Source organism: Rhodospira trueperi, assembly GCF_900101965.1.
Classification (GTDB): domain Bacteria; phylum Pseudomonadota; class Alphaproteobacteria; order Rhodospirillales; family Rhodospirillaceae; genus Rhodospira; species Rhodospira trueperi.
The window spans coordinates 1-57,671 of sequence record NZ_FNAP01000011.1; the positions used below are offsets into that span (position 1 = coordinate 1).

General features: G+C 66.2%; 44 protein-coding genes, 1 tRNA gene and 2 pseudogenes (1 of these 47 running past the window's edge). 25 read left to right on the forward strand and 22 right to left on the reverse strand.

Features of this window, described 5'->3' with window-relative positions:
- Nucleotides 1-149: 149 nt before the first annotated feature.
- The gene (locus BLS85_RS18780; protein WP_143027196.1) at nt 150-1,166 is read left to right on the forward strand and encodes a hypothetical protein; all 1,017 of its coding nucleotides are present in this window, start codon (nt 150-152) and stop codon (nt 1,164-1,166) included.
- 385 nt (nt 1,167-1,551) lie between these two features.
- Here the strand turns inward: BLS85_RS18780 and BLS85_RS19810 are convergent, their stop codons facing one another.
- Nucleotides 1,552-1,818, reverse strand: a complete 267-nt coding sequence (locus BLS85_RS19810; RefSeq protein WP_092787269.1) for a hypothetical protein — start codon at nt 1,816-1,818, stop codon at nt 1,552-1,554.
- Between the two features lie 422 nt (nt 1,819-2,240).
- Here BLS85_RS19810 and BLS85_RS13710 point away from each other — a divergent pair, with 422 nt between their 5' ends.
- Entirely contained in the window at nt 2,241-3,512 is a 1,272-nt protein-coding gene (locus tag BLS85_RS13710; protein ID WP_092787271.1) for a site-specific integrase, read from the forward strand.
- Nucleotides 3,513-4,486: 974 nt separating this feature from the next.
- Nucleotides 4,487-8,569, forward strand: a pseudogene (locus BLS85_RS13715) (ATP-binding cassette domain-containing protein); the annotation flags it as partial.
- 126 nt (nt 8,570-8,695) lie between these two features.
- Here BLS85_RS13715 and BLS85_RS13720 read toward each other — a convergent pair.
- Nucleotides 8,696-12,478 carry an SIR2 family protein gene (locus BLS85_RS13720; RefSeq protein ID WP_092787274.1) on the reverse strand — a complete coding sequence of 1,261 codons (3,783 nt, stop codon included), beginning with the start codon at nt 12,476-12,478 and terminating at the stop codon, nt 8,696-8,698.
- A gap of 496 nt (nt 12,479-12,974) precedes the next feature.
- Nucleotides 12,975-13,049, reverse strand: a tRNA-Gly gene (locus BLS85_RS13725).
- A gap of 413 nt (nt 13,050-13,462) precedes the next feature.
- Between BLS85_RS13725 and BLS85_RS13730 the strand changes: the two genes are divergently transcribed.
- The gene (locus BLS85_RS13730; RefSeq protein WP_092787276.1) at nt 13,463-13,714 is read left to right on the forward strand and encodes a hypothetical protein; all 252 of its coding nucleotides are present in this window, start codon (nt 13,463-13,465) and stop codon (nt 13,712-13,714) included.
- Here the strand turns inward: BLS85_RS13730 and BLS85_RS13735 are convergent.
- The 5 genes from BLS85_RS13735 to BLS85_RS13755 form a co-directional block, all read right to left on the reverse strand.
- Nucleotides 13,687-14,832, reverse strand: coding sequence for a carboxylate-amine ligase (locus BLS85_RS13735; RefSeq protein ID WP_092787278.1), 1,146 nt, complete (start codon nt 14,830-14,832; stop codon nt 13,687-13,689). The genes BLS85_RS13730 and BLS85_RS13735 overlap by 28 nt on opposite strands.
- A 42-nt stretch (nt 14,833-14,874) precedes the next feature.
- Nucleotides 14,875-15,753: an N-formylglutamate amidohydrolase gene (locus tag BLS85_RS13740; protein WP_245699238.1), complete on the reverse strand. Its 879-nt coding sequence runs from the start codon at nt 15,751-15,753 to the stop codon at nt 14,875-14,877.
- Nucleotides 15,754-15,900: 147 nt separating this feature from the next.
- Entirely contained in the window at nt 15,901-16,296 is a 396-nt protein-coding gene (locus tag BLS85_RS13745) for a hypothetical protein (RefSeq protein ID WP_092787282.1), read from the reverse strand.
- 142 nt (nt 16,297-16,438) lie between these two features.
- Nucleotides 16,439-16,660 (reverse strand): DUF1127 domain-containing protein, encoded by a 222-nt coding sequence (locus BLS85_RS13750; protein ID WP_092787284.1) that lies wholly within the window; start codon nt 16,658-16,660, stop codon nt 16,439-16,441.
- Nucleotides 16,661-16,813: 153 nt separating this feature from the next.
- Nucleotides 16,814-17,473 carry an NUDIX domain-containing protein gene (locus tag BLS85_RS13755; RefSeq protein WP_092787286.1) on the reverse strand — a complete coding sequence of 220 codons (660 nt, stop codon included), beginning with the start codon at nt 17,471-17,473 and terminating at the stop codon, nt 16,814-16,816.
- Between the two features lie 340 nt (nt 17,474-17,813).
- Here BLS85_RS13755 and BLS85_RS13760 point away from each other — a divergent pair, with 340 nt between their 5' ends.
- A complete protein-coding gene (locus BLS85_RS13760) occupies nt 17,814-18,566 on the forward strand; it encodes an SDR family NAD(P)-dependent oxidoreductase (protein ID WP_092787288.1) in 753 nt (250 codons plus the stop codon).
- 50 nt (nt 18,567-18,616) lie between these two features.
- Here the strand turns inward: BLS85_RS13760 and BLS85_RS13765 are convergent, their stop codons facing one another.
- Entirely contained in the window at nt 18,617-18,829 is a 213-nt protein-coding gene (locus BLS85_RS13765; protein ID WP_092787290.1) for a hypothetical protein, read from the reverse strand.
- A gap of 458 nt (nt 18,830-19,287) precedes the next feature.
- Here BLS85_RS13765 and ccmA point away from each other — a divergent pair, with 458 nt between their 5' ends.
- The 4 genes from ccmA (at nt 19,288) to modA (ending at nt 22,467) form a co-directional block, all read left to right on the forward strand.
- A complete protein-coding gene (gene ccmA / locus BLS85_RS13770; RefSeq protein WP_245699239.1) occupies nt 19,288-20,034 on the forward strand; it encodes a heme ABC exporter ATP-binding protein CcmA in 747 nt (248 codons plus the stop codon).
- Nucleotides 20,034-20,699, forward strand: a complete 666-nt coding sequence (ccmB, locus tag BLS85_RS13775; protein ID WP_176793755.1) for a heme exporter protein CcmB — start codon at nt 20,034-20,036, stop codon at nt 20,697-20,699. The genes ccmA and ccmB overlap by 1 nt, the downstream gene beginning before the upstream one ends.
- Before the next feature lie 173 nt (nt 20,700-20,872).
- A complete protein-coding gene (locus tag BLS85_RS13780; protein WP_092787296.1) occupies nt 20,873-21,676 on the forward strand; it encodes a TOBE domain-containing protein in 804 nt (267 codons plus the stop codon).
- A gap of 35 nt (nt 21,677-21,711) precedes the next feature.
- Nucleotides 21,712-22,467 (forward strand): molybdate ABC transporter substrate-binding protein, encoded by a 756-nt coding sequence (gene modA / locus BLS85_RS13785; protein WP_092787298.1) that lies wholly within the window; start codon nt 21,712-21,714, stop codon nt 22,465-22,467.
- Between the two features lie 16 nt (nt 22,468-22,483).
- On the opposite strand, the gene BLS85_RS13790 is transcribed toward modA, so the two are convergent.
- The gene (locus tag BLS85_RS13790; protein ID WP_092787299.1) at nt 22,484-22,918 is read right to left on the reverse strand and encodes a hypothetical protein; all 435 of its coding nucleotides are present in this window, start codon (nt 22,916-22,918) and stop codon (nt 22,484-22,486) included.
- Nucleotides 22,919-23,026: 108 nt separating this feature from the next.
- Complete coding sequence (locus tag BLS85_RS13795; RefSeq protein ID WP_092787301.1) at nt 23,027-24,172, reverse strand: nucleotidyl cyclase domain-containing protein; 1,146 nt, start codon at nt 24,170-24,172, stop codon at nt 23,027-23,029.
- Between the two features lie 251 nt (nt 24,173-24,423).
- Between BLS85_RS13795 and BLS85_RS13800 the strand changes: the two genes are divergently transcribed.
- Nucleotides 24,424-24,894 carry a hypothetical protein gene (locus tag BLS85_RS13800; RefSeq protein ID WP_092787303.1) on the forward strand — a complete coding sequence of 157 codons (471 nt, stop codon included), beginning with the start codon at nt 24,424-24,426 and terminating at the stop codon, nt 24,892-24,894.
- Nucleotides 24,895-24,933: 39 nt separating this feature from the next.
- Here the strand turns inward: BLS85_RS13800 and BLS85_RS13805 are convergent, their stop codons facing one another.
- Entirely contained in the window at nt 24,934-25,722 is a 789-nt protein-coding gene (locus BLS85_RS13805; RefSeq protein WP_092787305.1) for an MBL fold metallo-hydrolase, read from the reverse strand.
- Between the two features lie 176 nt (nt 25,723-25,898).
- Between BLS85_RS13805 and BLS85_RS13810 the strand changes: the two genes are divergently transcribed.
- Nucleotides 25,899-27,095 carry a cache domain-containing protein gene (locus BLS85_RS13810; protein ID WP_092787307.1) on the forward strand — a complete coding sequence of 399 codons (1,197 nt, stop codon included), beginning with the start codon at nt 25,899-25,901 and terminating at the stop codon, nt 27,093-27,095.
- 103 nt (nt 27,096-27,198) lie between these two features.
- Nucleotides 27,199-27,852, forward strand: a complete 654-nt coding sequence (parA, locus tag BLS85_RS13815; RefSeq protein WP_092787309.1) for a ParA family partition ATPase — start codon at nt 27,199-27,201, stop codon at nt 27,850-27,852.
- A 28-nt stretch (nt 27,853-27,880) separates the two neighbouring features.
- On the opposite strand, the gene BLS85_RS13820 is transcribed toward parA, so the two are convergent.
- Entirely contained in the window at nt 27,881-28,603 is a 723-nt protein-coding gene (locus BLS85_RS13820; RefSeq protein ID WP_092787311.1) for a Crp/Fnr family transcriptional regulator, read from the reverse strand.
- Nucleotides 28,604-28,881: 278 nt separating this feature from the next.
- On the opposite strand from BLS85_RS13820, the gene BLS85_RS13825 reads away from it, so the two are divergent.
- Together BLS85_RS13825 and fba are read left to right on the forward strand one after the other, a co-directional pair.
- Nucleotides 28,882-31,395, forward strand: coding sequence for a sensor domain-containing protein (locus BLS85_RS13825; protein WP_092787313.1), 2,514 nt, complete (start codon nt 28,882-28,884; stop codon nt 31,393-31,395).
- 231 nt (nt 31,396-31,626) lie between these two features.
- On the forward strand, nt 31,627-32,694 hold the full coding sequence (gene fba, locus BLS85_RS13830; protein WP_092787315.1) for a class II fructose-bisphosphate aldolase: 1,068 nt from the start codon (nt 31,627-31,629) through the stop codon (nt 32,692-32,694).
- Between the two features lie 343 nt (nt 32,695-33,037).
- On the opposite strand, the pseudogene BLS85_RS13840 reads toward fba, so the two are convergent.
- The 7 genes and pseudogenes from BLS85_RS13840 to BLS85_RS13870 all read right to left on the reverse strand — a co-directional run.
- Nucleotides 33,038-33,337 (reverse strand): annotated as a pseudogene (locus BLS85_RS13840) (transposase); the annotation flags it as partial.
- 149 nt (nt 33,338-33,486) lie between these two features.
- A complete protein-coding gene (locus BLS85_RS13845; RefSeq protein ID WP_092787317.1) occupies nt 33,487-33,963 on the reverse strand; it encodes a diheme cytochrome c in 477 nt (158 codons plus the stop codon).
- A 2-nt stretch (nt 33,964-33,965) separates the two neighbouring features.
- Nucleotides 33,966-34,415, reverse strand: a complete 450-nt coding sequence (locus BLS85_RS13850) for a DUF1924 domain-containing protein (RefSeq protein ID WP_245699240.1) — start codon at nt 34,413-34,415, stop codon at nt 33,966-33,968.
- 56 nt (nt 34,416-34,471) lie between these two features.
- On the reverse strand, nt 34,472-35,005 hold the full coding sequence (locus tag BLS85_RS13855; protein ID WP_092787319.1) for a hypothetical protein: 534 nt from the start codon (nt 35,003-35,005) through the stop codon (nt 34,472-34,474).
- Nucleotides 34,998-35,363 (reverse strand): hypothetical protein, encoded by a 366-nt coding sequence (locus BLS85_RS13860; protein ID WP_092787321.1) that lies wholly within the window; start codon nt 35,361-35,363, stop codon nt 34,998-35,000. The genes BLS85_RS13855 and BLS85_RS13860 overlap by 8 nt, the downstream gene beginning before the upstream one ends.
- 55 nt (nt 35,364-35,418) lie before the next feature.
- On the reverse strand, nt 35,419-36,102 hold the full coding sequence (locus BLS85_RS13865) for a cytochrome b/b6 domain-containing protein (protein ID WP_092787323.1): 684 nt from the start codon (nt 36,100-36,102) through the stop codon (nt 35,419-35,421).
- A gap of 109 nt (nt 36,103-36,211) precedes the next feature.
- On the reverse strand, nt 36,212-36,496 hold the full coding sequence (locus BLS85_RS13870) for a PepSY domain-containing protein (RefSeq protein ID WP_092787325.1): 285 nt from the start codon (nt 36,494-36,496) through the stop codon (nt 36,212-36,214).
- A 132-nt stretch (nt 36,497-36,628) separates the two neighbouring features.
- Here BLS85_RS13870 and BLS85_RS13875 point away from each other — a divergent pair, with 132 nt between their 5' ends.
- On the forward strand, nt 36,629-37,054 hold the full coding sequence (locus BLS85_RS13875; RefSeq protein WP_092787327.1) for a PepSY domain-containing protein: 426 nt from the start codon (nt 36,629-36,631) through the stop codon (nt 37,052-37,054).
- Nucleotides 37,054-37,719: a response regulator transcription factor gene (locus BLS85_RS13880; RefSeq protein ID WP_092787329.1), complete on the forward strand. Its 666-nt coding sequence runs from the start codon at nt 37,054-37,056 to the stop codon at nt 37,717-37,719. Before BLS85_RS13875 ends, BLS85_RS13880 begins: the two co-directional genes overlap by 1 nt.
- A 55-nt stretch (nt 37,720-37,774) precedes the next feature.
- On the opposite strand, the gene BLS85_RS13885 is transcribed toward BLS85_RS13880, so the two are convergent.
- The gene (locus tag BLS85_RS13885; RefSeq protein WP_092787331.1) at nt 37,775-39,523 is read right to left on the reverse strand and encodes a diguanylate cyclase; all 1,749 of its coding nucleotides are present in this window, start codon (nt 39,521-39,523) and stop codon (nt 37,775-37,777) included.
- A gap of 723 nt (nt 39,524-40,246) precedes the next feature.
- Between BLS85_RS13885 and BLS85_RS13890 the strand changes: the two genes are divergently transcribed.
- The 7 genes from BLS85_RS13890 to BLS85_RS13920 all read left to right on the forward strand — a co-directional run bounded on the left by BLS85_RS13890 (nt 40,247) and on the right by BLS85_RS13920 (nt 53,768).
- Complete coding sequence (locus BLS85_RS13890) at nt 40,247-40,975, forward strand: phage tail protein (protein WP_092787333.1); 729 nt, start codon at nt 40,247-40,249, stop codon at nt 40,973-40,975.
- A gap of 147 nt (nt 40,976-41,122) precedes the next feature.
- Complete coding sequence (locus BLS85_RS13895) at nt 41,123-41,998, forward strand: sulfotransferase family protein (protein WP_092787335.1); 876 nt, start codon at nt 41,123-41,125, stop codon at nt 41,996-41,998.
- A gap of 23 nt (nt 41,999-42,021) precedes the next feature.
- Entirely contained in the window at nt 42,022-47,835 is a 5,814-nt protein-coding gene (locus tag BLS85_RS13900; RefSeq protein WP_092787337.1) for a DUF4347 domain-containing protein, read from the forward strand.
- Nucleotides 47,836-47,906: 71 nt separating this feature from the next.
- Nucleotides 47,907-49,541, forward strand: a complete 1,635-nt coding sequence (locus BLS85_RS13905) for a TolC family protein (RefSeq protein ID WP_092787339.1) — start codon at nt 47,907-47,909, stop codon at nt 49,539-49,541.
- Nucleotides 49,519-50,292, forward strand: coding sequence for an efflux RND transporter periplasmic adaptor subunit (locus BLS85_RS13910; RefSeq protein WP_143027197.1), 774 nt, complete (start codon nt 49,519-49,521; stop codon nt 50,290-50,292). The genes BLS85_RS13905 and BLS85_RS13910 overlap by 23 nt, the downstream gene beginning before the upstream one ends.
- Nucleotides 50,289-51,641: an efflux RND transporter periplasmic adaptor subunit gene (locus BLS85_RS19635; RefSeq protein ID WP_092787342.1), complete on the forward strand. Its 1,353-nt coding sequence runs from the start codon at nt 50,289-50,291 to the stop codon at nt 51,639-51,641. Before BLS85_RS13910 ends, BLS85_RS19635 begins: the two co-directional genes overlap by 4 nt.
- A 6-nt stretch (nt 51,642-51,647) precedes the next feature.
- On the forward strand, nt 51,648-53,768 hold the full coding sequence (locus BLS85_RS13920) for a site-2 protease family protein (protein ID WP_092787343.1): 2,121 nt from the start codon (nt 51,648-51,650) through the stop codon (nt 53,766-53,768).
- Nucleotides 53,769-54,515: 747 nt separating this feature from the next.
- Here the strand turns inward: BLS85_RS13920 and BLS85_RS13925 are convergent.
- A complete protein-coding gene (locus tag BLS85_RS13925; RefSeq protein ID WP_176793746.1) occupies nt 54,516-55,418 on the reverse strand; it encodes an MlaA family lipoprotein in 903 nt (300 codons plus the stop codon).
- A 554-nt stretch (nt 55,419-55,972) separates the two neighbouring features.
- On the opposite strand from BLS85_RS13925, the gene BLS85_RS13930 reads away from it, so the two are divergent.
- Together BLS85_RS13930 and BLS85_RS13935 are read left to right on the forward strand one after the other, a co-directional pair.
- Nucleotides 55,973-57,247, forward strand: coding sequence for an OmpP1/FadL family transporter (locus BLS85_RS13930; protein ID WP_092787345.1), 1,275 nt, complete (start codon nt 55,973-55,975; stop codon nt 57,245-57,247).
- Between the two features lie 103 nt (nt 57,248-57,350).
- Nucleotides 57,351-57,671, forward strand: partial view of a DMT family transporter gene (locus BLS85_RS13935; RefSeq protein ID WP_218128433.1) — the 5' portion only. The gene runs 3 nt beyond the window's last position; the window shows 321 of its 324 coding nt (coding positions 1-321); it begins with the start codon at nt 57,351-57,353; its stop codon lies off the right edge, out of view.

The window sequence follows — 57,671 nt, forward strand, 5'->3', positions numbered from 1 at the left end:
ACCTCGCCGACACCCTTGCCGCTTTCGTCAGCATCGCTTCCATCCAACTCGCGCTGCGACGCCTCGCCCGCCAGTAGGCTTTTGAGTCAGGCTCTAACAGGCGGCGGCATTATGCGTGGATGTGGCGGTGCTCCAACGACAAAATTCGATTGCTGGACATCAACGATGCCATCACGGCCGTTTCAATCGAGGACGAGGATGAATGGGCAGCGGCCTTCAACCAGCTGAAACATGAACTTTTTGGTTGGGGACAGCCTCTCGATGGAGTTGTTAAGTCGAGTAATGTACCGCAAAAAACAACCGCAGGCGCCTCTCTTTCTCGTGAAGAAAGATTTGAAAGAATAAAAGGCAAAATTAATGCAATTAATCATAATAAACCTGAAATCAGAAATAGTTTTATTAAGTTTTATAAAATAAACGTAAATGAATACTCGACAGAATCGAGATATAATCAAGATATTATAGACAAAATTTTGAAATTAGATATATACCATTGCCTCTCTATACTTACAAATGCTATAGATAGTTTTGAGGGGCTTTCAAAAAAAGAGGAAGTACGTGCCGTAAAGAGGATCGCGAGCTATCTTATACCTTTTGTTTGCGTTCAATCTTTTAACGTTATGAAAGTAAAAGATGCTGACCACGCTGCGATGGCCTGGGAGACGCTCGATGGCCGGAGCGACGTTATATTGCTCAGGGTTGGGATTGGCACCTTTGCCGAGATCATCGTGGCCGGGCTAAACCGCTCATACGCGGAGTTCGCGTCAGGGCTTGATGACCCTACCGAATTCCCGGCAGGCAAGTACGCCCTATGCGCGCAGAGCCCCGAAGACGGATTTGAATCAACGGGCGATTTGTTGCGCGAATGCCTTTGGAACAAATTCGTCTCGACGCGACCACCTAATACTTTAAGTAACGCAGAAAAGGACAGTGTCATCAATGGAAGACTCAATTATCTTTTAAGAGAAAGGGGCGTTCGCTATTACATATTTTTGGAAGAACTAAGCGACAAATGTTCGACGCAAGCGGAAATTCTAAATGAAATGCGTTATTATCACGAAATTTATCCAGCCATTGTTTATGTGGAGATCGACCCTGACCTCTACTATTTCCACCTCGAGATGCTTGAAAGAATGTGGATGTTTTTTGCCACGGATGATGCATGACCACCCTGATTCCCATCCCATGTGGCGGCGAGCGCAGGGTCCTTACCTCATCGAAGATCTCATGGTGGACGACGTTGCCTCGGACCGCTTGTCACCTCCTGGCCGTCCCGGAGATCGGTGTCGCCAACGCGGCCTTCGCGGCAGGCACCTGCAGCTAAGACCGGAATGAGAGTGACCTTGCCCCGACAAAACGGACACCGGATTATGCAGCGCGAAGCTCGGCTCGCTCTGGAGTGACGTACCCGAGCGTCAAGTGAAGGCGCCGGCGATTGTAGTAATCTTTGACTTATAAGTGCAGGTTGCGCCTAGCCTCCTCGTGGATTGCGTATCGGCGTCCGTGGACCAGTTTAGCTTTGACCCTGCTCCAAAACGATGGTCGCCTCCATTAAGCTCCCTTGGGAGCGGAGAGGTTTACAATGACGAACAAGACGTAACGATTTTTCGCGGACGCGTTCAAGCAAGAATCGGCGGCGCGACTGGAGAGCGGCGGCCGGCCGCCCTTGGCGCCGTCGGACCGTTTGAGCGCCTTCACCAGCCGGTAGCGGAATGGCTCGAAATCCACCACCGAAGACAGCTTTTCAAGCGGATCACGCGCCTTGCTCATCGGCGCGTACCGGTCCTCAAGATCAAAGAAACCAAGCTGACCCGCCATGCCGCACCGCCCCGCACGTTCCCATCAGGGAATCACGTCAGGCGCCAGTCCAACAGCGGTTTTTCGAGGTGTCCATCTGCTTACACAACGCTTACACAGCCCGTCTCGCCGGCTTATGTAAGCAAAAACGGCCCTTTTGGGCCGTTCGTAAGTAGCTGGAATATGTTCGAAAAACTGGAGCGGGCGATGAGATTCGAACTCACGACCCCAACCTTGGCAAGGTTGTGATCGGCTCTACGCCCGAGTTTTATTCAATTCTCTCTCGCACCTTATAATTTGACATTGAAGGATTTTCGGCGCACCGTGTTTGCGACCATCTCATCCCGAGCACCCTCGAGTTACCCCTCTTCTGCTTCCCCCATGCTTCCCCGAAGAAAAGGATGGGGTCGGGGAAGCAGAACGGATGTCACAGGGAGGCGGGCATGCCCAGACTCACCAAGCGTCTTGTCGATGCCCTGGAGCCGGATCCCGACCGCGACCGCTTCGTCTGGGATTCCGACGTCCGGGGATTCGGCATCCGCGTCAAACCGTCCGGGGTGGCAAGCTACCTCGTACAGTACCGAACCGGCGCGGGCGCCACGCGGCGTATGGTGGTCGGCAAGGTCGGCACGCTGACCCCGGACGAGGCCCGCAAGCTGGCGCGCGCGAAACTGGCGGAGGTCTCGAAGGGGCAGGACCCTTCCGCCAACCGCCATGCCGACCGCTCCGCCATGACCGTGGCCGAGTTATGCGACGCCTATCTGGCCGAGGCGGAGGCCGGCAAGATCCTCGGGCGCACCGGCAGGAAGATCAAGCCGAACACTCTGGCGTTGGACCGGGGCCGGATCGAGTGCCATGTGAAGCCGCTGCTGGGCCGGCGCCAGGTCCGAAACCTCACCCTGGCTGACCTTGAGGGCATGCAGGCCGACATTGCCGCCGGACGCACGGCAACCGCGAAACGGACCGGACGGGGTGCGTCGGCGGCGGGCGGCCCCGGCACGGCTGCCCGCACGCTGGGCATGGTCAAGACCATTCTCCAGTATGCCGTGCGCCGCCGGATCATCGAGGCGAACCCCGCCGACGGTGCCCGGAAACTCGCGGACCGGCCGCGCAAGCGATTCCTGTCGGTCGAGGACATCGGCACCCTTGGAACCGCGCTCCATGACGCCGAGACTCAGGAGGAGAACCCCGTCGGACTGGCCGCGATCCGGTTCATCCTCATGACGGGTCTTCGCCGCATGGAAGCGCTCTCCCTGCGCCAGGACGACGTGGATCACCGGGCAGGGTGTGTGCATCTGCGGGACAGCAAGTCCGGCGAGCAGGTGCGCCCCGTCGGCCGCGCCGCCTTGGCCGTGCTGGACACAGTCCCTCGCAGGGAGGACTCGCCCTGGGTCTTCCCGGGAAGCGGTGATGGCCATTTCATCGGCCTGCCCAAGGTGTTGGATCGGGTGGCCACGCGCGCAGGGTTGACCGACGTGTCCGCCCATGTCCTGCGACACTCCTTTGCCTCCGTGGCCGAGGAGGTCGGCATGTCCCAGATGACCATCGCCGGCCTGCTGGGGCATAGCGTGCCGGGCGTGACGGCACGGTACACCCATCTCCCGGATTCCGCGTTGGTGGCCGCCGCGAATACCGTGGCGGCCCGCATTGCTGGGCTGCTGGATCCGACGCCCGAAGGCGACGTCGTGCCGCTGCTGCCGCAGGCCACCGGGTGATTTCGCCCCGCCTTGGCCAACGCTGGTTGGCCGCTTCCCGACCCCGCCAAGCATGCCAGCGTGCTCGGCGCCGTCAAGGACAAGGCCCGCGCTGACGCGTGGGCTGGCCTGCGGCCATCCTTGACCGCCCCTGCGCGCGCCGGCTTTTTGGACAACAGGTCGGGACGAAGGGATGGTCCCGTGCGGTCGAACAGAGGGATGAACAAAGATGGGATCATGGGGCATGTGGGTCCGATGTCGGCCGGCGCTTGGTCGCTGGCAACCCCGTTCATCATCGCAGATTTAACAGTTCGAACTGGATTACTGGTTTGAATTCAGAGATATCCTATTGCAGGAAAGCGTAAATGAGCGTAACGGGAAATAGGGTTCGGACGAAGGCAAGATAAAAGAGGGCCTCCTAATGTCGTCTACTCCATTGTCTTCACATCCTTTTTTGTGGAGGTTGATTGCGAACGACGGAAGCTTTCTGGCGTATAGCGTTGAATCAGCTACACTTTCCTTGAGGCCCGCGAAGGCGCTCTCCCCGCCCCCTTTGTCCTGGCATCTTCTGTCAGCCTATAACCCCCGCCTGGCAGGCTTCCATGGTGATTGGCGTCAGAACCGGACCTGGACCGGCAGGATTTTTTTTTTGAACGGGTACGCGACGGCCGGCAGGCCCTGCCGCCTTCGTGTTGGCGGCCACGGTGCAACACGCTATCCTCGATCCGCCGCCATCCCTAGCCAACTCCCAGGGTGCCACCATGGAGAAACTCGGGCAAAGAGCCGGTTACATATTCGCAACCCTGGGCGGTGCCATCGCGCTTATCAAGACCGCTACGGCCGATCTGACTGAGTTAGCCACACAGATGCAATCGTGGGAAACCCAGGTCTGGGTAGCGGTCCTGGCCGTGCTGATCATCGGCGGAATCGCCCTGATCCTGGTGTCGCGCCGCCACTCGATTCTGCGCCAACCTGAGGCCCTGCGGCTAAATCGGACCAACCGCGCGCATCTGGCTGGACGCGAGGACGACATTGGACGCTTGATCCCGCTCTGTCGGGCCCATCCCCTTGTGTTCCTAGTGGGCACTTCCGGCGCCGGCAAGTCGGCGCTTCTGCAAGCCGGCTTAGCGCAAGACCTCAAGGCCGACTCAGGGCTGCTGCCGATCTATGTGGAAACGCTGGATGGCCCCGATTGGGAGGGGGCACCCCAGCGGGCGGTGGCCGTGGCGGTGCAGGCTGCGCCGGCCTTGAGCGCCGCAGAGCGCGAAAGGATAGGGTGGGACGGCCCACTCGATCCTGCCAACTGTCCCGCCGCGCTGGCAGAAATCCGGTCCGCGCTGGGACGAACCCCACTGCTGATCCTGGACCAGTTCGACGACTATCAGAACGTCAATCGCCAGCAGTTTCTCCCAGACGGGTCTTGGCTGCAAACAGATGAACTCTGCGGTCAGAACACATTCTGGCGCGTGGTGCGGGATCAGTTGCAGGCCAATCCTCCATCGATGCACGTCCTGATCGTAACCCGCAAGGACGCCGCCGATGGCCTGGGCTGCGCGCATTTCATCCAACCCAAGACCTACTCGCTGGATCGGCTCTCTGCCCACGAAATTGGTCCCCTGTTGGCTCGTCTGACCGAAACGAACGACGGTAAACCTGTGATCGAGAATCCGGAGAGTGGGTGGACGGACCTGTGCCACCGCCTGGAGGCGGATTTGACTCAGGAGGGCAGGGTGTTGCCCCAGCAGCTCAAGATCGTGCTGGCTGCCCTGGCGACGCTGCCGAACCGGCGGCTGTCTCTGAGAACCTATGACCGAGCCGAAGGGGCCCGGGGTCTGGAGGCCCAGTTCATCGAGACCGCCGTGCGCGATACTGCCGACTTGTTCGACCAGTCACGGGCCGGAGTGCGCGAGGCGCTGGTCAAACTTGTGGACCGTGCCGGGTATGAGCCCAAGACCGTTGCCGAGAGCGAGGGCACGCTGTTGGAGATCATCAACCCATCCAACCCGAAGGCCGCCCGGGGAGTGTTGGAGTCTCTGGAACAGCGGGAGGTGTTGCGGCAACGCGCCAAAGACGGCCCGCACTGCACCCAGTGGCAGTTGGACCACGATTACCTGGCCTGCGCGGTGCTGGAGGCCGATCGCCGTGCCAACCGCTGGACCCACCGCCTGGAGGCGGGCGCCCGTGCCCTGGCGGCCGCGAAAGGCCCGATGTCAATGACCTGGCGGGCGCGGTGGAAGGCGCTGCTGCCCGTGGGCACGCAAATCGCGTTCCTCATGGACCGGCTGCTGAACCGCTTCCGCTATGGCGAATTCCGGGGCTACGCGCGGCTCAGCACACTCCGGGTCGCGCCCTATGTGCTGACGCTGGCGGTCATGGGGACCATCGGCGCCCTGCAATGGCGGCAACTGGAACACGACCGCATCGAGACAGCTTTCCAGGCGAGTATCAAGGCATTCACTTTCGACAACGACCTCACCGACCTGGAATTCCAGGCCCTGCGCGCCATCGCCGCCGAGGACCTGGGGTTCCACAAGCACTTCGCGATGCAGATCCTGACGGACCGTGACCACGCGCGCGCGTTCGTTACAGCGCCGGAGCAGTTCGCGCGGGCGCTGCTGGGCACCTCGCCCATCATGCACACCTGGACCCGCGACACCATCCGCGATCTGGCACAAGACGCGGGCGACGACTGGGACGCGCTGCTCCCGACCGCCTTCCTGATGGCGTACTACGCTGGCGCACCTGAAATATTACCGGTGGAGGCTTGGGTCCAAATCATCGACACGATCAAATCCAACGGCTTTTTCAAACCACATTTAAGTGTTAGTCGTTTTTTAAACGGTGATAAATACGTCCCACTCGAACCTTACGAAGCTCTACTAGACGGCTTTCATATCTGTCTGACGCGGCAAGCTCCAGAGATGCGGGGCACTATTGTCCACAACGCCGTTTCCCGTCTGTTGACGTTAACACAAGAACTTCCGCCGTCTAATAACGGTCCAAATACTAGTGATCCAAACCTATTGGTTCTCAGTCAAACCCTGACTCATGATACGGCTGGACGCGAAGCGCCGCGTCTTCTTGCGGCTCTTAGACAAACCAGTCAGTTGGAAAAATGGAAAGTCCTAGCAGCCGCTTTCAAAATTGTTGCAAAATACTTGGATGACCAATTCCTGGCGGAAGAGACCGGAAAAGTGATGGTCACCTTAGAGGAAGAAAACAACGATTATGATCAAAAAGCTCTATACCGACTTTTGGCTGTTATTTCAGAAGACCTTGGGTCTGACGCTGTAAAAAAATTATGCCCTCACATTCTTCAGCTTATGTCCCAGGTTACAGATGCCGATAACATGAAGGAGTTATGCACGGCTTTGAAGAACATGATTTCCCACTTAGAAGAAGGAACATTTTTCGAAATCGTAGGAATTTCAGGTGTTGAATTTATAGAATATGTTATAGATTTATGCAAGAAATTTAAGCGGCATCCCGACGTATTTGAATCTCTATTTTCAATAGCCGCCGGGATCAACGCTTCTCTTTCACTGAGTGAGGCTGAGGCTGAGCGGGTTCTTAAAAAATATACTGAGTTGCTTCTATTCGACAACGTGATATCAAACTCTACTATCTCCGAGGAAATTGTTTATTTGTCATTTAGGTCCCCAGCAAATTCTAGCAGCTCTACGGTACTCGCCGGTGAGGTTCGTCGGGTCTTGAACGCGATTCCTGTCATCACAGATGCCAGCGCTTTGCGAAACGCTCCCAATGTTATCAAAGCCCTTGCAGAAAGCTTGCCTGCAGCAACCAAATCGGATCTTGCAGAGCATGGCTTTGCGGTCATGGACACAATTGAATCAGCGGATGCCTTGACCGCCCTAGCCGCATCGATACGTGGACTGGTAAATATTAGCCTGTGGACACAAACTGAAGGTGCGGTTGAAGCGGTTCGCGCGACCTTGGAGCAGGGTTACCTATGCGAGAGTCGTGCCCCATACAATGCCAAAACCGATTGCGAGGTTAGTACCACTTGGACAAAGCGCTTGGCGACCGAGCTAATATTTGCCAGTCTCACCGGTAGCAGAGACACATTGGACGACCTGTTCAAAGAGGTTGCCACAAACATGAGCCGGATCGGTAGCGGTGCCACTGCACTCTTAGCCTACCAGATCATTGACCAAGGAATAGATGACTACCGGGATCACTCACAGTACCCCATTCTTTTTGGCCGCTTTGATCGCGCGGTACTCGGGGCGGAGCATCGTCAAGCGCTCAAGATGTTGCTTCCGTACCTCAACACTGAAAACTTGAAGACTCTTTTGGAAACGATAGAAAGAGCTTTTCTCAACACTGACCATGATCATGAGCGACAGGTCCTAGCCGACGCTCTGCTCGTCTTGCGAGATCGTGTCTCGCCAACTTTCGCAGGGGATTTTGCCAAGGCAATTCTCGCGGTGGCTGTACAGCCCGCAGGTCAAGAGTCGAAATCCAGCTTGTACGAAGGCATTGCCGTCCTGGCGCCAGTTTTGCCAAGCGAAGGAGCGCTGTTTCTTGCAAAAGATATCGTCGCCCAGTTAATCGATAGGGAAAAGGTCGATGAACTGGATACTTTGGGTCGAATACTTGAGGTTCTCGCCGATCACCTGCCGCCGGTAGCCCGGCATGAGGCAATTCTATTTCTACTTGACCAATTGCGAACGTCATCGGACCCTGATATTGTGGCCGCCAAGGCGCGGGGATTGGCTGCATTGACCCAATATCCGCCCCGCCCGGAGTACCAAGACCGCCTGAACGCGATGGCTTTCGCCGCTTTGCGCAATCCCTTGATCACTGGTGCACCCGTTGCCGTGGTGGTCTCTGTGCTTGAGGGATCCCCGCCTCAAAACGTGCGCAAGTCCGACATAGTTCAGTCCGCCGGCCCCCAATCACGGGCCGATCTTATGTCGTTTCTCCAACCGGAATCGCTATTTTCGCGGGTTATAAGCGACGGTCTTAGCCCATTGATCGTCTGGGCCGAGGTCCAGCAGGCGGCCGGACGTCTGAATGGCATTGATCTGGACGCGCCGCTGTCGTTGGAGCCCTGAGGCTGGACAGTGCTGCGGGCGCGCACCCGAACCAGCGACGGAACGCCAACCCCATAACCTCACGCCTCGGCGCCAACCACGGCATTGCAACCTGCTGAGTTCACTCGACGCTATTCCGATCAGGCTTTAGGCGCCTCCCGCACGTTCTTTCAGTCGAACGAAGACGGGGGAGTTGGCGAGATCCGGTTGGGCCTTTTTGATCTGACGGAGGAGTGTCGAGATTCGGCCGGTATGCCAACTTGCGATACCGCCTTCGGTTGCCGCGTCAAGTAGGCGCAGCATGTGTTCCGGATAAAGCACTGCATTGTCTTTGTGGCGGATCTCTTCGTCCTCTTCTCCTTTCAAAGGTAATAATAGAAGGAAGTGATCAAGGAATTCGTTCCTCTGGCCGGGTTTGGACGTGATCAGGTTCTTGCCCAGGAGGAAATCGACGGCCTCTGGAAAGGCATTCCTCGCATTGAGGAGGACATCGGCAAACCCGGTGGACACCTGAATATTGTTTTTGTGGTGATCGGCCGGCCAGTGATCCCGGATCAGTGGGCCAACCGATGTGCTCCACAATATGGGAGCCTGGTCGCCCGCGTCCTTCATGCGCGCACCCAATGCCCGCGCCATAGCAGCCCGTTCGCTGGGTCCGGCGTGGGAGAAGAATGCCGTCAGGAGGGACGGTTTATGCCGGGTGGACGCCAGGACCGTATTAGGTTTCGTCAAATAGACATCCCCCAAAAATCGCCCAAGGGCATCGCCCACCGTCTCTTCCCGCTCGCGCATGTGTGGAAGTATGGCGAAAAGCGCGTCGGCCAGATCGGACAAGAGATGCTCGTTCCAGTATGGCTGCCAGAGATATCCTTCCCAAAGACTGAGCCGCTCTTCCGGAGACGCAGTTTCCATTGGACGGATAAGGCTCTCCTTGGTCCAGGCCCTGTCCAGGCGGTGCAGCCATACTAGGTGCGATGCATACATGATTCGAGCGAAACGGTGGCTGTGCGTCTCGCCATGCGCGGACCGGTCGAAAAAGGGCTTGAGGAGTGGCGGGAGGCCGCCATCCGCCGTCACCGGTTCCAACAGCAGACGTTTCAACAATGCCCCGGCGAGGCGGCCGCCCGGCGCATTGATTGCCGTATCAACCCCGTCCGGCCGTTCCAGGAGGTCGGATTTACCATTCTGCGTTGACGCCGCCCAGGCTAGGTCCCAAAGGGGCAGGAAAGCATGGAGCTCCGTTTCGGTGGAGACCTGCTTCCCCCAAGAATCCAGGCAATCCGCTACAGCCGCGACCGCTTCATCGGCCAGCCAGCGCGGGTGTTGTTCGGCAAGCTCCCTATAAACGACGATGATGCGCGAAATCGTTTGATCGTCCTTTAGTTCCCGAGGGGCCGCCAGTCCGATTCCCCAGAGACTACCGCTCGCCCCCCGTTCAATCAGCAGCGGCAGGACATCGAACCAAAGACCTTCGTTCTTGGCGAACAGGTCGCTTAGTGCGTGACCCTGATCCCAATCGTCTTGATAGGCGAGGAGTCGTTCGGCTGCTTCAGTCGGCGGAAGATGGGCAATGTCTTCGGCGGTCGCGGGCACGACCCAGCCTGTTTCAACCTTGCCGACCAGCACGTCCGGTTGGGTTTCGAATTCCCGAGCTAGGGCCACAAGGGGTGCTGGCAACTCAGCGCCCCCCTGTTTCAGTTTGCCTAACCGCTCCCCACGAAGGCGCCGAACAAGATCGTGACCGGGCTGGGTGCTGAACAGGCCCTCCGGTGGACCTCCCTCGATACTACGTACCAGAGCGTTCAGGTCATCGGAACCGAAGGAGGCAGCACGCGCCCGCAGAAACCGCGCCAGTTCTGGCCAAGTCTGAAAATGCCAGAATGCAGTGCCATCGCCCCCCAAGACAAACTGGACGGCATCCGTCATCGGAACCGCATCCGTCTCGGTCAGGGCATGCAGCGCCAATCGCTGGAACAGGGCATGCCCTTGCCGTCCCAGCACCATCCAACGTCGGACGAGCACGAGACCAGCTTCCATATCACTCCGCACAATGGCGGGTAGCGCCACGACAAGAAGCCTGAGCAGAAGCAAGGGACCATGCCATCGCCGGATCACCTCGTCGTCATCGCTCGCAAGGCACGGCACCCAAACCACACTGTGTTCGGTCAGACCAAAAACCTCCGCTTCTTCCGCCAAACGGCATACGTCGAACAGGCTGGATGTCAGCGGGTCGGCAAGCCGAACAACGGCTTCGGTCACGTGGTCTTCTGTACGGTGATCGTAAACATCGCGGACAAGGTCTTCGTCGGTCAGCACCACGTCGAAATCCGCTAAGTCTGAGACGCGTCCGGGTGGTTCCTTGGAGCCACCAAGTCGGAATGGCTTCCGCACCGTCAGGTAGGGTTGTGCCGCCCGAAGAAGAAAAGTACCGCCATCCGGCGGCCAATATCTTGTGAGCCGTGGCGGAAATAGACGTCCGGGGAAACATGGCCGTAACAACGCACCGGAGATCACAATCCGCCAGAAAGCTTGATAGGGTTGCGCGAGCGTTTCGAGTTCAAAGTTGAGCCGCTGAGCCAAAAAGGGGTGCAACTGCCCACCACGGGAAATCACCCAGTCCGAGACATTTCTGCTCGCCCGATGCTGCGCCAACCATCGCCCCAACTCAAACGTGATCGGGCTCAGCGGAAGACTGGTTAGGCATGCGGCCCCTTCTCCGGCCAATGGCGCCAAATGGGGCTTCTCAATGCCATCGGCCCCCAACGTGGGTGAGGGCCAATCGAAAAGGCGGGCTGGAGCTTGCCCTTCACGCAACGGGATCTCGACCTCCGACAGCGGCGCCAGCCAAGTCGGGTCCGGGGAGGGATTGCCATCGGCGAAATGCTTCGCAACGGAGCCATCCGGCTTTGATAGTGCCCAGGCAATATTGTTTAGGATGCTTTTCACCTCCACGTCGGGAAGTGGTGGGGGAAAAGGTCTTCTGGTCGGCTCAAGTGCGACAGATATCCTTGAATTCAGTCCCTGCCTATATTCTTTTGCCCAGGCGGTCAGAACCCGTGTCTGCCGCCCGTATTTTTGTCCACGATTGAACGGAAGCGGCACAATTCCTTTGGCGTCCCAGCTCTTGACAACTTTTTCCCGTTCACCTGCTGCGTTCCCATAAGGCGCAAGAACGAATGCCCGCCGGAACTGTCCGCCCGCGTGCATATCTGCCGCGAGAGCATCAACGAGGTAGCTGACGATCGGATCGTTGAGGCTGTAGCCGACGAAAAGAACCGTGAACTCCCGGAACAACTCAACGACGAACCGCGCCGCCCATCCATCCCGCAGATAAGCAGCACCGAAGTCGGCAGATGTCAGGATCAGGCCCTCACCGTTCGGATCTTCGTCTTTCTGGACTTTCCCGTGAAGGTAGGTCACGTGCCTCCAATACGGAGGTCGGGCTGGCCCCAGTGCCGGGGCGACCTGAACCGGTGTTGGAATGCGCCCAGTCAGGTCGAATCGGTCATCGAAATTCGTTGTGACCAACCGATACCCAGATCCATCCCGCAACGCGGCAAGGGTAAGAAGAGCGTTGTGGAGCTCAAGCGCAGAACTTCCCGGTCCGGGCGGCTGGGAAAGAATCTCGATCACCCTATGTCGCACCACATCTCGACTACACTCGCGTTCAAGTAAGTGAAGCGATTGATCGTACCGCCCTCCGTGGAAAGCCGTGTTGTGTGGTGTTCTCTCTTTGTCAGATTTTCTTCTCGCTCGCGGGTCAAGCGAGGGGCTCAAAGACGCATACGTCTCTTCGACGAGTTTTTTGTATCCTGGCAGGCCTGTATAAAAGGAAATTCCTGCGCCACAAAAAAATACAAGCCTGCCCTCTTCATGGGCTTGGTTCACTTCATTCGGAATCTCAGGTTCATCACCGATGAATGTACGCATCTTGCGTCCAGATTTTTTTCATCGTTCCCAAACACCATTGCCACAAAATGACCTTCGACGCCTGCGATTGTGGCGGATTATCGCAGCTAGAGCGGACGCCGTGGTGATCTCGGCCGCGTCACTCTAGAAGCAGAGCTGCCAGAGCACCTTGAACACAACAAGGTGGAAGCCAGGGTCGCACCCTGCTGGCCGCACGGTTACGAACGAGACGCGAGGCCGTGGCACCCAGCCGGTCGCCAGGGACAGCCGCCGGTACCTGAGGAAACGTGGTGTGGCACGCGAATGGTATTGCCGGCATCATACCTCACGCAGAGCGTGATGCCAGGATCGCTCTGCCAGGACGGGGTCTGAAATTCAGGCATCCGACGGCACGGATCGGCTCAGAGGTACGCCAAAACATCCCCCCACATGCTTCCCCCATGCTTCCCCGGGTTTCGCGCACGAAAAAGGGCGCCTCGTGGGCGCCCTTCAAAGCTTTGATTTCGCTTTAGAAAACTGGAGCGGGCGATGAGATTCGAACTCACGACCCCAACCTTGGCAAGGTTGTGCTCTACCCCTGAGCTACGCCCGCATCCTTGGTCGAACCGCCCCCCTTTTCCGCTGCGGCGGCAGGGGGCGTCCCCGTTGAGGTGCGCGACTATACTCGGCTGGCCGCCCATTGCAACAGGGAATTTTGGGGGTGTCCGTAGCAGATGATATGTCCCGTCTTTGTCGCACACGATCGATCCGGTTTTTGGAAGGGTTTTTGGAAAGGGTCCAGGGCGGTGGGATCGGATGGTACCAGAGGCCAGGGTGGCGCGGGGTGTGGAGGCGCTGGAGCGCCGTCTATGAGGGCGGTTGAGTTGCCTTGAGGCGGCGGACTGGCTTGGGATGTCGGCGCGGCACTTTCGGCGGCTTCGGGACAAGCACGAAGCGGACGGTGCGGAAGGTCTGATTGATCGGCGCCGAGCTCGCCGGTCTGGTCGGGCGGTCCCTGTGGATCGGATGAAGTGGAGGTTTGCGCAATTCGGCGCTCGGGATTTCGATTTCAACGCCAAGCACTGCCACGAGCGGCTCAAGGCGGATCACGGCTGGACCTACAGCTACACGTTCACGAAAGGACAGGTGCAGAAGCCGGGCCGTTTGAAAGCGGGCCGACGGCGCGCGCCGCGCGCGCCGTTCATGGCGCCGTCATCGCGGGTGGCGGTCCGGTTCGGTCCGGATCCGCCCTATACCCCGGCCACGCTCTCGACCTGAAGCATGGCCACCACCTCGCGCAGGGCCTCGCGCTCGTCGGCTCCCGCGTCGAGGGCATCGCGGTAGGCCTTGAGTTGCGCGTGCGCGCTCGTGCCGCGCGCGATGATGCGGCGCAGGTGCTCCACCTCGTCGCGACAGCCGAGCACCTTCTGGTCCTCGCGCGTCAATTCGATCAGTTCCTCGACCAGGTCGCTCATCGGCACCACGCGGCCGATGCCGAAGTCCACCAGGCCCTCGTCCAGGCCGTAGCGCTGGGCGCGCCAGCGGTTCTCTTCGACCAGCATGCGGGCATAGATGCGCCAGCGCTGATTGGACCGCCGCAGCCGCCACAGCATGCGCAGCACGCACACATACACCGCGGCCAGACTGATGGTGTCCTCGACCCGGGTACAGATGTCGGTGATGCGCATCTCCAGCGTCGGGAACGTGGCCGACGGACGCAGGTCCCACCAGATCTTGCTGGCGTCCTCGATCAGGCCGGCCTGGATCACGGTATCGATGTGGCGTTTGTAGTCGGCGTAAGAGTCGAACCGCCCGGGCAGCCCGGTGCGGGGCAGTTCGTTGAACACGCTGATGCGGTAGCTTTTCAGGCCGGTGTCGAGTCCGCGCCAGAACGGCGACGAGGTGGACAGCGCCAGCAGGTGCGGCAGGAAATAGGCGCACTGGCTCATCAGGTCGATGCGCAGGTCCGGGTCTTCGATGCCGACGTGGACGTGCATGCCGCCGATCAGCAGGCGCCGGGCGACCGCCTGATAGTCCTTGGCCAGCGCCGTGTAACGATCCTTGAGGGTGTGCTTCTGCTCGCTCCACTGCGCGAACGGGTGGGTGGAGGCGGCAATGGGGACCATGCCGTACTCGCCCACCACGTCGGTCACGCGGCGGCGCAGCGCGCGCAGGCACTGGCCGACCTCGGCCACCGTCTCGCACTTGCGGGTGCCGACCTCGATCTGGCTGCGCAGGAACTCGGGGCTGGCCGCGCCCTCCGGCATCTCCCCGAAGCGCGCCATCAACGGATCCGGCACGTCGGTGACAAGGTCGCCGGTCTCGGGGTCAACCAGCAGGTATTCTTCCTCGACCCCGATGGTGAAGGCCGGCTCGGTATTGTTGACGCTGGGCATGGCGGTCCCCTTCCCCGCGTTGCGCGCGTCTCCGCGCCACGGTTATTCCTGGCCGTCCGTGGGGCCGTTCGGTTGCACCACGTACAGTGCCGGGTCGGAGAGGAGGCCGTCCAGTATTTCCGCGAGTCGGTCGGCCCACTCCGCGGCCCCGGCCTCGGTGGCGATCAGGTCCTGGCGGATCTCGACCGCCGCGCGGGCCAGCCCGGCGCTGCCGGCGTGGGCGGCCACGGAGTAGCCCACCACCCAGCCGGAATAGGGCTCGTTGTCGCCGACGCACAAGTCCGGATCGCCCGCCAGCCCGCGCATCAGGGGCACGGCGACGCGGCCGTCGCTGTCCCACAGCACGCCGATGTGCCACGGGCGCGGCTGGCTGCCCTCGCGCATGGTCGGCGTGAAGGAGTGGACGGAGAACAGCACCGGGGGCCGGCCGGCGGTGCGCCACAGGTGGTGCAGCCGGTGCGTGACCTCGGCGTGATAGGGCGTGAACAGGGCGTCGATGCGCGCGGCCTCGTCGACCTCGTCCAGGTCTTGGTTTCCGGGAACCGGCGTCTCGTCGCTGACCGGCGGAATCGAGTCCGGCGCGCCGGGGGAACGGTTCAGGTCGATCACCAGCCGGGAATAGGTGCCCAAGACGGCGCAGGCCCCCAGGTGTTCGGCCACACGGCGGGTGACCGCGCCGGCACCGATGTCCCAGGCGATGTGCCGGTGCAGGTCGGCGTTGTCCAGACCAAGCGTGCCCAGGGACTCCGGAATGCGCCGGCCGGCGTGATCGCAGATCAACAGAACGGGCCGCGTGGACTCGGGGTTGAGGACCTCGAACGGTGGCGGCTCGCCGGGCACCAACAGGCGCGCGCGCGCGGGATCGTTGGCGGGGGCCGTGGCCGACGGAGGTGCGGAGAACGCCGAGGCGGGGTGTGTCACGGAATGCGTCATGGGGGGATTATAACGCGGCGCGCGCGCGGGGACAGCAGCAGTTCTTACGATGTGCTCATCAAGCGGCCTGCGGTCTTGGATCGGCCGCCGGAACAGGCCCCTCTCTCGCCGGCCGGCCGGCCCGGACGCGCGGCATCAGGGTCCCCACAGGCCCTCCATGAACAGAAACGCCAGAACCGAAACGGCGTAGACCGCCGCCACGAACCACGCCAGAAACAACACGTTCCCCAGGGTCAACAGCGGATGGCGCTGGCGGTCCCGTTCCCGTCGATCAGGGTTCCGCAGGTCGGTGCCGCCCATGATGACCAAGTAATAGTGACGCCCGAACAGCGGAATGGAAAACCGGACGTCGATGGTGTGCTGGCGCACTTCGTCCGGCACGAGATCCGCTTCGTCCTCGAACTCCGCAGACGGATCGGGCGGCAAAACCGGATCGGGTGACGCGGCGGTGTCGGGCGTGGTGTCGGCAGCGGTATCGGGAGTCGTGTCGGGCGCGCGGTCAGGCGTGGGAGGCTCCTGCGGCGTGGTCATGGCGGACGGCGCTCCTGAAAGACCGAAGGACGGAATCCGGAGCCAGTCTAAACCGTGCCGAAACGCTCTGTCATGCCTTTCGCGGCAAGGGGTTGGCCACCGATCCGGCGACCGGCGGCCAAGCAGCCTTGAGGATTGGCGATCATGCCATCCAGAACGGTTTCCGGGCCTCGTCCCAAGCGGTCACGCGGTCGAGGCCGATGTCGTGCAGCATGCGGTCGTCCATGGCCAGCAACTGCCGGCGGGAGACGGCGCGGCGGCGCCAGACGGTCAGCAGGTCGACGACACCACCCAAGCGGGATTCAAGGCTGATCGGGCACGACGGCGCGCCGATGGTGGACGGGGACAGGACGGTGTGGGTCATCGCGCGATCTCCTTGCGGCCGGCCGGCGGGCGCGGGAGGCGCCGGCCCATGACACCAAGGTGGATCGAACCCGTCGCGGGCACAAACGAGATATTCTTGGCCCGTCCATGAGCGGAATTGTCGTGTACACGCCCCAATTTCGGGACGGCGGCGTCAGCCCGCGGGCCCGTCAAGCCAGCGGGCGCGCAACGCCTCGCGGTTGAGCGCGAGCCACTGCGCGGCAATCAGGATGGTCGCATTATCCAGCCGCCCCGCCCGCATCAGATGAAAAAGCTCGGTTACGGGCAGGACCGTCGGGCGGATGTCCTCGCCCTCGTGGGCCAGACCGTGTAGGCCGGCCACGGCGCCCGCGTCCACGCGGGCAACGAACAACGCCACCGTCTCCGACGTGCACCCGGGAGACGACAGCCACGTCTGCACGGGCTCCAGGGCGGTCACCCGGCAGCCGCTTTCCTCCAGGGTCTCGCGCTCGGCGACGGCGGCCGCCTCCTCGCCGTCGTCGATGATGCCGGCGACGATCTCCAGCAGCCACGGCCCCATGCCCGCGCCCAGGGCGCCGACGCGGAACTGTTCGATCAGCACCACGGCATCGTGGACGGGATCATAGGGCAGCACGGCGACCGCGTGACCGCGTTCCAGAAGCTCGCGCGTGATGGGCGCGCCCTGACCACCGGCGAACAGGGCGTGGCGCAGCCGGTAGCGGTCGATGTGGAAGTAGCCCCGGAACGCCGCCTCGCGCTGTTCGACGGTCACGGCGTCGGGCCGGGCGTTCAGAGTGTCGCGGTCGTGCAGGGGCGGGCTCTCGGTGCTCATCGAACGGGTGCTCCCTTGGCTGGGACGGGTCGTCTGGTATAGGACCGGACTTGGCGGTCGGGCCAGAGGTGATCGTCGGACAGCCAGGGCAATCGGGTGAAAGGGTGTGTGGTCGCAAAGACGTGGCAATGAAGATGTGGGGATCGTGTGCCTTGTGGCGGAGCGCCCGACCGCTTTTTTTTGGGTAAGGCGGATTCGCCCCGCGCAGCGGGGCAATCCGCCGTGTGGCGGTGATGCGGCGGGGTGCGCCTGCGGCGCGAACCCGCCCTACGACGTTTCGCATTCCGTCAACAGAGCATTCACCCGATTGCCCTGATCGGACAGCGGGAAAGGAGGCAACATGACCGACCTCGACGGACTGCGGGTGCTGGTCACCGGCGGTGCCACCGGTATCGGCGGCGGTATTTCGCGCGCGCTGGCGGCCGGCGGCGGACGGGTGGCGGCACAGTATCACGCCGGAGACGGGGCGGCGGCGGCGCTGGAGCGGGAGGCCGGGGGCGCGATCATCACCCGCGCGGCCGATCTGCTGTCCCCGGCCGGACCGGCGGACGTCGTGGCGTGGGCGGCCGACGCCCTGGGTGGTCTGGACGCCGTGGTCAACAATACCGGGGGCATGGTGGACCGGGTGCCGTTCGCGGCCCTGGACGATGCCTTCATCGACCGGGTGTTCGACCTGAACGTGCGTCAGGCGGTAAAGGTCTCCCAGGCCGCCCTGCCCCACCTGGAGGCCAGCGACCGCGCCTCGATCCTGTTTGTCTCATCGATCAGCGCGCGCACCGGCGGCAGCCCCGGATCGTCCATGTACAGCGCGGCCAAGGCGTTCCTGTCCACCCTGACGCGCTCGTTGGCCAAGGAACTCGGCCCCAGCGGCATTCGGGTCAACGCGATCTCGCCGGGCACCATCGACACGGCGTTCCATCAGCGTCATTCCACGCCGGAGAAGCTGGAGACCGCGCGGGGCGGCATTCCGCTGGCGCGTCTGGGCACGCCGGAGGATTGCGCCGGCCCGGCGCTGGCCCTTCTGTCGCCGACGCTGGGGGGATACGTGACGGGACAGGGGCTGGAGATCAACGGCGGTCAGTTGCTGGCCTGACGGGAGGCGCGGACCGACGTCACCGACGTCACCGGTTGGGTTGGTGGGAGCTACTCGTTGACCACCCGCAGGGTGCGGCGTTCGTCCTCGTTCAGGACCAGGACGTCGAGCATGCGGTGATAGTCTTCCCAGGTGTCGCAGAACTCTCCGACCGCCTGGACCAGACATTCCTCCGGCGTCCGACCGGTACGCGCGGCCAGGGCCTCAAGCCGGGACAGCAAGCCGGCCGGAAGGAACTCCGAGAGCGTCTTGGAATGGGTCACGGCGCCATCTCTCCTCTTGGCTAGGGGCCTTCCGAACCCTCGCGGTCCCCTCACCGGCCGGATTCAACGAACGGAAGACATCACTCCCCTGAGGGACGCGACCGTCCGCGCATACGGCGCGACGGCCTGTCCCCGGTGAACCGCCCCCAAGCGGTCCTATGTTTGGCCGCTCCCTTCCTAAGACTCGCGTATGACTCGCTTTCGCGCCGAACGCAACGGCGGAAAAGCCGGTGTTTTCAATAGGGTTTGTCGCGTCCCGGATTTGGAGGGGGGGCTGTGGATAAATGCGCAAGATATTGAACTTGATCCGCCTCCGGTCCAGGTTCGCCCGGTTGGCGGCTGACGCCATCGCGGTGGCCGGGGACATAAAGGAAGCGCCGAGTCGTGCCGAGTCGTGACCAATTGGTGTGCGCGGCGACACCTTCCCATCCGGCGCCCGCTGACGTATGGTCCGCCGCATGATACCCGCCGCCGTTTCCGATCCGCCGCCGTCCGCCGCCGCCTCCGCCCGCCGGTTTTCCGGCCATGGGCTGGTGTGTATTCGCGGCGAGCGCATCGTCTTCGCCAACCTGAACCTGACCCTGGCACCGGGCGAGGCGCTGCTCCTGCTGGGGCCGAACGGCTCCGGCAAGTCTTCGCTGCTGCGCCTGATGGCCGGTCTGTTGCGGCCGGCCGCCGGGTCGCTGGCCTGGGACGACGGGCCGGTGCGCGAGGACCCGGAACGCCACCACGCCCGCACCCGCTACGTCGGTCACACCGACACCATCAAGCCGGTTCTGACCGCGCGCGAGAATCTGGCCTTCTGGGCCAAGGTGTGCGCCAACGAGGACGACACCCGCGCCACCCTGCAGGCGCGCACCGACGCCGCGCTTGATCGGCTGGCGTTGGCGCGACTGGCCGACGTGCCCGGGCGCATGCTGTCGGCGGGACAGAAGCGGCGGCTCAATCTGGCGCGGTTGCTGGCGGCACCGGCGCCGCTGTGGCTGATGGACGAGCCGACGACGGCGCTGGACAAGGGCTCCGTCGCCACGCTGGAGGCCATCATGGCCGAGCACCGCGCGACCGGCGGCATGATCGCCCTGTCCACGCACCTGGATGTCAATTTGCCGGGGGCACGGGTGCTAAACCTCGACGATTTCGCCGTCGATGCGGCCACCGCCTACGGCCTGCATGAGGACCGTCACCCGGAGGACCTTCGCGCATGATGGGGGCCGTGCTCGCCGTGTTGCGCCGCGACCTGCGGCTGGCCCTGCGTCAGGGGGCGGACAGCCTGATGGTGGTGGCGTTCTTCGTCATCACCGTGTCGCTGTTTCCGTTCGGCGTCGGCCCGGAAATGGCGGTGCTGGAGCGCATCAGCGCCGGTGTCGTCTGGGTCACCGCGCTGCTGGCGTCCATGCTGTCGCTGGACCGGCTGTTCCAGACCGATTACGAGGACGGCAGCCTCGACCTGCTGACCCTGACGCCGACGCCGACCATAGCCATCGTGCTGGGCAAGGTGGCGGCGCACTGGCTGACCACCGGCTTGCCGTTGATCGTGGCCTCCCCGCTGCTGGCGGTGCTGCTGGCCATGCGGCCGGAAGGCTATGGCGTGCTGGTGGCCGCCATGGCGCTGGGCACGCCGACCCTGAGTTTGGTCGGCAGCGTCGGCGCCGCCCTGGTGCTGGGGGCGCGGCGCGGCGGCGTTCTGCTGTCACTGCTGGTGCTGCCGCTGTATATCCCGGTGCTGGTGTTCGGGGTCTCGGCCGTGGACGCCGCCGTCATGGGCCTGGACTTCGGGCCGCAACTGATGATCATGGGCGCCTTGCTGTTGGCGACGCTGGTGCTGTGCCCCTGGGCCGCTAGCGCGGCGCTGAAGCAGGCCGTGGAGTAGCGCGGCCTGCTTACGAATCCGTAACCCCATTCATGATGCATGAATCTGGCGCCTTGGCGAAAAAGCGCTTGCGCAGGCCGCGTCGTATAGTTTAGCGACATGACGAGCGTTATATAGCCTACCTACAAGACGCAACGTCCCACTCGGCCCGACTCAAGCCACCGGACACCATCATGCCCGATGCCGCCTTGCATGCCCTTCTGTCCCTGCAAAAGGGGTCCGCCGGCCAGATCGGGGCCGCGCGCATCCGCCTGCTGGAGGCGGTTCGCGATCACGGCTCCATATCCGCCGCCGCGCGGGCGGTGGGGCTCAGCTACAAGGCGGCGTGGGACGGGATCGCCGCGTTGAACAACCTGTTCGAAAAACCGGTGGTGGAGGCCCAAAGCGGCGGGCGCCACGGAGGGCAGGCACGGTTGACCGCGACCGGGGCGGCCATCATCGGCGCCTTCCAGCGCATCCAGGGGGAACTGGATCGCGTGGCGGCGCGCCTCGACCAGGAACTGGGAGGCGACCAACAACCGCCCCTCGCCGATATTCTGAAAGGACTCACCATGCGGACCAGTGCCCGCAATGCTCTCACCGGGGTTGTTGAAACCATCCACGCCGGCGCGGTGAACGACGAGGTCGTTCTCCGCCTGGGGGAAGGCCAGACCCTGACCGCCGTCATCACCCGCCACAGCGTCGAGGATTTGGGGCTCGTTCCGGGCATGCCGGTGACGGCCCTGATCAAGTCGACGTTCGTCATCCTGACGCCCGAAGGCGAGCCGACCCGCACATCGGCCCGCAACCGTCTGTGCGGCACCGTCATCCGCCACGAGGACGGCCCGGTCAGCAGCGAAGTCGTGCTGGACATCGGGGGCGGCAAAACCTTGACGGCCGTGGTCACCCGCGACAGCGCCGATGACCTTGGGCTGGCTGAGGGCGCGCGCGTCTGCGCCCTGATCAAGGCCTCGCACATCATCCTCGCCGTGACCTGAGGCCCGTTTCAACACCCCGCCGGAGATCCGACCCCATGACCCGCTCTCTGTCCGTCCTCACCGCCGCTCTCGCGGCCTCGCTCGCCCTGACCGCCGCCCCCGCGCGCGCCGACGAAACCCTGGTCGCCGTGGCCGCCAACTTCACCGCCGCCGCCAAGGAGATCGGCGCCGCCTTCACCGAGGCCACGGGCCACACGGCGACGTTCAGCTTCGGATCGACCGGCAAGCTGTATGCCCAGATCGCCCACGGCGCTCCGTTCGAGGCCTTTCTGGCCGCCGACACCGCACGACCGGAAAAGGCAGAGGCCGAGGGGTTGGGGGTGCCCGGTTCCCGCTTCACCTATGCGGTGGGCCGGCTGGTCCTGTACAGCACCGACCCGGCGCTGGTGGACGACGCGGGGGCGGTTCTGGAACGCGACGCCTTCGACCATCTGGCCATCGCCAACCCGGTGACGGCGCCCTATGGGGCCGCCGCCGTGGAGGTCCTGGAGGCCCTTGGTCTGCAAGAGAGTCTCAAGGACCGCCTGGTGCAGGGCGATACCATCGCCCAGGCCCACCAGTTCGTCATCACCGGCAACGCCGAGATCGGCTTCGTGGCGCTGTCGCAGGTGGTGGACGACGACTCCGGGTCGCAATGGATGGTGCCCCAGGACCTGTACACCCCGATCCGGCAGGACGCCATTCTTCTGAAGACCGGCGCCGACAACCCGGTCGCGGCGGCGTTCCTGGCGTTCCTGAAGGGTCCTGAGGCGACGGCCATCACGGCGCGGTACGGATACGGCACGGAGTGATTTCGCAAGGCACGCCCTATTCAGCGGCCGGATCCTCGACGGGATCGGGCGCCGCGTAGACCTTGCAGTTGGAATAGCCGTCGTTGAAGAAGTGGTACGTCATGTCGGGCTCGGCCTGTCCGGTCGGGTCGATCAGGTTGTATCCGCGTTTGGCGACGCCGGTGTACCCGCGCCCGGGATTGGCCTTGCCCAGATAGCCGATATAGAGCGCGTTGTTGGCGCGCTGGTTGAACCGGCCGCGCCGACAGAGGCGGGAGAGGTCGGCGTCGGGCTCGCCCACCTGCCAGAATGGGGCGATGCTGATCCCGTATTGCCGGGTTGATCTGACATCCCGCGCCGAGACCGGATCGGCCACGACCATCCCGGCGAAAACGAGAAGACAGGTTGCCGCGATGGTCGCGCCAAGGCGGCGCCGGGCCATGGGCCAGAATGGGGGGCGGGTGTTGGCCATCAACGGGATCCGGCTTGGGGATGGGAACGAAACAGCCCCGCCACACTAGCCCGCCGGTTCCCACGATTCGGTTAATGCCCGCCCGATGGGAGGGGTGACACCGGTGTGTCAGCCGGGCCGCAGCCATGCGGTGACGCTGGTCAGGGTCTCCTCGTCCAGGGCGACGGCGTCGGCGTGGATGGCGTCCTCCATCGAGATCGGGCGTCCGTCCACCATCAGAACCTCGGCGAACGGCGCCGCCAGCCGGACCCCGGGATCCGCCAGATCCTCCGCGCGGGACGCCGGCAGCAGGGCGACGAAGGTCTCGTCACCGAACCAGGACAGACTGGCGTCGTCGGGCAAGGCGGCGGCCAGACGTTCCGTCGCCACGGCGAACAGGCGCTCGCCGCCTTCCGCGCCCAGGTGCTCGGCGATGCCGGCCAGTCCGTCCATGCGCACCACGGCCAGCACGGCGGGGCGGCCGTCCGCCAGCATGGACCGGGCCGACTGCAGCAGCCTTTCGGCGGGACACAGATGAACCAGGGCCGCGACGGGATCGGCGCCGAAGGGGCTCGCCCCAGTGTCAACATCAGTGTCAGCCTCCGCGGGCGTATCGGCGGGCGCCCCCCGGCCTTCCAGCCGTGTCGGCGCCACCGCTGGAGTGGGATCCAGCGCCTGCGGGAGCGGTTGCGGTTCCCGTGCCGGTTCGGGATCCGGATCGGCGGCCCGCGCCCGCGCTGGGGCGCGCGGCCTGCTCAGGGCGACCAGCGCGGACGGCGCCAGCCCGACCGCCAGCAGCGTCACCGCGAGCGCGGGCGGGCTTGTCGCGGTCATCAGCGTGGCCGCCGCCAACCCCAGGATACGGGCGGCCTGGGCCAGGGCCGCCGCCCGCTCCGGCGCGCGATCCAGGGCCAGCACCAGGGCCTGGGCGCCGACGATCACCAAAGCGAGCGGCGCCCAGACGGTCAGCGCGCCCATGAGCCCAAGCAGGGCGCCCAGGCCGCCCGCCCGTTCCATCCCAAGGCGGGCGGCGCCATAAACCGACAGGGCGGCGATCCCCGTCAGGACCGCCAGCGTACCCAGCCCGGAGACCGACCACGAGAACGCCGAGGGCGTGAGACCCCAGCCGTCCAGAAGGCCCCCGCCGGGGAACACACCGGCGTGGAACGTCACCGCCAATCCCAGAAGATCGAGCAGCCCCAGAAGGGAGAGCGCGGACGCCACCAGGATCACGCCTTGCGCGACCACCTGGAGCACGGCGGACTGCTTCGTCATGACTGCCTCTTCAACCTCCGCTTTCCGGGCCTCCAGTCGTCGGGCGCCATCCCTAACGCATTTGCTCGCGCGAGGGGAGCCCGAAGGACCGCGCCGGCCGCGCCGCCGTCTTGACTTCGCACTGCCAAAACCGTACTCCGCTTTCCGGTATCAATGCACGGCCGTTCGTCGCGCCGCCCGCCACCGGATCCGAGACCATGGCTGGGCGCGCATCCACACGACACGATGATCGCCACTGAAGGGGTCGCGCCATGGGGACCGAGCTTGCCTCGTTCAGCGTTTTTGAGGGCCTGAACTGGTTTATTACACAGGCCTTTTTCGGGCTCCTGCCATGGCCGAACAGCTTTGCCATCGTGTTTCCGATCATCCTGTTCCTGATGCCGCTGTTCCCGCACTATCTCCTCTTCAACGTCGTCAAGATCCCGGCGTGGCGCAATCGCATCCGTCTGGCCATGCTGCCCCTGATCGGAACCCTGATGGCGCTGTACGGGTTCCTGTTCCGCGACAAGGGGCCGGACCACCAGTCGCCCGCGATCCTGACCGACCTGCAAATCCTGCCGTTTATTCTCTTTGGCATTATCAGTATTTATCAGATCGTTCACAATGAAAAGTCCCGCGTATTCGCGGTGACATTTGTGATCGTCAATGTATATTATCTTCTGATCATGAACAATCTGGCGTTTATGACGATCACCGGGCGTTGGACGTTCGAGGACGTTTAGCGTCGGCGGCCAACGAGGTCCGTCCGCGTTTGCCGCGCGTTACCCGTCGGTATCCAAGGGCCGTCCCAGGTCGAAGGTCTGTCGAGGCCGCACGAACCCCGCAAATCCGTCGTCCGACGCATCGGGGCGCGGACCGTCCGCATAATGGTACAGCCACATGCGCGCCTTCACCGCCGCCGGCAGTGTCCGCAGTTGGCTGTAATGGGCGTGGGCGCCGCCGGCCTTCGGTTCGGTATCGCAGTCGTGGAAGATCAGGCGTGCCTTGTCGTACCAGGGCATCAGCCCATCCGGCTGATGCAGGCAGTCCGAGGTGAACAGAACCGGGCCGTCCGGCGCGTCGATCATCAGGCCATGGGAATACAGCACGGTGTCCGCCGACCGGATGTGAACCAGGGGCACCGGGGTCAGCGTGGCCCCGCCGAAGACGAACGAACCGTCGGGGGGGACCGGGCGCACATCGAAAAAGTCGCTCAGGTGGCCCCGGCCGAAGTCCAGAACCTCCATGCCGGCCTTGAGGCTGTTCTCCCAAAGGGGTGTAACAAGGCTCTCCGGAAGGAACAGCCGGGAACGGCCGGACGCGCGGCGGCTGAAGTACGAGGTGAACCCGAACCACTCAAGGCCCCCGATATGGTCGCCGTGCAGGTGGCTGATGTACACGGCCGTGATCGCATCGTGGCCGAGACCGGCGGCCCTCAGCGCGCGCCGGGCGTCGGAGCCGCAGTCGATCAACAGGCGCGCGCCGTCATCCGCCTCCAGGATCAGATTGCTTTGGAAGTTGTCCGGATCGGTGGTGAAGGCGGACCCGGTACCGAGAAACTGAAGCCGCATGAATGAAAACGCTCCCGCGAGTGCGATACCGCGAACAATAGGGCGCCGTCGCGGGCATGAACATGATGATTGACACGCCGTCCCGATGGACCCTTGAACCGGAAAGCGGATGACAGCGCGGCGGCGGATCGCGGTATGATCCCTGCGCGTTGTCGTTTCGCTCCGGAAGTCATCCCATGCGCCGTCGGTTCGGACTGTCCCTCTTTTCCCTCCTGCTGCTGGTCCTGGTCGGGCTGGCGCTGATCTCCACCGCCAGTCTGGTGGCCGTCAACGGGGGCAGCGGCGCGACCGCCGAACGCGCGCGGACGCTGGACCGAGCGGCGGTCGCGACGCACGCCCTGGACAACTGGCTGCGTCATCAGCTTCAGGCCATGGCCTATGTCACCGATGGGGTCCGGACCCTGGTCGATGTCGGCGTTCTCGATCCCACGGACACGGAGGCGCTCGACGCCCACGCCCGAAGCCTGCTGGCGAGCACCCCGCGTCTGGAGGGACTCGCCCTGGTGACGCCGGATCACCGGGCGCGCCGGTACGAGCGGGACGGGACCGTTCACGCCGAGGACTGGAGCGACCGGGCGGTCGTTGCGCAAACCGTCGACGCCGTGCTGGCGCGGGCGCGGGCGGGTGATGCGGCGCCGGAGTGGGGCCGTCCGGTCTGGCGCGGCCCGCCGGGGCATGCGGCGTTTCATGTGCGTGTGCCCCTGACCCGCGCCGGCGCGCCGGTGGCCGTTCTGTTCGCCATGATGAGGCTTGACCCCATCGCAACGGCCCTGCCGACGCTGCTGTCCGGCACGGGGCTGACGCCCTACGTCCTGTTTGATCGGACCCATGTGCTGGCCCATCCCCTGCTTGACGCCGACGCATCCGCCGATGCGCTCGAGGCCATCGACCTGCCCCGCGAGCCGCCATCGCTGGAGGCGTTCGCCGACCCTCACCTCGCCGGGCTCTGGGCCGCCGCGCCGATTCCGTCGCGCGACGTCAACGATCCGGACCCGGTGTGGGGGCAGGACATTCGGTTGGCGGATGAAGAGGGGATCCACACGCTTCGACAGATCGAGGGGTTTGCGCCGGAGCCGCTGCTGGTCGGCATTCATATTGAGCTTGGCGGGGCCGACGCGGGCGGGCCGCCGGCCTGGATCGTGGTCGGCGGCCTCCTGGTCGCGGTCTCGGCGGGGGGGGCCGTCCTGCTGGCGCGGGGGATCGCCCGGCCGCTACGGCGCCTCGCCGCGCGCGCCGACGCCGTAGCGGAGGGCGATTTGGGCGGCGACGGGCCGACCGGGCCGTCCTTCATCCGCGAGATCCGGAACAGCGAAACGGCGTTCGACCGCATGATCGACCGCCTGCGGGAACAGCGGCCGGGGCGTGGGTCCTGATCCCCACCCCGGTCGGTCCTTCCCTGCCGGGACCGCCCGCTCTACCATGCGGGGCACGCGGCGGACGCCGCCGCGTCGGACCGTCCATCATGGAGTGAACAGCATGGCGGCGCGCATCATCACCGTGGCGCAGCAGAAGGGCGGCGCCGGCAAAACCACGCTGGCGGCGCAACTCGCCGTCGCCTGGGCGCGGCGAGGCAATCGGGTCGCCGTGGTGGACATCGATCCGCAGCGCAGTCTGGCCAACTGGCACGCCTTCCGGATGGAACAGCACCCGGACGGCGCCCCGCTGCACCTGTCCGACGTGGCCGGCTGGCGGTTGGGCACCGAACTGGACCGGCTGCGCGGCCGCTTCGACATGGTCGTCGTCGACACCCCGCCGCACGCGGAGACGGAGGCGCGCGCCGCCGTGCGCGCGGGCGACATCCTGCTCATACCCATCCAGCCCAGCCCGATGGACCTGTGGGCCACCCGGCCGACCGTGGAGATGGCCGACAAGGAGAACACCGCCGCCCTGATCGTCATGAACCGGATGCCGCCGCGCGGCAAGCTGCCGGAGGTGATGCTGGAAAAGCTGCTGGAAGAGGGGCTGCCCATCGCTCACACCAAGCTGGGCAACCGGGTTGCCTTCGCCGCCAGCATGATGGAGGGCAAGGGCGTCGTGGAGTACCAGCCCAGTTCCACGGCCGCGCGCGAGATCAGCGCGCTCGCCACGGAGGTTCTGGCCACCCTGAAGGGCCGCGACAGACGGCGATAATGCCCGCCGGCGCAAGCGCGGCGGCCCATCACCCCATCAGGTCCTGCACCAGCATTTCCAGCCGGGCGACGTCGTGGACGACCAGCCCCTCGCGCTCGCGCGCGACCATGCCCTTGCGGGCCAGATCGTTGAGCACGCGGGCCACCGTCTCGCGCGTGGTGGAGACACGGCTGGCGATATCGGCGTGAATCGGGATCGGCCGGATCACCGTGCGGCCCCGCTCATCGACGCCAGCGGCCTCGGCCTGACGCAGCAGTTCCGCCTGCACCCGGTTGTTGGCGCCCAGGGTGGACAGTTCGACGATCCGGTCGGTGGCGGCGCGGATGATGGCCGACAGGCGCCGCAATACCTCCGTGGCGAGGGCCGGATGGTCCGTCAGCACCGCCATGAAGGCCGACGCGGGCAGGGCCGCGACCCAGCAGGCCGTCACCGCGACCACGCTGGCCGAGCGCGGCGCACCGTCGAAAGCGGCCAGTTCGCCGAAGAAGTCGCCTTCCTCGATGTCGGCCAGGGCGACCTCCCGGCCCGAGATGGTATAGATGATGATGCGCGCCGTTCCCTGGGTCACGAAATGGACATCCCGGCTTTCGCTTTCGCGGTCCAGGATCTGTTCCTGGGCCGCATAGCGACGCCACGAACACTGTTTGGCCACCCGCTCGCGCGCCTCCGCCGGGACGTCGGCGAACAGATGCACGCCGTCCAGCCCGGGTGGGCGAGCGGCCGGATCCGCGTCGCGGCGGTGTCTGGTCATGCCGACGCTTCCTCTCCAGGCCCCCAAGGGCCCCTCAACGCGACCCCGTGGATATGACCCCGGCGCGCGATGCTGACGGGTCCTGCTTCCCGGGGGCAGTTATACCAACGCCGCGCCTCCCGCTTACAGGGCCTTCGTCCGCTGATAGGCGCGGTGTGCCGGGGATTTCCATGGACTCATAATGATCCAACGTTAACATGAATACATGACGAATTGGGGACAACTCTCGAGTTCTGCGGGCCCGCGCCTGCCGGGCTCGGTCCGGAGACGGCTCGGTGATGACTGACTTGGCCGAACCGCGTGATCCCTGGGCGGGCGTGACCGGGGGGGACGACGGATGCAGGGCGCTGGCGGCGCTGGTTCCGGACATGCTGTGCATCTGTCGCGAAGGCCGAATCGTGGCCATCAACCCAGCCGGATTGACGTTGCTGGGGGGTGTTGCGCCCGCCGATCTGCTCGGGCTTCCGTTCGCGTCCTTCATCCATCCGGACTACGCGCCGCTGGCCGAGATGGGGCTGGCGGTGCTGGCCGACGAGCCCGAGGGTGTGCCGCTGTTGCTGGTGGCGCGCGACGGCACACCCCGCGAGGTTCACCTGCGCGCCCGTCGGCTTTCCGGCTCCGATTCGAACGCCGACGCGGGTCTGCTCCTGCACGGTCGCGACGTCACCGAGCGCAGGCATGCGGTCGAGGGTCTCCTGGGCAGCGAGCAGCGCTTCCGATCCCTGGTGGACCATTCGCTCGCCCTGATCTGCGTCGTGCGCGACGGCCGCGTCGCCTTCATGAACGGTGAAGGGCGTCGCCTGTTGGCCGCCCCTGACGCCCAAGTCATGGTCGGGCGGCCGCTTGTCAGCCTGCTTCATCGCGATTACGCGGGACTATTGGAGGTTGGCCTGTCCGCCCTGGCGTCCGAACCCGACATGCTGCCGATGCGCATGGTGGCGTTGGACGGCAGGGTTCTCGATGTCGAGGCCCGGGTGGTGCCGTTCAGAGCGGAGCGGGCGGAAACCTTCATGTTCGAGGCCCGCGATATCTCGGAACGCAAGCGCGTGGCGCTGGCGCTGCGCGAGCGCGAACAGCGCCTTCAGGGGGTTCTGGATACCGTCTCGGAGGCCATCGTCACGACCGACGGCACCGGGCGTATCCGGTCGTTCAACCCAGCCGCGTGCGACATGTTCGGGTACGCTGCGGCCGAAGTCATCGGGCGCAACGTGACCATACTGATGCGGCCCGAATTCGCGACCTATCATGACTCCTACTACGAGCGCGGCAGTTGCTCGATCACGCCGCGCGTTCTCGGGCTCGCGCGGGATCTGGATGCCATACGCAAGGACGGCACCACATTTCCGATCGAGATCAGCGTCTCCCGGGTCCGGTTGGCCGACGGCCTCGTGGTCACCGGCATCATCCGCGACATCACCGAGCGGCGTCGGCGCGAGGAGGCGGAACGCCGCTACAAGGAGGACCTGGAAACCAAAGTCAGGGAACGGACCTGGGAGGTCCGCCGCCTGGGGCGCCAGACCGAACTGATCCTGAATTCGGCCGGGGACGGAATCGTCGGGCTGGATGCGGACGGGCGGGTGACTTTCGCCAATCCGGTGGCCGAGCGCCTCTTGCGGGCCGAGCGGGACTCTCTGCGCGGGCGGGCGCTGGCGGAGGTGTTCCGGGCCGACGAGCGGCGCGCGCCACCGGACGGCCTGCGCCGCCTTGTCGCCGGACAGGGCGCCCGAGCCCACGGCGAGACGGTGCTTCTGACCCTGGACGGGCAGACGTTCCCGGCCGAATTCGCCGCCGCGCCCATCACCGACGCCGGTGACCGCCTGGGGGTCGTGGTCGTGTTCCGGGACATCTCGGCCCGCAAGGAGGCCGAGGAGCACCTGCGGCTGGCCTACACCGTGTTCGCAACGGCGTCGGAAGGCATCGTGGTCTGCGATGCCGGGCACGGCATCAGCATGATCAACCCGGCCTTCACCGAGATCATGGGCTACGCCGAGGACGCCGTGCTCGGCCAACCGGTGGCGTCGGTGCTGTTCGACTCGCCGCGTCGGTTCGCCGCCATGACCGAGGCTCTGGCCAAGCCGGGTGGCGAATGGACCGGCGAATTCTGGCACCAGCGCGACGATGGCACCGAACTGGCCCTGCGCGTGGCCGCGTCGGCGGTGGGCGAAACCAGCGAAACAGCCCATCAGATCGCCCTGGTCATCAGCGACATCACCCAGCGCAAGCGCGACGAGGAGCGCATCCACTATCAGGCCAAACACGACGCCCTGACCGGACTCGGCAACCGCGCGCTGTTCCTGGAGGTGCTGACCGCCGAGGTGGACAGGGCCGTCCGCGACGGCCACCCGCTGGCCCTGATGTTCATCGACCTGGACGGCTTCAAGGCCGTCAACGATACTCTGGGCCACGAGGCTGGCGACCAGTTGCTGCGGGGCGCGGCGCAACGCATTTCGCGGGCCGCGCGCGATGCCGACACCGTGGCCCGCCTGGGCGGGGACGAGTTCACCGTCATTCTGCCTCAGGTGCCGAACCGTGAGACCGCCGCCGGTATCGCCGCGCGCATCCTGGAGGTGGTCTCGGCGCCGTTTTCCCTCAACCACCGCATGGCCCGGGTCTCCGGCAGCATCGGCGTCGCCCTGGTGCCGGAGGACGGCACCGACGCCGAAACCATCCTGCGCCATGCCGACGCCGCCATGTACCACGCCAAGGCCATGGGCAAGGCCAACGTCCAGTTCTATCGCCCCGATCTCGAATCCCGGCCGAATCTCGAGCCGGCCACGGCCGACGCGGAATAGGGGAAGTAAGTCAGGCCGGATCGAATCGGGAGTATATGAGGGGACAGGTCGGCTTTCCGGACTGGACCCGGACCCGCCTTCGTTGCTATATCCGCGTCATCGAGAACGGCGGTTCGTTGACGCTGACCCGTTCCCTGGCGCGCGGTTCCCCGGGGCCGCCCTTGGGGCGCGGTGTCGATGCCGGACGCGCCGGCTCACACAAACATATCGGAACAGTGGAAGGAGACCCTCATGGCCCTGGTATCCCTGCGCCAGATCCTCGATCACGCCGCCGAACACAGCTATGGCGTGCCGGCGTTCAACGTCAACAACATGGAACAGGTGCTGTCGATCATGAACGCGGCCCAGAAGACCGACTCCCCGGTCATTCTGCAGGCCAGCCGCGGGGCGCGCTCCTACGCCGGCGACATCATGATCAAGCACATGATCCAGGCCGTGGCGGAGATGTATCCGGACATCCCGGTGGTCATGCACCAAGACCACGGCAACGCCATGAACACCTGTCTGTCGGCCATGGCCAACGGCTTTTCGTCGGTGATGATGGACGGTTCGCTGGAAGAAGACGCCAAGACCCCCGCGTCCTACGAGTACAATTGCGCCGTCACCGGCAAGGTCGCCGAGGCCGCGCACATGATCGGCGTCTCCGTCGAGGGCGAACTGGGCTGCCTGGGCTCGCTGGAGACCGGCAAGGGCGACAAGGAGGACGGCCACGGCTTCGAGGGTGAGCTGGACCACTCCATGCTGTTGACCGATCCGGCCGAGGCCGCCGACTTCGTCGCCAAGACCAAGGTGGACGCGCTGGCCGTCGCCATCGGCACCAGCCACGGCGCCTACAAGTTCACCCGCGAGCCGACCGGCGACATCCTGGCCATGAACGTCATCAAGGAGATCAACAAGCGCCTGCCGGACACCCACTTGGTGATGCACGGCTCGTCGTCGGTGCCCCAGGATCTGCAGGAGATGATCAACGAATACGGCGGCGAGATGCCCAAGACCTACGGCGTGCCGGTCTCCGAGATCGTCGAGGGCATCAAGAACGGCGTGCGCAAGGTCAACATCGACACCGATTGCCGCATGGCGATTACCGCCGCCATCCGCAAGGTGCTGGCCGAGAAGAAGGCCGAGTTCGACCCGCGCAAGTACCTGAAGCCCTCCATGGAGGCCATGCAGAAGATCTGCGAGGACCGCTACGAGGCCTTCGGCACCGCCGGTCAGGCCCACAAGATCAAGCCGATCCCGCTGGCCGAAATGGCGAAGCGCTATGCCTCCGGCGCGCTGGACCCGAAGGTGAAGGGGTAAGGTCGTGCGACGGGGCGTCGCGGCGCCCAGCCGCGCGACCCCGCGCGGAACAGTGACAAAAGTGACATCGGCGCGTGGCGGGGCCTCAGGCTCCCGCCACGTCTCTATTGTGCGGACCGATTTCGGTTGAGCGCCCTCCAACCAGGGTGTCGTGGCACAATATGGTCGAGCGACTGACCTGGGACGAACGCAAGCGGGAAAGCAATCGTCTCAAGCATGGTCTGGACTTTGCCGACGCAGACGACGTTCTGGCTTCGCGCTTTCGTCCGGATGTGCCGGTCATTCGCCATGGCGAGCGACGCGTCCAGCCCTTTGAGTCTGTCCGGAACCTTAATGATCGTTTGCAAAGCCGTCGCATCGTGAGCCGGATTGATGCGAGCCGGAGGAAGGCGAGGCCTTTGGCGTTACGGCACTCCCAATCCTTCGCCAGCCGGCGGCATCGTCCGAGCCAGGCGACTGTGCGCTCGACAACCCAGCGCTTCGGAAGGAGGACGACCCCCTTGGCCCGGTCCGAGCGTTCGACGATCTCCACGTTGACAGCGGAGACGGCCTTCTTGAGACCGGTTTGGAACTGTTCACCCTGATAGCCGCCATCGGCAAAGAATTTCACCAGAAACGGATACAACCCGAACAAGGTGGCCATTCCTTCCCGTGCCGCAGCCTCTGTGCTCGACCAGGGTCCGCAGGGGCAGGCAGGAGACCAGCCGAACCGGCACCGCCGGGTTCCCCTGCGCAGGGCGTCACGCCCAACCCAGGATCACGCTCGGCGGCCAACCGATGAGCCGCCCCGGCTCAGTCCTCGTCGTAAGACCCGCGCTCGGCGGCTTCGTGGCAGGCGAGACAGTTGGATTTGGTGACCACCTCGGGGCGGTCCCAGACCTCCTGCCGGAAGTCGTGCTCATCCAAGAATTCCGGATTCTCGGTGATGCGCAATGGCACCCCGCCCTCGCGGACCCAGCGCATGTACTCCCGCGCCATCTCCGAGCGGATGCGGTCGCCCGCGTTGGCGGTCAGGTAGGCCCGGATGTGCTCGGTCTTGTCGGCGGCGATGCTGGCGTCGTCGCCGAAGTGATCGGCGAGGCCGTCCATCATCGCATCCCACGACCGCGCCGGCAGGAACCCGGGCTGGAACGCCATGTGACAGTCGCCGCACTCGGCCCGGGTCAGGTCGTCGGTGACCGGCGGGATCCAGTCGTCATCGGCCAGCGCGGGGCCGGCGACGACCAGGGCGGACAGGGCGAGGGCGAGAGAAACGGCATGTCTGGTCATGGTTACTGCTCCGCCATGAAGGTGATGTAGTCGCCCTTTTCCTGGGCGGTGCAGGCGCGGCCCATCACGGCCTCGCAATCGCGCCGGAACTGCTTGGCCACCTCGTCCGGGTCGGTGAAGCGGTCGGGATTGACCGACACCGCCACCGGTTCGATGGGCCGGCCGGTCTTGGCATTGCGGCCCATGGCGGTCGGGTCCTGGGTGTGGCAGGCGGTACAGGACGGGGTGCGCTCGTCGCCGCCCGCCCATTCGGTGCGGAACACGGTTTCCCCGCCGGCGGCCGAGAAGCCGGAAAAAGCGGGATCGGCGGCGCGGGCCTCCTCGGCCAGGGCATCCAGGATGGCCTGACGGTCGGCGGCGGCATCGGCCTGGGCCGACACCGGCGCCAGAACCGCAAGGCCAAGGCCGGCGGCAAGGGACAGGGTGGGAAGACGCACGGACGGAACAGACACGGGACGGCTCCTTGTGTTGATGGGGCGCGTGTTGGTGGGGTGACGCTGGGCGCGGCTCAGGCTTCGCGGGGGCGCGGCACGGCCCGGCCGGCCAGCGCTCGCAGCCGGCGCAGCCCGCCGAACATGGCGACGATGAACAAGGCATGCGCGCCGATGACCCACAGCGCGGCGTCGGTCAGGGCACCGTGCAGGTCCTCGACCTGGGGCAGCCAGTGCGCGGCCATGCCGGCCCCGGCGGAGGCGCCCACGGTGATCAGCAGGGCCACGGCCAGCCAGGCGAAACCCGGGTTGCGGCCGCGACGCTCGGCCAGCCAGCGCCGGGCGGCGGCCGGCGAAGGACGCGGCAGGCGCCAGGGCGCGCGTGTGGCCACCAAGCCGACCAGCAGGCGCAGGACGACGGCAATCAGCACCGTGTAGCCGGCCACCTGATGCATCATGTACAGGTCGTCGGAATCGCCGGTCAGCCAAGCCACCAGGAAACCGCCAAGGATCACGGCGTGCCACACCCGCATGGCCGGCAGGGCGACGCGGGGGCCGCCCCGCCGGCCGCCGGTGGCGGACGGACGGGGCCGGGAAGCGGACCTAGTCATCGTCGCGGTCTCCATCGTCGTCGCGGCGCCATCCCATCGCGCCTTGCGTCCCGGTGCCGGACCACCGGCGGCGATCATCGTCATCGTCGTCGGAACGTCCGCGACCTCCGTATCCGCCGTGCTCGCCCCTGGTCTGACCGGCGGCGCGATCCGGGACGGCCCGATATCCGGTGCCGGCGGTCGCTCCGGTACCGGAGGCGACCAGGGTGACCGGCTTGTCCCCGACGGAATCGCCGGCCACCGTGGCAGCGGATGGGGCGGACGTGGCGTCCGGCTGGCCGTTCTCGGCCCAGGCCATGCCGGCGCCGGCGATCAGTCCGGCGGCGACAAGACCATGAACAAGGGTGCGGATAATCATGGATCAATCTCCGTAATGGGCTCGTGACGGAAAGGGGGGCTTGGGCGGGGGCGACTCACGCCCGCTTGCGGCCGTCGATCATGGCGCGGACAAGATTCTCGCGATGAGCGGTGCTGCTGGCGATGACGCCCAGGATGTGCAGGGCCATCAGGGCGAGGGTCAGGTTGGCGAAAAACTCGTGGACCTCTTCCCACGACTCGCCGGCCTCGCCGTGACCGCCACCGTGCTCGCGGTGCTCCTCGTGCTCATCCTCATCGGCCAGCGCAGGGCTGACGACCGCGACCTGGGCGGTCGGTCCCATGACGGAGGCGAGCGGCCCCTCGCCTTCCTGGGCCAGCATGGCCATGCCGGTGAACGTGGTCGCGCCAAGCGAGGCGAGCAGCGCCAGTGCCATCAGGCCGCCGGCCGGGTTGTGGCCGACGAAACGCTTGGCCGAGCCGGACAGCAGTCCCTTGACGTAGGTTACGGCCTCGCCTGGGGCACGCACGAAATCGCTGAAGCGGGCATGTCCCGGCCCAACGAAGCCCCAGACCACCCGTAGAATGATGACGAGAGCGACGGCGTAGCCGGCGTTGACATGCAGCCATTCCGGCTCGCCCTCGGTGAGGTAGCAGGTGAGGAATCCGGCCACCAGCACCCAGTGGCCGATGCGCACCACCGGGTCCCACACCTGGATCATGGACCGCTTTTCCGGGGTTTCAGGGCCGGGGGGTATGGTGTCCGCGGTTGTGTCGGTCATGGGTCTTGGTTTCCTTCATCTGTCTATGGGGCGGCGGAGATCACCGGCATGGCTGAAGAGGACGGGCCACCTCATGCGTTCGAAGCGGCCCGGCCAGGGTCACCGGGACCTACTCGACCACGGTCTGCCGAAGGATTTCGCCGCTCATCGGATGGACGTAGAGCTCAAGCGCGTCGCCATTGGCGGCGGTGGCCTCGACCTCGTAGACGGTTTCCTCGACAATGACCGAGGTCACCGTGTGGCCCTTGCTTTCGACGAGCCGGGCGATCTGCTCCTTGCTCATCCACTCGGAGCGAGGGGCGGAGGCGCCCTCCGGCACGTCGTCGGACGCCAGGGCGGGACCGGCGGCAAGCAACGTCAGGGCGGTGGCGGAGGCGATCAGGGTCTTGCGCATGGCTGAGGTCCTCTCCACTGGAACGCGGCGGGGATCACCGCGCCATGGACGGGACCCTGCCACACCGATGCTGACAGGCGTCTGAGCGCGCCCGTCAGGGACCTGTCAGGAACGAGGTGTCACCATCGGCCCATGACACAGCATCGCGGCGCCGCTCTTCACTTCCGTTCGTTTGCCTTGGCGCTGGCCTGCGCCGCCATCGGCGCGGCCCCGGGCGCCATGGCCGACGACGACGGATATGTCCGTCGGGGCGACGCGATGACTCGCGACACCGGTTACGTCCGCACTTCACGCGATCACGAGGACGGCCACGGCCACCATGGTCACGATCATGACCGCGCCCGCCGGCTGCTGGAGCGCGGCGATATCCAGCCCCTCAGCGACATCCTCGCGCGGGTCCGGGACGACCTGCCCGGACGCATCATCGCGACCGAACTCGAGCGCGAGGACGGCGCCTACGTCTACGAATTCAAGGTCGTCGATTCGGCCGGGCGGGTCCGCGAAGTCTATGTCGATGCCGCCACGGCGCGGGTTCTCAAGGTCGAGGATGACGACTGATGCGGGTTCTGCTGGTTGAGGACGACGCCCGGATCGCCGCCGATGTCGCGCGCGCGCTGGAGGCCACCGGTCACCGCGTCGAGACCTGCGCCGACGGCGAGGCGGCGTGGTTCCTGGGCGACACCGAGGATTATGACCTGATCGTGCTGGATCTCGGGCTGCCCGGCATGGACGGGCTGGCGGTGCTGAAACGCTGGCGGGCCGGCGGGCGAGCCGTGCCCGTTCTGGTGCTGACCGCCCGCGGCACCTGGTCCGAGCGGGTTGAAGGCATCGACGCCGGGGCGGATGACTACCTGCCGAAGCCGTTCCGCATGGAGGAACTGGTGGCCCGCGCCCGCGCGCTCATCCGCCGTTCGCTGGGGCACGCGGCGGCGGTGCTGACGGTGGGGCGGCTGTCCATCGATACGCGGTCGATGAGCGTGACGGTGGACGGGGTGCCGGTGTCCGTCTCACCGCTCGAATACCGTCTGCTGGCCTATCTGGCGCACCATGGTGACCGCGTGGTGCCGACGCCGGACCTTCTGGAGCATCTGTACGGCGACGACGACTCCCGGGAGGCCAACGCCCTGGAAGCCGTGGTCACCCGCCTGCGGCGCAAGCTGGGCACCGGGATCATCGAAACCCGGCGCGGATTCGGCTATACCCTGGCGGGCGGTCGCGGCTGAGTCCCCGGAAATCCCGGCCCGTCGTGGCCCGTCTTGGCCCGTCTTGGCCGCGCCCCTAGGCCATCGCCCACCGATCACGGCCCTGCGATTTGGCGGCGTACAGGGCTTGGTCGGCCCTCTGGACCAGGGTTTCGTGGCTGTCCGTTTCCGCAGAGATCAACGCGATCCCGATGCTGACGGTGTACGACAACGGCGCCTCGCCGCCGATATCCACCCGGGCGGCGCGGATGTCGGCCAGCAGCCGTTCGGCGAATGTGATGGCCCCGTCCCGGTCCGTTTCCGGCAGAAGAATCGCGAACTCCTCGCCCCCGACGCGGCCGAGGTGATCCGTGCTTCTCAGGCAGGCCGTCCCGATCCGCGCCAGATCAACCAGAACCGCATCACCGGCCGGGTGCCCGTGGGTATCGTTCACCCGCTTGAAGTGGTCCGCGTCCAGCAGCAGCAGCGCCAGGGGTCTGTCATGCCGCCGTGCCAGATCGAACGCGGTGCCCACCTTTGACATGAAGGCCCGGCGGTTCAGAAGGCCGGTCAGACCGTCCGTATCGGCCTGTTTACGCAATTGGTCTTCCAGGGCCTTTCGATCCGTGATGTCGCGCAGCACGCCGACATGCAGTCTCTCCCCGCCATATTCGGTCTCGCTGACCATGACCTCAATCGGAACCGCGGCCCCGTCCTTGCGCCTTCCGATCACATCGCGCCGCCAGCCCATGGTTCGCGCGGCCTCGATCTTGGCGTTTCCCATATAGCGGTCATGCGTCTCCGCCGTACCGGGGAACATGAGACGGTTGACCGACGCACCGATCACCTCGGGAGGGCTGTAGCCCAGCATTTCTCCGGCGCCGCTGTTGAATTCCCGGATGATGCCATCGTCCCCGATCACGATGACACCGTCGCGCGTGGTCTCCAGGAAGGCCCGGGCGCGGTGTTCGCTGACCTCCAAGAGAACCCTTTTGCGCAGGAACAGGTACGTCAGGATCGCCAAGCCCGCGCCGAGAGCCAAGCCAATCAGGTAGATACGGAACACGAGGCTCCCGCCGGCCGTCCATCCGTTAACGGGGACGGCCGCGAGCACCCATTGGCCGCCGGGAACCGGAACGGAGACCTTGACGGGATCGCTGTCGAACACCTCGGGCGCGCCAAGGATCATCGCGCCGTCCTCGCCTTTACCGTCGCGCCCCTTCAACGCGTATCGAACGCCATCCCTCAGCGGCGCGAGGCCGACGGTCTTGAAAAGGCTTTCGGCGTCGAGAACGAGGCTCACGATGCCCCAGTACGCATCGTCGTCCAGGACCACGGGCGTGCGGCTGATGAGGCCGCTGCCCCCCTGTTGCAGGGCGACTGGTCCGGCCAATACGGGGCTTTGGGTCTCCATGGCGCGCCGGACGGCCGGCCACTGGTCGGGCAGATCCGGATAGTACAGGCCGATGGCCGCCTCGTTGCCTTCCAGGGGATAGACATGGGTGAGGCGGTTGCCGGGCGCGATGCCAACGTTGCGGATATGGTTTCCGAGACGATAGAGGGTTCGAAGCGCCGTCTCGATCGTTTGGTCCTCCGGGTCGGGGACGGCGATCACATGCGCGGCCAGTCCGTTGGCCAGGAACACGTTGGCGTTCAGTTCGGCTTCCAGGTGGGTGCGCAGGGCGGCGACGGTTTCGGTGATGCGCGCGCGCAGGTCCTGGACGGCCCTGGATTGCTCTGTCCAGGCCACGAAATGCACGACCGCGAACAGCGCCAGGAACAGCCCGACGGAGGTCAGGGCATCACGAACTCTGTAATGATTGAGCCTTGGCCCGCTCCACGACATGAGGCCCCCCGCTCAATCTCCATCAGAATGACGTATCGGCGGATGGCCCGCCGGATGCCTGAACCATCCTGTCTGATTGGGGACGGCGTTGAAAGCCCGATCGGGTGCCGCCCGCTCCAAAGATCTCGTCGGGTCGGCCGTTGGAAGCGCCTCCCCGCCCCCAGCGGTTCTCATTTTGGCCGCGCGGCCTCCGAAGGGAACGGCTGTGAGCCCCAGGCGCGAATCGAACGCCCTCCCCTGGATAGGCTATCTGATTCACACAACTCTACGTTTGTTCGTCATTGCGAGGAGCGCAGCGACGAAGCAATCCAAGGCAGATACTTGCGTTTTGTGCCCTGGATTACCCCATATATTTTATTCGGGCTTCGCTGCTCGCAATGATGAGCATAAGTGAAGAGATGTGAATCGGATAGCCCCGAAGGGGGGAGGAGAACAGGCCGGCACCGGCCGCAGCCGGTGTTCTCCCTCCATCCTGAGAATTGCTGGCCCGCCCCGCAGCGCCGTGACAGCGGCGACCGCAGGTGTCTGGCGAGCCCAGGCCATCCCTCAACGAAACGGGCGGACTCGGTCAGTCACATTGCCTCGCGCTACTCTTTCTGGTATAGAACGATGTCCGATGTGCCTTAGTGGCGCCCTCAGGCCGTCCGCGATGCCTGTCTCGAAGGCCGGCATCGGGCGCGGAACCAAACGAGAGCGCACCACCTGTCCAGACGGGAGACAGCCATGATGCTCCAGCGACAGAATCCGATCCGTCGTTCCCTGATCCCGGTCGCGCTCGGCGCCGCCGCCACACTGGGCGCCCTGACCGTCGCACCGGGCAGCGCGGGCGCGTGTGGCGACCCAAGCACGGCCTACATGGGCTCCGTCTGCATGACGGCGGCCAGCTTCTGTCCGGACCACTACCTGCCGGCCGATGGAAGCATTGTATCCATTTCAGAGTATCAGGCGTTGTTCTCGCTGCTTGGCTGTGAATACGGCGGCGACTGCCGCAGCACCTTCGCGCTGCCCGACCTGCGGGGGCGGTCCCCCGTCGGGGCCGGTCAAAGCCCCGGGTTGATGCCGGTCCAACGCGGCCAGAAGCGCGGCACGGAGGCGGTGACGCAGACCGTGGACACGATGGCCCCGCATTCCCACACCATCACGGCCACGGGCCCAGCCACCGGCGGCGGCACCATCGACGTGGTGCCGGGCGCCGCGAGCGGGACCACCCAACCGGCGGCCGGAAACACCTATCTTCTGGGGGCTGTCGGCGGCAAAGCGAACGACGGCCCCTACACCACAGCCTCGGCGGGCGGTGATCCCGCCAAGGTCGCCGGTGTTTCTGTCACCATGGACTCGACCGGCCTGGCGGCGGACCCCACGGGTGGCGGTAAGCCGCAGATCAACCTGCCGCCACAACTGGGGGTCCTCTTCTGCATCAACGCGGACGGGCTCTATCCGCCCCGTCCCTGAGACCGGCCGGGCCATGCCTCTCGGGCCTGTCGCAGGACGGCGCGCCCGAGAGGCGTGACACGCCTTAGGGGACATGGTATCAAGTCCAGCAAGTGAGGGTTTGTCTCCGTAACTCTGGATGCATGTCCTTTTCGGGGTGTTGGTCTCGTGCCTGATCCAGACGTCACCCGCCACTTCATCTCCGGCCTGCCGCGTTCGGGCTCGACCCTGCTGGCCGCGCTGTTGCGCCAGAACCCGCGTTTTCATGCCTCCATGTCCAGCGGCCTGCATGCCCTGGTCGCCGCCAACCTTCAGATCATGAGCGCCGGCAGCGAAACCTCGCTGCTGATGAGCCCTGAACAACGCCCTCGCATCCTGCGCGCCCTGTTCGAGTCGTACTACGCCGGGCTAACCGACCGGCCGGTGATCTTCGACACCAACCGGGCGTGGTGTGCCCGCCTGCCGCTGATCGCCGACCTGTTCCCGAAGGCCCGGGTGATCGCCTGCGTGCGGGATGTGTCCTGGGTGCTGGACAGCCTGGAGCGGCTGATCCGCCGCGATCCGTACGAGAACACCCGCCTGTTCGGGGGCGACGGCGGCGGGGCCACGGTCTACAGCCGGGTGGAGACCCTGACCCGGCCCAACCGGCTGGTGGGCTACCCCTGGGCGGCGCTAAAGGAAGCGTTCTACGGCGAGCAGGCCGAACGCCTGCTGGTCGTGGATTACGAATATCTCTGCCGGGCGCCGGAACAGGTGCTGCGGCTGATCTACGGCTTCCTCGACGAACCCTGGTCCGACAGCCACGACTTCGAGCACGTCGCGTTTGACGCTCCGGCCTTCGACGAGGCCCTGGGCCTGCGCGGCCTCCACCGGGTGAAGCCCCGGGTGGCGTTCGAGGAGCGCCGCACCATCCTGCCCCCGGATCTGTTCAAGAAGTACCGGGACATGGACTTCTGGCACGACGTCACCGGCAGTCGCGCCAACGTCATCGCCGCCCAGCGGGGCGGCGCGCCGGTGCGCCCGGTCTCGCAGTCGACCGGCTAGCGCCCGAAACGGAGGATCCGCTCATGGGTTTCGTCGGTCAAGCCCACGCCATCCGTCCCCGCCGCCCCTTCGCGCTCGCCCTGGAGCCGCGCCTGATGTTCGACGGCGCGGCGGCCGCCACCGCCGCCGACGCGGCGGACCCCGCGCCCGGTGACGCGCCCGAGCCCGCCCCCACGGCGGCGGATCGCGTCGAGGTCGCCCTGGTCGATACGAGCGTGGACGGCCACGAGGCGCTTGCCGAGGCGGCCCGGGACGCCGGACTGGAGGTCATCGTGGTGGCCGGCGACGGCGACGACGGCTTCGGCGGGATCATCGATGCCCTGGCGGGGCGCACCGACATCGATGCCCTGCACATTCTCTCGCACGGTGGCGTGGGGGTCATCGACCTGGGCGGCCGGATGCTGTCGGCCGAGACCCTGGACTCCGAGGCCGCGTCGGACCTGCTAGCGGTGATCTCCGGCAGCCTATCGGCGGACGGCGACCTGCTGCTGTACGGCTGTCGGATCGGCGCCGAGGACGCCGGCCAAGACTTCCTGACCCAGTTGGCCATCCGCACCGGGGCCGATGTGGCCGCCTCCGACGATCCCACTGGCGCGGCCGGCCTGGGCGGCGACTGGGACCTGGAGGTGACGACGGGTGCCATCGAGGCGACGCCGTGGACGGCGACTGGGGTGGAGGGATTCGCGGGGGTGCTGGCGTTCAACGGGACGATCGATTTCGACAACGCTCCGACGAGTGGCGCACGGAACTCGGGCCAGCCTTCCGTGAACGCCACGTATACCTTTGGCGCCTACACGCTGGTGCTGGACGGTGAAAGCAACAGCGCATATGTCGAGGTTGTTGCTGGCGATGGGTATGCGGGATTTGGTGGGAGCACCCCAGAAACCAAGGCCACGCTTTATTTCCAGGGCGGCGAGACTTTCGATGTGACAAGCTTGAATATTCTGAACTACGCCGCGTCGAGCGACACGTTTATTATCACATCTGACAAGGGGGATAGCTACAATGCTGGCATTATTGCGAGCGACAGCGATAAAGATATAACCCTTACCGGATTTACGGGCATCACGAAGCTATACATTGATGCCTCGGATGGAACTCCTAATTACTTCGAAGTCGACAATATAACCTTCGCCAACCTCCAGCCCCCCGGCAACGACCCCGTTTTCACCACTGAGAACGACGGCAGCGTCTCCGAGACCGCGACCAACGGCACCGTCGTGCTGGCCGACGGCGACATCCAGGCCAACGACGGCGACGGCGGCGGCGCCGATGTCGGCATCACCTATTCCATCACCGCCGGCAACGGCAACAAGGACGGCGACGGCAACAGCGCCTTCGCCATCAATGCCAGCACCGGCGCGGTGACCGTCAACGACGCCGACGATCTGGATTTTGAAACCACGGGCTCCTACACCCTGACCATTCGGGCCGACGACGGCGGCGGGACCGTCGACACCGATGTGACCATTACGGTGACCAATCAGGCGCCCGTGATCACGTCCGGGCAATCGTTCTCGGTTAACGAATCCGACACCAACACCACGGCGATCGGAACGGTGGCCAACACCGGCGATGACGATGGGGTGACCTTCTCCATCAAATCCGGCAACACCGGGAATGCTTTCGCCATCAATGCTTCGACCGGCCAGATCACCGTCAACGACACCAGCCAGCTCGACGCCAGCGCCACGCCCAGCTACACGCTCGACATCCGCGCCACGGACGGCACCACCAACTCGGATGTCACCGTCACGGTTAATGTCACCGACGATGTGGGGCCCACGGTGGCGTCGGTCGCGTCGTCCTCCGGCAACGGCACCTACAAGGCCGGCGACACCATCACCGTCACCGTGCAGTTCGACGAGGTGGTGACCGTCACCGGAACGCCCTTGCTGACGCTGGAGACCGGCGCCACAGACCGGACCGCCACCTACGCCTCCGGTAGCGGCACGAATACGCTGAGCTTCACCTACACCGTGCAGGCGGGCGACACGTCCACCGACCTGGACTACACGGCGACCACCGCGCTGGCGTTGAACGGCGGCACGATCAAGGATTCCGCCGGCAACGACGCCACGCTGACACTGGCCAACCCCGGCACGGCCGGATCGCTGGGCGCCAATGCGGCGCTGGTGGTGGATGCGGTGGCCCCGACCGTCGCCGCCGTGTCGTCCTCCTCAGCGAACGGCCCCTATGGCGTGGGCGACACCATCACCGTCACCGTGCAGTTCGATGAGGCGGTCACCGTGACCGGAACGCCCACCCTGACGCTGGAGACCGGCACCACCGAGCGGACGGCAACCTATGCCTCCGGCAGTGGCACGGATACGCTCAGCTTCACCTACACCGTTCAGGCCGGCGACACGTCCGCCGATCTGGACTACACGGGCACCGATGCGTTGGCGCTGAACGGCGGCACGATCGAGGATTCCGCCGGCAACAACGCCACCCTGACGCTGCCCAGCCCCGGCGCGGCCGGCTCACTGGGGGCCAACAAGGCGTTGGTGGTGGACGGCACCGCCCCCACGGTGTCCGCCGTGTCGTCCTCCACCGGGGACGGCGCCTACGGGATCGGCGACACCATCACCGTGACGGTGCGGTTCGACGAAGCCGTGACCGTGACCGGAACGCCCACCCTGACGCTGGAGACCGGCACCACCGACAGGACCGCGAGCTATGCCTCCGGCAGCGGCTCCGACACCCTCAACTTCACCTACACCGTGCAGGCGGGCGACACCGCCGCCGACCTAGATTACACGGGCACCACCGCGCTGGCGCTGGCCAGCGGCACCATCAGGGATTCCGCCGGCAACGACGCCACCCTGACTCTGGCCAACCCCGGCGCGACCGGCTCGCTGGGCGCCAACAAGGCCCTAGTGGTGGACGGCGTCGCCCCGACCGTGGCCTCGGTCGCGTCGTCCTCCGGTAACGGCACCTACAAGGCCGGCGACACCATCACCGTCACCGTGCAGTTCGGCGAGGCCGTGACCGTGACCGGAACGCCCACCCTGACCCTGGAAACCGGCGCCACCGACCGGGCCGCCACCTACGCTTCCGGCAGCGGCACGAATACGCTGAGCTTCACCTACACCGTGCAGGCCGGCGACGCGTCCGCCGATCTGGATTACATCTCTACCGCCGCGCTGGCGCTGGCCGGCGGCACCATCCGGGATTCCGCCGGCAACGACGCCACGCTAACGCTGGCCAGCCCCGGCGCGGTCGGATCGCTGGGCGCCAATGCGGCGCTGGTGGTGGACGGCGTGGCGCCGGTCCTCTCCGGCACCATTACGCCCTCCGTCGGCACCATCACGGACAGCCAAGCGGGCACCGACACCTTCACCCTGACCATCGACTTCGGCGAGGCGATGAACACCGGGGTCGCCCCGACCATCACCTTCCCGACCGAAAACCCACTGAACACGCTGTCCAGTCCCGGCGGGGCCTGGACCGACGGTGATACCTACGTCGTCACCTACGACGTGAGCGACGTCAACGAGGTGGTCTCGAACATCGACGTGCGCGTCGCCGATGCCCAGGACGCCGCCGGCAACACCATGGCGGCGGCGACGCAGGTCGACATCTTCTCGATCATCACCGCGCCCGCGCCGACGATTTCGTCGGTCACCTCATCGAGCGGCGACGGAACCTACGGCGTCGGCGATGCCGTCAACGTCACCGTGACCTTCGACGAGGGGGTGGACTTCACCGCCAACGGCGGCACTTTGCGGGCCACATTGTCCAACGGCGCGACGGTCACCCTGGCCAGCGGCGACGCGGCGAATCAAACCGCGTTCAGCGGCACCTATACCGTTCAGGAAGGCGACACCGACAGCGCCGACCTGGATGTCGCCTCGGTCAGCCTGACCGGCGCGGCGACGCTGAAGGCCAACGACGACGCCGTGCCGGCCAGCCTGAATCTGCCCGGCGGTCAGAGTCTGGCCGACACCCAGGACATCGTGGTCGACGGCAACTCGCCCGCCGCGCCGACCATCGACCTGACCACCGCCTCCGATACCGGCGCGAGCACCACCGACAACCTCACCAACGACACCACGCCCACGGTGTCCGGCACCGGCGAGACCGGGGCGACCGTGACCGTGTTCGCCGACGCCAACAGCAACGGCGTCGTGGACGGGGGCGAAAGCCTGGGCACGACGACCGTCTCGGGCGGCACCTGGAGCCTGACCACCGCAAGCCTGGGTGCGGGCACACACAACCTTCGCGCCCTTCAGACCGACGCCGCCGGCAACGCCTCCGCGCCGGCGGCGATCCTGGCCGTGACCGTGGACACCACCGCCCCCACGGCGGCGGACGACAGCGGCACCGTGGGCGAGGACGATGGCGCCGGCACCCTGGGCGGCCTGGACCTGAGCGCCAACGACACCGACGCCGACGGGACCGCGCCGGTCGCCGCCGTGAGCGGACAAGCGGGCAACGTCGGGACGCCGGTCGCGGGCTCCAACGGGGGCCTGTTCACCGTCAACGCCGACGGCAGCGTCTCCTTCGATCCCAACGGCGACTTCGAGGCGCTGGACGACGGCGGCTCCACCACCACGTCAGTCACCGTCGCCATCCAGGATACCGCCGGCAACACCGACACCTCGACCCTAACCGTCACCGTCAACGGCGCCAACGACGCGCCGAGCGGGACCAACCGGACGGTCGCCGCGCAGACGGGCGAGGTCCTCGCGCTCCAGCAGGCAGCCTTCGGCTTCACAGACCCGGACACCGGCGACACCCTGGATCACATCACCGTGGACACCAAACCGGCGACCGGTACCCTGTTCGTCGATGCCGACGGCTCTGGCGCGATGGACAACGGCGAGACGGCGTCGGCCGACGGTGACATGGTCTCGCGGGCCGACATCGCCGCCGGCCGGTTGCTGTACCGGGCCCCGGCCACCGCCGGGACCGCGACACTCGCGTTCACGGTCAACGACGGCACCGTCGATGCCGTGGTTGGCGCCACCCTGACGCTGACGACCCAGACGCCGCCCGATGATGACGACGGCCCTGACACGCCACCCCCCGCCAATGATCCGCCGTCGGCCGGCAATCCCGCGCCGCCACCGGTCGCCCCGCCACCGGCGGCCGGAATTCCCGCGCCGCCAGCGCCCCCTCCCCCCGATCCCGGGCCGTCCATTGTCACGGTCCTGCGCCCCCCGGCGCCGGGGGGCGGCGAGGGGGGAACCGGGGGAGACGCCGGTGATGGCGCCTTCGGCAACACGGGCTTCGGCGGACAGGACGGCGGCCTGGGAGACACCGTGGTGCCCGACACCACCACTTCGCCCGCCGGCGGCAGTTTCCCCGTCGCGGTCATCGCCGGTGGCGGTTTGGCGACCGGCGGCGACGCCCTGGTTGCCCTGCGCCCGACCTTCGAGGCTCCAACGATCAGCGACGGCGGGCCGTTCTCGTTCACGCTTCCGCCGGATGTCTTCGCCCACACCGACGCCGGCGCGCTTGTTCAGCTCAACGCACTCATGGGGGACGGCGAGCCCCTGCCGGACTGGCTGGCCTTCGACCCGGCCACCGGCACCTTCGTCGGCGAACCGCCGCCCGGGGCCTCCGGCGAGATGGTGGTGCGGGTCATCGCCCGCGATCAGGCGGGGCGCGAGGCGGTCGTGTTGATCCGCATCGACCTGTCGGCGCTGGGCGACCGGGCGGACGGCGGCGCGGCGGTCCCGTCATCCGGCCCGGGCGACATTGCCCACGCCGCCTTGGAGACGACGAAGCCAACGTTCACGGACGAAGTGAGGCTGGCGCGGGCGTCGCTGCCGGCACATCAGGCGGCGGCGTTGCTGGCGCTGTCACGCGACGTCGCGGCCGAACGATAACAAGAGGCTGTGTGTCGACGCGAAGGCGCTTAATCCAATGGGTGCGCAAAACGGCAGGGGGAGGGGGCTCAATGATCGAAACGTCCAGGTGCCCGGCCTTGGTCGCGCGGGTGGTGGTGGCCTTCACCGTCTGCGGTCTGGCGGCGGCGTGCAGCATGACGCCGACCCCCTTCACGCAGGCCGAGTTCGAGGAGCAGGCGGCCGCCGAACGCGCCGCGATCTTCGCCGACCAGCCGCCCCTGGACGGCCCGCTGACCCTGTCCGAGGCGCTGGCCCGGGTGCTGCGCTACAACCTGGACCGCCGCGCCCGCATGATGGAGGAGGCCCTGGCCCTGGGGCAGGTACGGCTCGACCGCTACGACCTGCTGCCCCAACTGGTGGCCAACGCCGGCTATACCGGCCGGGACGAGTACAACGCCTCGACCAGCAAGGACCTGTACACCGGGGCCAGCACCGATGCCAATCCCTCCTACTCCAGCGACAAGGAGGTGTTCACCGCCGATCTCGGGATGACCTGGAACATCCTAGATTTCGGCGCCAGTTGGTACACCGCCCACCAGAACAGCGACCGCGCCCTGATCGCCAGCGAGCGGCGCCGCAAGGCCGTCGCCACCCTGGCGCAGGAGGTCCGCCACGCCTTTTGGCGGGCGGCGGCGGCCCAGGTGCTGGATGAGCGGGTGGCGGAGACCATCGCCCGCGGAGAGGCGGTCCTGGCCGACCTGGAAATCGTGGAACGCGAACGCCTGCGTCCCCCGACGGAGGTCCTGCGGCGACAGAAAACGCTGCTGGAAACCATGCGCCAACTGGAGGCCATCCAGCAGCGGATGGTCTCGGCCCGGGCCGAACTCGCGGCGCTGATCAACGTGCCGCCGGGCAGCCCGTTCACGCTGGATGTCGGCGACCCGAACGCGATGATGGTGCCCGAGGTGCCGGTGCCCATCGCGGATCTGGAACTGGCCGCCCTGGTCAACAATCCGGACCTGCGCGAACAGGTCTATCTCGGACGGATCGCCACCGACGAGACACGAAAGGAGATCCTTAAGCTGCTGCCCGGGATCACCCTGGATTTCAGCCGCCAGTACGACAGCAACTCCCTGCTGGCCTTCAACCAGTGGAACCACTGGGGCGTCCAACTGACCTGGAACCTTCTGAAGCTGGTGTCGGCGCCGGACCGGATCGCCCACGCCGAAACGGCGGAAGAGGTGGCCGAGGCCCGCCGTCTGGCGCTGCGCATGGCGGTTCTGGCCCAGGTCCATGTCGTCTCGCACCAGTTGGCCAGCACCGCCCGCCAGTTCGAGCGCGCCGACCGCCTGTGGCGGATCGAGACCCGTCTGGCCGAGGCGTCGGTGAACCGGCAGGCCGGCGGCGCCGCCGATCCCGTCGAGCGCATCACCCAGGAAACGGCGGCCATTGGCGCCGAACTGCGGCGGTTCCAGACCTTCGCCGAGGCGCAGATGGCGTACGGCCGGTTGATGGCCACCGTCGGCGTTGATCCGCTGCCGGACACGGTGGCCGGGCATGCCTTGCCGGACCTGTCGCAGGCCATTGCGGCGCGGCTGGACGCCCTCGCCCGGGGTGAGTCCTGGTCCGATCCGCCCGTGACGGCGGCGGCCGAGACACCGCCGGACGCCGGCCTGGAGGACGCCGCCACTCCCGTGTCCGCACCCACCGACGAGGCACACCGTGCCGACCCGCACCCGCTCTGAGGTCCGGGCCGGGGCGCGCCTTTGCGCGGGGGGTCTGCTCGTGGTGCTGTGGGCGGGCGCCGCGTCGGCCCAGGCTCCCGAACCGGAGCCGGGGGCAATGGCGGTGCCGGCCCAATTGGTGGCCGTTGACGAGACCGTTCTGTCGGTCGAGATCGCGGGCCGCATCGACCGGTTGCCGTTCCGGGACGGCGAGCGGTTCGAGGCCGGCGACGAACTGTTCGGGATCGATTGCACCATTCAGGAGGCGCGCCTCGACAAGGCCCGCGCCGCCAGCCACGCCGCCGACACGGCCAGCGCGGTGCATCGCCGGCTGCGGGACCTGAACTCCGCCAGCACCCTGGAAACCCAACTGGCCATCGCCGAGGCCGTCCAGGCGCGCGCCGAACTCAACCTCGCGCAGGCGGTGGTCTCCAAGTGCTCCGTGACGGCGCCCTTCGGCGGGCGCGTGGTGGCGCGCCACGCCCGGGCGCACGCGTATGTCCAGGCCGGCCAGCCGGTGCTGGAGATCCTGGACGACCGGACGCTGGAGGCCACGTTCATCCTGCCCTCCACCTGGGTGACCCGAATCGCCCCGGGCCAGTCCGTGACGTTGCACATCGACGAGACGGGGGCGACCTATCCGGCCACCATCAGCCGGCTGGGCGCCCGCATTGATCCGGTGAGCCATTCCCTGTCGGCGGTCGCCGCCATCGACGGGACCCCCGAGGGGCTCCTGGCCGGCATGACGGGCCGGATCAGGATTCCGGAATGACCGAGCCGGCGCCGGACTCCACGCTGGCCGCGCTGTTGACCCTGGAGGAGCGGGCGCGCACCGCGTCGGGCGCGGCCGAACTGGGGTTCGTCATCGTCAACGAGACCCGAACCCTGTTGCGCTACCGGCAGGCGGCGCTGTTCACCACCGATGACGGCCTGACCGCCCTGTCGGGCGTGTCCGACCTCGACCGCACCGGACCGTTCGCCCAGTGGCTGACGGCCCTGTTCCGTCACATGGACCGCCATGGTGCTGGGTCCGGGGCCGGCCCGACACTCCTTGACCCCAGGGCGCTGCCGCCCACGCTGCGGGAAGGTTGGGGCGAGTGGATGCCCGGGACCGGGCTGTACGTGCCGCTCGACGATCCCGACGGCCGGCGCGTCGGCGCGGTTCTGGTGGTGCGGGAGGGGGCGTGGCGGGACTCGCACGTCCGGCTTCTGGCACGGCTGGCGCCGGTCTACGGCATGGCCTGGGCGTGGCATCGACGGCCCGGGGTCTGGACGCGCCTGCACCGAGGACTGCGGCGGGTGCCGCGCTGGCGGCTGCTGGCCCTGGGATTGGCGGTGGGGCTGATGGCCGTGCCGGTGCGCCTGTCGGTGCTGGCCCCGGCGGAGGTGGTGGCCCGCGATCCGGCGGTGGTGCGGGCTCCGCTGGACGGCGTGGTGCATCGCGTTCTGGTGACACCGAACGAGACGGTCGCCGAAGGGCAGATCCTGTTCGAGATGGACCGCACCAGCCTGTCGGGCCGGCTGGAGGTCGCCCGGACCATGCTGGCCACCGAGGAGGCGCGGCTGGAGCGGGCCACCCAGCAGGCGTTTTTCCAGGCCCAGGCCAAGGCGGACCTCGCGGTGCTGCAAAGCCGCATCGCCGAGCGCCGGGCGGAAGTGGCGCAGTTGCGCGACCAATTGGCCCGCGGCGTGGTCACGGCGCCGCGCGCCGGAACGGCGATCCTGGACGACCCGTCGGCCTGGATCGGCCGTCCGGTGGCCACCGGCGAGCGGGTGCTGTCGGTGGCCGACCCCGCCGATGTGGAGGTCGAGGCCTGGGTCGCCCCGGCCGACATGATTCCCCTGGAACCGGACGCGCCGGTCACCCTGTTCCTGAACATCGATCCCGTGCGGCCGGTCAGCGCGCGGCTGCGCACGCTGTCCTACGCCGCCACCGAGCAGCCGTCCGGCCTGCTCGCCCACCGGGCGCGGGCCGAGATCATCGAGAACGGCGAGCACGACGCACCGTCTCCGCGCCTGGGGCTGAAGGGCACCGCGCGCCTTGACGGCGACACCGTGCCCCTGGGCTATTGGCTGTTCCGCAAACCGCTGGCGGTCGCCCGCCGCACCTTGGGATTCTGACGGACCATGGTCAGGATCGGCGCCGCATCCGCTTCCGCGTTGCCGCCGCTGCGCGCGGATCTGACCCTGCACCCGGGGCCGGCCGGCCTGGACGGCGCGCCCTCCTGGACCATCGGCGACCCGGCCCGCAACCGGTATGTGCGGATCGACTGGCCGGCCTTCGAGATGCTGACGCGCTGGGACCTGGGCAGCGCCCCCGCGGTGGCCGCCGCCGTGCGCGGCGAAACCACGCTGGACCTGACGCCCGACGACGTGACCGCCCTGGCCGATCTTCTGCGCGAGTGGCAGTTGACGCTGGAGACCGGCGCGGCGGCCAGCGGGCGGCTCGCGACCGCCGCGCGCGCCGCGCGGGAGTCGGCGTGGGCCTGGCTGGTGCATCGCTACCTGTTCTTCCGGGTGCCGCTGGTACGGCCGGACCGGTTTCTGTCCGCCACCCAGGGGGCCGTCGCGTGGCTGGGCTCGCCGGGCTTTTTGGCGCTGACGCTGGCCGTGCTGGCCCTTGGGCTGGTGTCCATCGTGCGCCAGTGGGACCTGTTCGTGGCCGACGTCCAGCGCATTCTGACACCGGACGGGGTGGCCGCCCTGCTGGTCGCCCTGGCCGGCGTCAAGACCATCCACGAACTCGGCCACGCCTATGTCGCCAAGCGCTTCGGCTGCCGGGTGCCGGTCATGGGCATCGCCTTCCTGGTCATGATCCCGATGCTCTACACCGACGTCAACGCCGCCTGGACCCTGCCCCGGCGGCGCCAGCGCCTGCTGATCGGCGCCGCCGGCATGATCGCGGAACTGACGGTGGCCGCCTGGGCGACACTGGCCTGGACGCTGCTGCCGGAGGGGCCGGCGCGGCAGGGGGCGTTCGTGCTGGCCGCCGTCACCTGGGTGTCCTCGTTGGCCATCAACCTGTCGCCGTTCATGCGCTTTGACGGCTATTTCCTGCTCATGGACGCGCTGGAGACGCCCAACCTGCATGCGCGGTCCTTCGCCCTGGCCCGCTGGCGCCTGCGCGAGGCGCTGTTCGACCTGGGCGATCCGCCGCCGGAACCGCTGCCGGCCGCGCGGCGCCGGGGGCTGATCCTGTTCGCGGTCGCCACCTGGCTGTATCGCTTGATCGTGTTCGTCGGCCTCGCGGTGCTGGTCTACACCCTGGTCTTCAAGGCTGCCGGGGTGGTGCTGTTCCTGATCGAGATCGGCTGGTTCATCGCCCGCCCCGTCGCCCGTGAACTGCGGGTCTGGACGACCCTGCGCGGCCGCATCGTGCGACGCCGGCGCGCCGCCTGGACGGCCGGCCTTGTCGGCCTTGGGCTGCTGGCCGGGCTGGTGCCCTGGACCACGCGCATCGACGCGCCGGCGGTGCTCAAGGGCGCCCAGACCGCCGACCTGCACGTCCCGTTTGCGGCCCGTCTGGCGCGCATCGACGCCCGCGAGGGCGATCCCGTGACCGCCGGCGCGGCGGTCTACACCTTCACGGCGCCGGACATCGCCCTGTCCCTGGACCGGGTCGAAGCCCGCCGGACCCTTGCGGCGCGGGAGTTGGAGCGGGCCGCGCTCGACCCGGCCTTCCGCGCCCACGGCGGAGAAATCCGCGAGCGGCTGGCCCAGGCGGAGGCGGAGCGCCGGGCGTTGGTGACCGAGTCCGGGCGGCTGGCCCTGGTGGCGCCGTTCGACGGTGTGCTGCTCGATCCACGGCCGGACCTGCGCATCGGACAGTGGCTGTCGCCCCGGGAGCGGCTGGCGGTGGTGCGGTCGCACGGGCCGCCGGTCACCGACGCCTATGTGGACGAGGCGGACCTGGCCCGCATCCGCGAGGGCGCGGCGGTCGTCTTTGTCCCCGATGCCCCGGAATTCGCACGCCAGCCGGGGCATATCGTCGCCATCGGGCGGGCGCCCGTCAGCGTGCTGGCCGACGCGGCGCTGGCGTCGGTGCATGGCGGAGCCCTGGAGGTTCGGATGGGGACCGAGGGGCTGGTTCCGGAGCGCGCCCTGTACACGGTCCGCGTCGTCCTGGACGGCCCGCCGCCGACGCTGCAACTGATCGGGCGCGTGCGGATCGAGGGCGAGCCGCGCAGCCTGTTCGCGCGGCTGTGGCGCTCAATCCTGGTCGTGCTGGTGCGCGAATGGGGCACGTAAAGCAAATCCCGAGCGATCCGGAACGGATCGCGACGACGCTTTGCTTCAGTGTCGAAAGCAAAGAGCGCTTTGGGTGAGTCTGACGGTTTCCGTATTGGGTGCCACCGCTGGTGCCCACCCTGGGCGATGAAACCGGTGGCACGTCTTCCGTAGGGCGGGGTCGCCCGGCAGAGCGGCGCAATCCGCCGGGGTCGGGCCGGGCGATGCAGGCAGGCCGCGCGTTCCGACGCCTTCCCGGTGTACCCCCGGGAGGGACCCGACGCGGCAAGGCCAACGATCCAATGAAAAAAACTCGGCCCGCCTAGTGCAGCGACGCATTCAAAGGGTTACCCCTTGAATGCGTCGCTGCACAAGACATTGTTTCTAGTGCACTTTCGATCCAGACAAAAGAATGCAGACTGCATTTTTTGTCTGGATCAGTGCACTAGCGATCACCGCCGGGCGGGCCGTATTATACCGGGCCGCGATAAGAATGGCACTTCCGGCCAGAGTCACTTCGGTGCGCCGACAAAGCTGAATCTTTGATTTTCTCGCCGCAGCGCCCCGTTGGGGCGCGCGGCTCCGCCGCCCCGGCCGCCCAAAAGGCGGCCATCCTTAAATCGGCGCCGCGAAGCGGCGCCGTGGGCGTCGGCCCCCATTTTGGTGAAGCTGGCATCGCGAAGCGATGCCAGAGGCGCGCCGACCGCCCTCCGAAAAGGTTGACCTTTTCGTCGGGCGGTATCACTGGATCGGGCGCGGGTCTGGGGATCAGCTTCCGGGAACGTCCTCTTGGACCGCGTTGGAAATGGCGGGGGCCGTGGCGCCCGGATTGTCCTCCATGTTGGCCACGGCGGCACGACGCGACTGCACATACAGGCTGCGCACGGCCGCATAGAAGTCGATGGAGCTTTCGCGCAGGGACTCCAGGCTTTTGCCGCGCCCGCCGAGTTGGCTGGAGGCGTTGGCATAGGTGTGGATGTTGGCCATGCGCTCCCCGGTGGGGCCGGCCAGCCAGAACAGCGGATTGGTCACCATGTCCACGGCGCGGCCGACGCCGTCACGTGGGTTGCCGGGACCGAACAGCGGGAACACCGTATACGGCCCGTCTCCGACCCCCCAGGCGCCCAGGGTCTGCCCGAAATCCTCCGTATGCGGCGACAGGCCCATACCGGCGGCGGTGTCGAAGAAGCCCAGACCGCCGGCCGTGGAGTTGATGGCGAAGCGCTGGGTGGTGACCCACGCCCGATCCACCTCGCCTTGCAGCACATCGTTCAGCAGGATCACCGGCGTCGACAGGTTGTGCAGGAAGTTGTCGACGTTTTCCTTCCGCTCGTCCGGCAGCACCCCGTACGGCGCGATGACCGGCTGCAACAGCGTATAGATCAGGGTGTTCAGGTCGAACACGAAGCGGTTCCAGTCCTCCATCGGATCGGGAACCAGGGCATCCTCAGCGCTGTCCGGGTTGTCGATGTCCGGCGCCGACTGGGCCAGGGAGGCAAGCTGAACGCCCGGCGACGCATCGGCCGACGTGCTGGCGGCGGCATCGACGGTCCCGTCGTCCGGCGTCGTGACGCACGCGGCGAGCATCAGGCTTGCCGCGCCGATGACCATGGTTCGTCCCAAAACCTTCGGAAGAGACCGATGGGTCCGCGCCGCCTTCGTCGTCGTCATTCTCGTCACTCCGCCCATGTCCATGCCCGATCCCCCCGGCCGCTGCTGCGGATCATGAAAGACACGATCAGGGCCAGACCTGATCCGTCGCGACCTCGTTACTGTACTCCGGCCACGTTTTCGAAGCGAGACCGTTTGCGCCCGAACACAACAGGTGATACCCGCCCGATGGCCACCACGCAACAGGCCGGTCCCTTGACTCCCAAGTCTGCCCCCGATTTTCCGGGCAAGACGTGGCGATAGGGCAACAGTCCCTTAAAACTCGGCGCAAACCCATTGCGAGGCCGGCGCTTTCCGCCCTCCATTCCAGCCGACGCCGGCCCGCAGAAGCGCCGCCGGCCCCGGAGTCGCGCTGCCGTGGATCACCGGCGCTGATCCGATCCTTGTGCGCAAGCAGACAAAAACCGAAAAAAGCGGTTGCGGCGCGTCATGTTATCGCAACATTGTGGCTCGCCCATGCCGTGTCGGGTCGGATTGACAGTCGGTCTCCGTTCCGGGTTCGGTACGGAGCCACCACGATCAATCCAATCTAAGCGTCGCATGGGGGGATACCAATGTACGCACGAAGTCAGGGCCGGGGGCTGACCGGTCTGTTGGTGGGTGTCGCCGTGGGACTGTCCGCATCGCAGGCGGGCGCCTCCGGATTTCAGTTGAAGGAACAGAGCGCGGAGGGTCTCGGCAACGCGTTCGCCGGATCCACGGCCAAGGCCTACGATCTCAGCACCGCCTTTTTCAATCCGGCCGGCCTGACCCGACTGACGGGCCATGAGGTCCACACCACGGGCGCCTATATCATACCGCAGGCGCATTTCTCGGGCAGCGCGACCACGGCACAAGGCACGGCGGTCGCCGGAAACCTGAGCGGTGACGCCGCCCAGGATACGTTCCTGCCCGCGATGTACGGGCTGTACAGCCCGACCGACGACCTGCGCTTCGGGCTGGCCATCAACGTGCCGTTCGGCATGGCGACGGAATACGATACCGGCTGGGTCGGACGATATCAGGCGCTGGAATCCAGTCTCCATTCCATGAGCTTCATGCCCAGCGTGGCCTACCGGGTCTGGGACGGGCTGTCCCTCAGCGCCGCCCCGGTGTTCCAGTACACCTCCGTCAAGCTGACCACCGGCATCAACAACCGCGGCCTGCTGCCCTTTGATGGCCGGCAGAAGCTGACGGCCGAGGATCTCGGGTTCGGCTTCAACGTCGCCGCGATGTACGAGTTCAACGAGGGCAGCCGGGTTGGCGTCAACTATCGCTCCCGCGTCCATCACCACTTCGAGGGCGAGACCAAATACCAGAACGTTCATCCCGGGCTTGCGGCGCAGGCGGGATTCGTGAACAGCGATGCCTCCGCCGATCTGACCACCCCGGATGTGCTGAGCATCGGCGCTTACCACGAGTTCACGCCGGAATGGGCCGTGGTGGCCGATGTCGCCTGGACCAACTGGTCGCTGTTCGATGAACTGCGGGTCGATGCCGAGACCGGTGCCGACAGCCGGACCGTTGAGAACTGGCACGACACCGTGTTCGCCTCCATCGGCGGCATCTGGCGTCCGAACGAGAACTGGTCGTTCCGCGCCGGCTTCGCCTATGACATGTCCCCTATTCCCGACAAGCACCGCACCGCGCGGATTCCGGGCGCGGATCGCTACTGGCTGGCCAGCGGCGTTTCCTACGCCTTCGAGGACTGGTTCAAGGTCGACTTCGGCTACACCCACATCTTCGTCGAGGACGCCTCCGTCAACGAAACCACCGCGCAAGGCACCCTGGTTGGGACGTACGAGAACAGCATCGACGTCCTGTCCTTCGGGGCGAAGCTGAGGTTCTGAGACCCCTCCCCCGTGGGGCCCCTTGCGGTTGGGGGCGCGGCCGGGCCATGGTACCGATGCGCCCTGCCCCGTCCCTGTCCCCAACCGAAGGAGCCCCACGCCCGTGCACTGGCTGACCCTGATGACCGCCATCATCCTGGAGGTGATCGGCACCACCTCCATGAAGCTGGCCGAGGGATTCACGCGGCTGGTACCGTCGGTGGCGGTCTTCGTGTTCTATTCCGCCAGTCTGGCGATGCTGACCCTGGCCCTGAAGAAATGGGACGTTTCGGTCGCCTACGCCATCTGGTCGGGCCTGGGCACCGCGCTGATCGTGATGGTCGGCGTGCTCTGGTTCGGCGAGGCCTTGACGTGGATGCGGGCGATCTCGATTGTGTTGATCCTCATCGGGGTGATCGGCCTCAACCTGAGCGGATCGCCGCAC

Coding starts and splice junctions, on each gene's coding strand:
- BLS85_RS19810 (WP_092787269.1), bottom strand. CDS start 1,818: ATGGCGGGTCAGCTTGGTTTCTTTGATCTTGAGGACCGGTACGCGCCG.
- BLS85_RS13710 (WP_092787271.1), top strand. CDS start 2,241: ATGCCCAGACTCACCAAGCGTCTTGTCGATGCCCTGGAGCCGGATCCC.
- BLS85_RS13720 (WP_092787274.1), bottom strand. CDS start 12,478: ATGCGTACATTCATCGGTGATGAACCTGAGATTCCGAATGAAGTGAAC.
- BLS85_RS13730 (WP_092787276.1), top strand. CDS start 13,463: ATGAAGTGGAGGTTTGCGCAATTCGGCGCTCGGGATTTCGATTTCAAC.
- BLS85_RS13735 (WP_092787278.1), bottom strand. CDS start 14,832: ATGCCCAGCGTCAACAATACCGAGCCGGCCTTCACCATCGGGGTCGAG.
- BLS85_RS13745 (WP_092787282.1), bottom strand. CDS start 16,296: ATGACCACGCCGCAGGAGCCTCCCACGCCTGACCGCGCGCCCGACACG.
- BLS85_RS13750 (WP_092787284.1), bottom strand. CDS start 16,660: ATGACCCACACCGTCCTGTCCCCGTCCACCATCGGCGCGCCGTCGTGC.
- BLS85_RS13755 (WP_092787286.1), bottom strand. CDS start 17,473: ATGAGCACCGAGAGCCCGCCCCTGCACGACCGCGACACTCTGAACGCC.
- BLS85_RS13760 (WP_092787288.1), top strand. CDS start 17,814: ATGACCGACCTCGACGGACTGCGGGTGCTGGTCACCGGCGGTGCCACC.
- ccmA (WP_245699239.1), top strand. CDS start 19,288: ATGATACCCGCCGCCGTTTCCGATCCGCCGCCGTCCGCCGCCGCCTCC.
- ccmB (WP_176793755.1), top strand. CDS start 20,034: ATGGGGGCCGTGCTCGCCGTGTTGCGCCGCGACCTGCGGCTGGCCCTG.
- BLS85_RS13780 (WP_092787296.1), top strand. CDS start 20,873: ATGCCCGATGCCGCCTTGCATGCCCTTCTGTCCCTGCAAAAGGGGTCC.
- modA (WP_092787298.1), top strand. CDS start 21,712: ATGACCCGCTCTCTGTCCGTCCTCACCGCCGCTCTCGCGGCCTCGCTC.
- BLS85_RS13790 (WP_092787299.1), bottom strand. CDS start 22,918: ATGGCCAACACCCGCCCCCCATTCTGGCCCATGGCCCGGCGCCGCCTT.
- BLS85_RS13795 (WP_092787301.1), bottom strand. CDS start 24,172: ATGACGAAGCAGTCCGCCGTGCTCCAGGTGGTCGCGCAAGGCGTGATC.
- BLS85_RS13800 (WP_092787303.1), top strand. CDS start 24,424: ATGGGGACCGAGCTTGCCTCGTTCAGCGTTTTTGAGGGCCTGAACTGG.
- BLS85_RS13805 (WP_092787305.1), bottom strand. CDS start 25,722: ATGCGGCTTCAGTTTCTCGGTACCGGGTCCGCCTTCACCACCGATCCG.
- BLS85_RS13810 (WP_092787307.1), top strand. CDS start 25,899: ATGCGCCGTCGGTTCGGACTGTCCCTCTTTTCCCTCCTGCTGCTGGTC.
- parA (WP_092787309.1), top strand. CDS start 27,199: ATGGCGGCGCGCATCATCACCGTGGCGCAGCAGAAGGGCGGCGCCGGC.
- BLS85_RS13820 (WP_092787311.1), bottom strand. CDS start 28,603: ATGACCAGACACCGCCGCGACGCGGATCCGGCCGCTCGCCCACCCGGG.
- BLS85_RS13825 (WP_092787313.1), top strand. CDS start 28,882: ATGACTGACTTGGCCGAACCGCGTGATCCCTGGGCGGGCGTGACCGGG.
- fba (WP_092787315.1), top strand. CDS start 31,627: ATGGCCCTGGTATCCCTGCGCCAGATCCTCGATCACGCCGCCGAACAC.
- BLS85_RS13845 (WP_092787317.1), bottom strand. CDS start 33,963: ATGACCAGACATGCCGTTTCTCTCGCCCTCGCCCTGTCCGCCCTGGTC.
- BLS85_RS13855 (WP_092787319.1), bottom strand. CDS start 35,005: ATGACTAGGTCCGCTTCCCGGCCCCGTCCGTCCGCCACCGGCGGCCGG.
- BLS85_RS13860 (WP_092787321.1), bottom strand. CDS start 35,363: ATGATTATCCGCACCCTTGTTCATGGTCTTGTCGCCGCCGGACTGATC.
- BLS85_RS13865 (WP_092787323.1), bottom strand. CDS start 36,102: ATGACCGACACAACCGCGGACACCATACCCCCCGGCCCTGAAACCCCG.
- BLS85_RS13870 (WP_092787325.1), bottom strand. CDS start 36,496: ATGCGCAAGACCCTGATCGCCTCCGCCACCGCCCTGACGTTGCTTGCC.
- BLS85_RS13875 (WP_092787327.1), top strand. CDS start 36,629: ATGACACAGCATCGCGGCGCCGCTCTTCACTTCCGTTCGTTTGCCTTG.
- BLS85_RS13880 (WP_092787329.1), top strand. CDS start 37,054: ATGCGGGTTCTGCTGGTTGAGGACGACGCCCGGATCGCCGCCGATGTC.
- BLS85_RS13885 (WP_092787331.1), bottom strand. CDS start 39,523: ATGTCGTGGAGCGGGCCAAGGCTCAATCATTACAGAGTTCGTGATGCC.
- BLS85_RS13890 (WP_092787333.1), top strand. CDS start 40,247: ATGATGCTCCAGCGACAGAATCCGATCCGTCGTTCCCTGATCCCGGTC.
- BLS85_RS13900 (WP_092787337.1), top strand. CDS start 42,022: ATGGGTTTCGTCGGTCAAGCCCACGCCATCCGTCCCCGCCGCCCCTTC.
- BLS85_RS13905 (WP_092787339.1), top strand. CDS start 47,907: ATGATCGAAACGTCCAGGTGCCCGGCCTTGGTCGCGCGGGTGGTGGTG.
- BLS85_RS19635 (WP_092787342.1), top strand. CDS start 50,289: ATGACCGAGCCGGCGCCGGACTCCACGCTGGCCGCGCTGTTGACCCTG.
- BLS85_RS13920 (WP_092787343.1), top strand. CDS start 51,648: ATGGTCAGGATCGGCGCCGCATCCGCTTCCGCGTTGCCGCCGCTGCGC.
- BLS85_RS13925 (WP_176793746.1), bottom strand. CDS start 55,418: ATGACGACGACGAAGGCGGCGCGGACCCATCGGTCTCTTCCGAAGGTT.
- BLS85_RS13930 (WP_092787345.1), top strand. CDS start 55,973: ATGTACGCACGAAGTCAGGGCCGGGGGCTGACCGGTCTGTTGGTGGGT.